The sequence below is a fragment of the Enterobacter sp. H2G27 genome, from assembly GCF_054403075.1.
On sequence record NZ_JBSVSI010000001.1, the window covers coordinates 1,493,889 to 1,549,045 of the forward strand.

At 56.2% G+C, this 55,157-nt stretch carries 58 protein-coding genes (2 of these 58 cut by a window edge); 27 read left to right on the forward strand and 31 right to left on the reverse strand.

Annotation, left to right across the window (positions count from 1 at the left end; genetic code table 11):
- The 8 genes from ACW9E7_RS07040 to rluE form a co-directional block, all read right to left on the reverse strand.
- Positions 1-824 carry the 5' portion of a ribosomal protein uL16 3-hydroxylase gene (locus ACW9E7_RS07040; RefSeq protein ID WP_115874750.1) on the reverse strand. The gene continues 298 nt to the left of window position 1, outside the view, so 824 of the gene's 1,122 nt are visible here — the first part of the coding sequence; the start codon lies at positions 822-824; the stop codon falls past the left edge of the window.
- Between the two features lie 92 nt (positions 825-916).
- The gene (gene phoQ, locus ACW9E7_RS07045) at positions 917-2,380 is read right to left on the reverse strand and encodes a two-component system sensor histidine kinase PhoQ (RefSeq protein ID WP_274242666.1); all 1,464 of its coding nucleotides are present in this window, start codon (positions 2,378-2,380) and stop codon (positions 917-919) included.
- On the reverse strand, positions 2,381-3,052 hold the full coding sequence (gene phoP / locus ACW9E7_RS07050) for a two-component system response regulator PhoP (protein WP_028019015.1): 672 nt from the start codon (positions 3,050-3,052) through the stop codon (positions 2,381-2,383).
- Between the two features lie 123 nt (positions 3,053-3,175).
- Positions 3,176-4,546, reverse strand: a complete 1,371-nt coding sequence (purB, locus tag ACW9E7_RS07055) for an adenylosuccinate lyase (RefSeq protein ID WP_008500757.1) — start codon at positions 4,544-4,546, stop codon at positions 3,176-3,178.
- A gap of 19 nt (positions 4,547-4,565) precedes the next feature.
- A complete protein-coding gene (gene hflD / locus ACW9E7_RS07060) occupies positions 4,566-5,195 on the reverse strand; it encodes a high frequency lysogenization protein HflD (protein ID WP_458727473.1) in 630 nt (209 codons plus the stop codon).
- A gap of 27 nt (positions 5,196-5,222) precedes the next feature.
- Positions 5,223-6,335 (reverse strand): tRNA 2-thiouridine(34) synthase MnmA, encoded by a 1,113-nt coding sequence (gene mnmA, locus ACW9E7_RS07065; protein ID WP_021241033.1) that lies wholly within the window; start codon positions 6,333-6,335, stop codon positions 5,223-5,225.
- Positions 6,336-6,375: 40 nt separating this feature from the next.
- Entirely contained in the window at positions 6,376-6,849 is a 474-nt protein-coding gene (locus tag ACW9E7_RS07070; protein WP_458727474.1) for an NUDIX hydrolase, read from the reverse strand.
- A 9-nt stretch (positions 6,850-6,858) separates the two neighbouring features.
- The gene (gene rluE, locus ACW9E7_RS07075; RefSeq protein ID WP_458727475.1) at positions 6,859-7,512 is read right to left on the reverse strand and encodes a 23S rRNA pseudouridine(2457) synthase RluE; all 654 of its coding nucleotides are present in this window, start codon (positions 7,510-7,512) and stop codon (positions 6,859-6,861) included.
- Between the two features lie 117 nt (positions 7,513-7,629).
- On the opposite strand from rluE, the gene icd reads away from it, so the two are divergent.
- From icd to ACW9E7_RS07090, 3 genes are all read left to right on the forward strand, one after another.
- Entirely contained in the window at positions 7,630-8,880 is a 1,251-nt protein-coding gene (gene icd / locus ACW9E7_RS07080) for an NADP-dependent isocitrate dehydrogenase (RefSeq protein ID WP_023292761.1), read from the forward strand.
- 77 nt (positions 8,881-8,957) lie between these two features.
- Positions 8,958-9,305 (forward strand): DUF1304 domain-containing protein, encoded by a 348-nt coding sequence (locus tag ACW9E7_RS07085; protein ID WP_115874783.1) that lies wholly within the window; start codon positions 8,958-8,960, stop codon positions 9,303-9,305.
- Positions 9,306-9,379: 74 nt separating this feature from the next.
- Positions 9,380-9,625, forward strand: a complete 246-nt coding sequence (locus ACW9E7_RS07090; RefSeq protein ID WP_458727476.1) for a DUF2543 family protein — start codon at positions 9,380-9,382, stop codon at positions 9,623-9,625.
- Between the two features lie 288 nt (positions 9,626-9,913).
- Here ACW9E7_RS07090 and ACW9E7_RS07095 read toward each other — a convergent pair whose 3' ends face one another.
- Positions 9,914-11,413, reverse strand: coding sequence for an EAL domain-containing protein (locus ACW9E7_RS07095; RefSeq protein WP_133294183.1), 1,500 nt, complete (start codon positions 11,411-11,413; stop codon positions 9,914-9,916).
- Positions 11,414-11,648: 235 nt separating this feature from the next.
- Here ACW9E7_RS07095 and ACW9E7_RS07100 point away from each other — a divergent pair, with 235 nt between their 5' ends.
- The 3 genes from ACW9E7_RS07100 to ACW9E7_RS07110 all read left to right on the forward strand — a co-directional run bounded on the left by ACW9E7_RS07100 (position 11,649) and on the right by ACW9E7_RS07110 (position 15,302).
- Positions 11,649-13,169 carry an EAL domain-containing protein gene (locus ACW9E7_RS07100; RefSeq protein WP_458727477.1) on the forward strand — a complete coding sequence of 507 codons (1,521 nt, stop codon included), beginning with the start codon at positions 11,649-11,651 and terminating at the stop codon, positions 13,167-13,169.
- 113 nt (positions 13,170-13,282) lie between these two features.
- On the forward strand, positions 13,283-14,767 hold the full coding sequence (locus ACW9E7_RS07105) for a sensor domain-containing diguanylate cyclase (RefSeq protein ID WP_414146655.1): 1,485 nt from the start codon (positions 13,283-13,285) through the stop codon (positions 14,765-14,767).
- 286 nt (positions 14,768-15,053) lie between these two features.
- Entirely contained in the window at positions 15,054-15,302 is a 249-nt protein-coding gene (locus ACW9E7_RS07110; RefSeq protein ID WP_008500746.1) for a GlsB/YeaQ/YmgE family stress response membrane protein, read from the forward strand.
- Positions 15,303-15,433: 131 nt separating this feature from the next.
- On the opposite strand, the gene ACW9E7_RS07115 is transcribed toward ACW9E7_RS07110, so the two are convergent.
- Together ACW9E7_RS07115 and ACW9E7_RS07120 are read right to left on the reverse strand one after the other, a co-directional pair.
- Entirely contained in the window at positions 15,434-15,532 is a 99-nt protein-coding gene (locus ACW9E7_RS07115) for a YoaK family small membrane protein (RefSeq protein ID WP_029739841.1), read from the reverse strand.
- A 45-nt stretch (positions 15,533-15,577) separates the two neighbouring features.
- Positions 15,578-16,606 carry a sensor domain-containing diguanylate cyclase gene (locus ACW9E7_RS07120; RefSeq protein ID WP_127732765.1) on the reverse strand — a complete coding sequence of 343 codons (1,029 nt, stop codon included), beginning with the start codon at positions 16,604-16,606 and terminating at the stop codon, positions 15,578-15,580.
- Positions 16,607-16,915: 309 nt separating this feature from the next.
- Here ACW9E7_RS07120 and ACW9E7_RS07125 point away from each other — a divergent pair, with 309 nt between their 5' ends.
- Both ACW9E7_RS07125 and ACW9E7_RS07130 read left to right on the forward strand, forming a co-directional pair.
- Positions 16,916-17,170, forward strand: coding sequence for a putative hemolysin (locus ACW9E7_RS07125; RefSeq protein ID WP_133294185.1), 255 nt, complete (start codon positions 16,916-16,918; stop codon positions 17,168-17,170).
- Positions 17,171-17,250: 80 nt separating this feature from the next.
- Positions 17,251-17,556: a nuclear transport factor 2 family protein gene (locus ACW9E7_RS07130; protein WP_045401563.1), complete on the forward strand. Its 306-nt coding sequence runs from the start codon at positions 17,251-17,253 to the stop codon at positions 17,554-17,556.
- On the opposite strand, the gene ACW9E7_RS07135 is transcribed toward ACW9E7_RS07130, so the two are convergent.
- Complete coding sequence (locus tag ACW9E7_RS07135; RefSeq protein WP_115874786.1) at positions 17,557-17,901, reverse strand: DUF488 domain-containing protein; 345 nt, start codon at positions 17,899-17,901, stop codon at positions 17,557-17,559.
- Between the two features lie 101 nt (positions 17,902-18,002).
- Between ACW9E7_RS07135 and ACW9E7_RS07140 the strand changes: the two genes are divergently transcribed.
- Positions 18,003-18,710 carry a CTP synthase C-terminal region-related (seleno)protein gene (locus ACW9E7_RS07140; protein ID WP_133294187.1) on the forward strand — a complete coding sequence of 236 codons (708 nt, stop codon included), beginning with the start codon at positions 18,003-18,005 and terminating at the stop codon, positions 18,708-18,710.
- Positions 18,711-18,741: 31 nt separating this feature from the next.
- Here the strand turns inward: ACW9E7_RS07140 and ACW9E7_RS07145 are convergent, their stop codons facing one another.
- Positions 18,742-19,929, reverse strand: a complete 1,188-nt coding sequence (locus ACW9E7_RS07145; protein ID WP_458727478.1) for a CynX/NimT family MFS transporter — start codon at positions 19,927-19,929, stop codon at positions 18,742-18,744.
- Between the two features lie 99 nt (positions 19,930-20,028).
- Between ACW9E7_RS07145 and ACW9E7_RS07150 the strand changes: the two genes are divergently transcribed.
- On the forward strand, positions 20,029-20,820 hold the full coding sequence (locus tag ACW9E7_RS07150) for an AraC family transcriptional regulator (protein ID WP_458727479.1): 792 nt from the start codon (positions 20,029-20,031) through the stop codon (positions 20,818-20,820).
- Here the strand turns inward: ACW9E7_RS07150 and ACW9E7_RS07155 are convergent.
- Positions 20,804-21,250, reverse strand: a complete 447-nt coding sequence (locus tag ACW9E7_RS07155; RefSeq protein ID WP_024908579.1) for a DUF441 domain-containing protein — start codon at positions 21,248-21,250, stop codon at positions 20,804-20,806. The genes ACW9E7_RS07150 and ACW9E7_RS07155 overlap by 17 nt on opposite strands.
- Positions 21,251-21,394: 144 nt before the next feature.
- On the opposite strand from ACW9E7_RS07155, the gene yoaI reads away from it, so the two are divergent.
- A complete protein-coding gene (gene yoaI, locus ACW9E7_RS07160) occupies positions 21,395-21,499 on the forward strand; it encodes a small membrane protein YoaI (protein ID WP_111965575.1) in 105 nt (34 codons plus the stop codon).
- A 20-nt stretch (positions 21,500-21,519) separates the two neighbouring features.
- On the opposite strand, the gene ACW9E7_RS07165 is transcribed toward yoaI, so the two are convergent.
- From ACW9E7_RS07165 to yeaG, 3 genes are all read right to left on the reverse strand, one after another.
- On the reverse strand, positions 21,520-22,020 hold the full coding sequence (locus ACW9E7_RS07165) for a YbaK/prolyl-tRNA synthetase associated domain-containing protein (protein ID WP_133294189.1): 501 nt from the start codon (positions 22,018-22,020) through the stop codon (positions 21,520-21,522).
- 98 nt (positions 22,021-22,118) lie between these two features.
- Positions 22,119-23,402 (reverse strand): YeaH/YhbH family protein, encoded by a 1,284-nt coding sequence (locus tag ACW9E7_RS07170; protein ID WP_458727480.1) that lies wholly within the window; start codon positions 23,400-23,402, stop codon positions 22,119-22,121.
- Positions 23,403-23,476: 74 nt separating this feature from the next.
- Positions 23,477-25,411 carry a protein kinase YeaG gene (yeaG, locus tag ACW9E7_RS07175; protein WP_008500713.1) on the reverse strand — a complete coding sequence of 645 codons (1,935 nt, stop codon included), beginning with the start codon at positions 25,409-25,411 and terminating at the stop codon, positions 23,477-23,479.
- Positions 25,412-25,841: 430 nt separating this feature from the next.
- Here yeaG and ACW9E7_RS07180 point away from each other — a divergent pair, with 430 nt between their 5' ends.
- Complete coding sequence (locus ACW9E7_RS07180; RefSeq protein WP_115874791.1) at positions 25,842-26,588, forward strand: MipA/OmpV family protein; 747 nt, start codon at positions 25,842-25,844, stop codon at positions 26,586-26,588.
- A 78-nt stretch (positions 26,589-26,666) separates the two neighbouring features.
- Here the strand turns inward: ACW9E7_RS07180 and ACW9E7_RS07185 are convergent, their stop codons facing one another.
- Both ACW9E7_RS07185 and gapA read right to left on the reverse strand, forming a co-directional pair.
- Positions 26,667-27,551 (reverse strand): D-hexose-6-phosphate mutarotase, encoded by an 885-nt coding sequence (locus tag ACW9E7_RS07185; RefSeq protein ID WP_115874792.1) that lies wholly within the window; start codon positions 27,549-27,551, stop codon positions 26,667-26,669.
- A 73-nt stretch (positions 27,552-27,624) separates the two neighbouring features.
- Entirely contained in the window at positions 27,625-28,620 is a 996-nt protein-coding gene (gene gapA, locus ACW9E7_RS07190) for a glyceraldehyde-3-phosphate dehydrogenase (RefSeq protein ID WP_014831506.1), read from the reverse strand.
- 340 nt (positions 28,621-28,960) lie between these two features.
- Between gapA and msrB the strand changes: the two genes are divergently transcribed.
- Positions 28,961-29,374 (forward strand): peptide-methionine (R)-S-oxide reductase MsrB, encoded by a 414-nt coding sequence (gene msrB, locus ACW9E7_RS07195; protein WP_008500710.1) that lies wholly within the window; start codon positions 28,961-28,963, stop codon positions 29,372-29,374.
- Between the two features lie 56 nt (positions 29,375-29,430).
- Positions 29,431-29,694 carry a YeaC family protein gene (locus tag ACW9E7_RS07200; RefSeq protein ID WP_411800869.1) on the forward strand — a complete coding sequence of 88 codons (264 nt, stop codon included), beginning with the start codon at positions 29,431-29,433 and terminating at the stop codon, positions 29,692-29,694.
- Positions 29,695-29,739: 45 nt separating this feature from the next.
- On the opposite strand, the gene pncA is transcribed toward ACW9E7_RS07200, so the two are convergent.
- The 3 genes from pncA to sppA all read right to left on the reverse strand — a co-directional run bounded on the left by pncA (position 29,740) and on the right by sppA (position 33,326).
- Positions 29,740-30,381 (reverse strand): bifunctional nicotinamidase/pyrazinamidase, encoded by a 642-nt coding sequence (gene pncA / locus ACW9E7_RS07205; protein WP_136194698.1) that lies wholly within the window; start codon positions 30,379-30,381, stop codon positions 29,740-29,742.
- Between the two features lie 9 nt (positions 30,382-30,390).
- Complete coding sequence (ansA, locus tag ACW9E7_RS07210) at positions 30,391-31,407, reverse strand: asparaginase (protein ID WP_008500705.1); 1,017 nt, start codon at positions 31,405-31,407, stop codon at positions 30,391-30,393.
- A 62-nt stretch (positions 31,408-31,469) separates the two neighbouring features.
- Positions 31,470-33,326 (reverse strand): signal peptide peptidase SppA, encoded by a 1,857-nt coding sequence (sppA, locus tag ACW9E7_RS07215; protein ID WP_458727481.1) that lies wholly within the window; start codon positions 33,324-33,326, stop codon positions 31,470-31,472.
- A 167-nt stretch (positions 33,327-33,493) separates the two neighbouring features.
- Here sppA and ACW9E7_RS07220 point away from each other — a divergent pair, with 167 nt between their 5' ends.
- The 3 genes from ACW9E7_RS07220 (at position 33,494) to ACW9E7_RS07230 (ending at position 37,117) form a co-directional block, all read left to right on the forward strand.
- The gene (locus ACW9E7_RS07220) at positions 33,494-34,045 is read left to right on the forward strand and encodes an NAD(P)H nitroreductase (protein WP_115874796.1); all 552 of its coding nucleotides are present in this window, start codon (positions 33,494-33,496) and stop codon (positions 34,043-34,045) included.
- 116 nt (positions 34,046-34,161) lie between these two features.
- Positions 34,162-35,205, forward strand: coding sequence for a selenide, water dikinase SelD (gene selD / locus ACW9E7_RS07225; protein ID WP_458727482.1), 1,044 nt, complete (start codon positions 34,162-34,164; stop codon positions 35,203-35,205).
- Between the two features lie 4 nt (positions 35,206-35,209).
- Positions 35,210-37,117: a DNA topoisomerase III gene (locus ACW9E7_RS07230; protein ID WP_149366698.1), complete on the forward strand. Its 1,908-nt coding sequence runs from the start codon at positions 35,210-35,212 to the stop codon at positions 37,115-37,117.
- A 25-nt stretch (positions 37,118-37,142) separates the two neighbouring features.
- Here ACW9E7_RS07230 and gdhA read toward each other — a convergent pair whose 3' ends face one another.
- Positions 37,143-38,486, reverse strand: a complete 1,344-nt coding sequence (gdhA, locus tag ACW9E7_RS07235) for an NADP-specific glutamate dehydrogenase (RefSeq protein ID WP_133294195.1) — start codon at positions 38,484-38,486, stop codon at positions 37,143-37,145.
- A 229-nt stretch (positions 38,487-38,715) separates the two neighbouring features.
- Between gdhA and ACW9E7_RS07240 the strand changes: the two genes are divergently transcribed.
- The gene (locus ACW9E7_RS07240) at positions 38,716-38,994 is read left to right on the forward strand and encodes a DUF1496 domain-containing protein (protein WP_115874800.1); all 279 of its coding nucleotides are present in this window, start codon (positions 38,716-38,718) and stop codon (positions 38,992-38,994) included.
- Here the strand turns inward: ACW9E7_RS07240 and ACW9E7_RS07245 are convergent.
- Complete coding sequence (locus tag ACW9E7_RS07245; protein WP_136194702.1) at positions 38,954-39,370, reverse strand: pyrimidine (deoxy)nucleoside triphosphate diphosphatase; 417 nt, start codon at positions 39,368-39,370, stop codon at positions 38,954-38,956. The genes ACW9E7_RS07240 and ACW9E7_RS07245 overlap by 41 nt on opposite strands.
- A 75-nt stretch (positions 39,371-39,445) precedes the next feature.
- On the opposite strand from ACW9E7_RS07245, the gene ACW9E7_RS07250 reads away from it, so the two are divergent.
- Together ACW9E7_RS07250 and ACW9E7_RS07255 are read left to right on the forward strand one after the other, a co-directional pair.
- A complete protein-coding gene (locus tag ACW9E7_RS07250) occupies positions 39,446-40,015 on the forward strand; it encodes a carboxymuconolactone decarboxylase family protein (protein WP_458727483.1) in 570 nt (189 codons plus the stop codon).
- Positions 40,008-40,625, forward strand: a complete 618-nt coding sequence (locus tag ACW9E7_RS07255) for a CDP-alcohol phosphatidyltransferase family protein (protein WP_458727484.1) — start codon at positions 40,008-40,010, stop codon at positions 40,623-40,625. The genes ACW9E7_RS07250 and ACW9E7_RS07255 overlap by 8 nt, the downstream gene beginning before the upstream one ends.
- On the opposite strand, the gene ACW9E7_RS07260 is transcribed toward ACW9E7_RS07255, so the two are convergent.
- From ACW9E7_RS07260 to xthA, 6 genes are all read right to left on the reverse strand, one after another.
- Positions 40,622-41,929 carry a rhodanese-like domain-containing protein gene (locus ACW9E7_RS07260; protein WP_458727485.1) on the reverse strand — a complete coding sequence of 436 codons (1,308 nt, stop codon included), beginning with the start codon at positions 41,927-41,929 and terminating at the stop codon, positions 40,622-40,624. The genes ACW9E7_RS07255 and ACW9E7_RS07260 overlap by 4 nt on opposite strands.
- A gap of 74 nt (positions 41,930-42,003) precedes the next feature.
- Positions 42,004-42,624, reverse strand: a complete 621-nt coding sequence (locus ACW9E7_RS07265; RefSeq protein ID WP_127730452.1) for an ATP-binding cassette domain-containing protein — start codon at positions 42,622-42,624, stop codon at positions 42,004-42,006.
- A complete protein-coding gene (locus ACW9E7_RS07270) occupies positions 42,624-44,153 on the reverse strand; it encodes an ABC transporter permease family protein (RefSeq protein ID WP_458727486.1) in 1,530 nt (509 codons plus the stop codon). The genes ACW9E7_RS07265 and ACW9E7_RS07270 overlap by 1 nt, the downstream gene beginning before the upstream one ends.
- Positions 44,126-45,286: an ABC transporter substrate-binding protein gene (locus tag ACW9E7_RS07275; protein ID WP_458728375.1), complete on the reverse strand. Its 1,161-nt coding sequence runs from the start codon at positions 45,284-45,286 to the stop codon at positions 44,126-44,128. Before ACW9E7_RS07275 ends, ACW9E7_RS07270 begins: the two co-directional genes overlap by 28 nt.
- 15 nt (positions 45,287-45,301) lie before the next feature.
- Entirely contained in the window at positions 45,302-45,985 is a 684-nt protein-coding gene (locus tag ACW9E7_RS07280; RefSeq protein ID WP_458727487.1) for a TVP38/TMEM64 family protein, read from the reverse strand.
- A 6-nt stretch (positions 45,986-45,991) separates the two neighbouring features.
- A complete protein-coding gene (gene xthA / locus ACW9E7_RS07285; protein WP_111965595.1) occupies positions 45,992-46,798 on the reverse strand; it encodes an exodeoxyribonuclease III in 807 nt (268 codons plus the stop codon).
- Between the two features lie 433 nt (positions 46,799-47,231).
- Here xthA and astC point away from each other — a divergent pair, with 433 nt between their 5' ends.
- From astC to ves, 7 genes are all read left to right on the forward strand, one after another.
- The gene (astC, locus tag ACW9E7_RS07290; protein WP_320717744.1) at positions 47,232-48,452 is read left to right on the forward strand and encodes a succinylornithine/acetylornithine transaminase; all 1,221 of its coding nucleotides are present in this window, start codon (positions 47,232-47,234) and stop codon (positions 48,450-48,452) included.
- Complete coding sequence (gene astA, locus ACW9E7_RS07295; protein ID WP_111965597.1) at positions 48,449-49,483, forward strand: arginine N-succinyltransferase; 1,035 nt, start codon at positions 48,449-48,451, stop codon at positions 49,481-49,483. The genes astC and astA overlap by 4 nt, the downstream gene beginning before the upstream one ends.
- Positions 49,480-50,967: a succinylglutamate-semialdehyde dehydrogenase gene (gene astD / locus ACW9E7_RS07300; protein WP_458727488.1), complete on the forward strand. Its 1,488-nt coding sequence runs from the start codon at positions 49,480-49,482 to the stop codon at positions 50,965-50,967. Before astA ends, astD begins: the two co-directional genes overlap by 4 nt.
- Positions 50,954-52,279, forward strand: a complete 1,326-nt coding sequence (gene astB / locus ACW9E7_RS07305) for an N-succinylarginine dihydrolase (protein ID WP_458727489.1) — start codon at positions 50,954-50,956, stop codon at positions 52,277-52,279. The genes astD and astB overlap by 14 nt, the downstream gene beginning before the upstream one ends.
- Before the next feature lie 10 nt (positions 52,280-52,289).
- The gene (gene astE, locus ACW9E7_RS07310; RefSeq protein WP_458727490.1) at positions 52,290-53,255 is read left to right on the forward strand and encodes a succinylglutamate desuccinylase; all 966 of its coding nucleotides are present in this window, start codon (positions 52,290-52,292) and stop codon (positions 53,253-53,255) included.
- Between the two features lie 337 nt (positions 53,256-53,592).
- On the forward strand, positions 53,593-54,087 hold the full coding sequence (spy, locus tag ACW9E7_RS07315) for an ATP-independent periplasmic protein-refolding chaperone Spy (RefSeq protein ID WP_023311279.1): 495 nt from the start codon (positions 53,593-53,595) through the stop codon (positions 54,085-54,087).
- Positions 54,088-54,384: 297 nt separating this feature from the next.
- Positions 54,385-54,942, forward strand: coding sequence for an environmental stress-induced protein Ves (gene ves, locus ACW9E7_RS07320; protein ID WP_115874816.1), 558 nt, complete (start codon positions 54,385-54,387; stop codon positions 54,940-54,942).
- Here the strand turns inward: ves and cho are convergent.
- A protein-coding gene (cho, locus tag ACW9E7_RS07325) for an excinuclease Cho (protein ID WP_458727491.1) crosses the window boundary here: on the reverse strand, positions 54,920-55,157 show its final stretch. It continues 641 nt past the right edge of the window; 238 of the gene's 879 nt are visible here — the last part of the coding sequence; the start codon falls outside the window, past its right edge; the stop codon is at positions 54,920-54,922. The two genes, ves and cho, sit on opposite strands and share 23 nt — an antisense overlap.

Sequence of the window (55,157 nt, forward strand, 5' to 3'; positions counted from 1 at the left end):
GACTGGCTGATAAACTCGCCAAACCACTGACGGAAATGTTCCGGTTCGTTGATCAAATCCAGCATCATGCCGCGCAGCTTATCCAGCTCTGCGGGCAGGATATCGGCCGGATGCTCGCGTGCAGGCACATCGGGGTCGCTGTAACGATAGCTGCCCAGCTCGCGTTGCAGAACGTAGTCGGCAAATCCGCTGATCATCTCGCGGCCGCTTGGCGCGCGGAACCCCACGGAGTAGTTGAGGGAGTTTTCCAGGGAGTAACCCTCGTGAGGGAATCCAGGCGGAATGTAGAGAATATCGCCCGGCTCCAGCTCTTCGTCGATAATCCCTTCAAACGGATCAACCTGCAGCAGGTCCGGATGCGGGCAGTGCTGCTTCATAGGTACTTTTTCGCCCACGCGCCAGCGGCGGCGGCCCGTACCCTGAATGATGAATACGTCGTACTGGTCCAGATGTGGACCCACGCCGCCGCCAGGCACGGAGAAGGAGATCATCAGATCGTCCATGCGCCAGTCGGGCAGGGCGCGGAACGGACGCATTAAGGCGGCAGTTGGCTCGTGCCAGTGGTTGACCGCCTGCACCAGCAGAGACCAGTTGTTTTCACCGAGGTGATCGTAGCTTTCGAAAGGACCGTGGCTAACCTGCCATTTCCCGTCCTGGTGGCTGACCAGACGGCTGTCGACTTCGTTTTCCATGGCCAGACCGGCCAGCTCGTCAGGCGAGATGGGGTCGACAAAATTGCTGAACCCGCGTTTCAGAACCACCGGGCGTTTTTGCCAGTAACGTTCAATAAACTCGGGCCAGTTAAGCGTTAAGTGATAATCCATAATTTTTTTATTCCGCAGGCTCTTACTGACTCGGATTATAACGGAAGCTCAGCCCCCCGGCTGCGAGATCCTCGCATTTTTCACATAACGGGTTAACTATCGTTCGATGTGGGCTGCTGGCGACCAAAAATGACCTCCATTCTGGCGCCGCCCAGCAGGCTCTCGCTGGTTTCGATTTTCCCGTCGTACTGGTCGACAATCTCGCGCGCGACGGCTAATCCTACCCCCTGTCCTGGACGTAACGTATCGGCGCGCTGCCCGCGATCGAACACCACGTCACGCTTATTGCGCGGGATCCCCGGGCCATCATCCTCAACGATAATATGCAGCTCGGTTTCCGTCTGGCGCGCAGATACTTCCACGAACTCCAGGCAGTATTTGCAGGCGTTATCCAGCAGGTTACCCATCACTTCCATGAAGTCATTTTTTTCACCCACAAAGCTTATCTCTGGCGAGATATCGAGGCTGATATTCACCCCTTTACGCTGATACACCTTGTTGAGGGCGGACGTGAGGTTATCCAGAAGCGGGGCAACCGGGTGCAGCTCGCGGCTCAGCAGCGCGCTGCCGGAACGCATGCTGGCGCGATGCAGGTAATAGCCAATTTGCTGTGAAATACGGCTGATCTGTTCCAGCATCACCGGCTCAGCATCGTCGACGCTCAGCTTCGAACTGCGCATTGAACGGAGGGTACTTTGCATGACCGCGAGCGGGGTTTTCAGGCTGTGGGTCAGGTCGGTAAGCGTCGTACGGTATTTATCATAGCGTTCGCGTTCGCTTTTCAGCAGGCGGTTGAGGTTTCGCACCAGGCTGGTGAGCTCGCGCGTGGTTTCCGGGTTCAGCTTCTCGCGATGATGTTCCTCCAGCTCGCGAACCTCTTTCGCCAGTGATTCAATGGGGCGCAAGCTCCACCATGCCGCCACCCACAGCAGCGGGATCACCAGCAGGAGATTCGCAGCCAGAACATAGATGAACCAGCTCCAGACCATATAAGAACGCTTAAGCTCGACCGGAATGGTGTCGATCACCACAATGGTCAGCTGCGGCATGTTTAGCGTCGCCGGATAGAGGTTAATCGCGACGGAATGCGTCATCTCCGTTTCGGCATTGTCGGCGCGGATCTCGTTCAGCTTTTGCTGCAGGGAGCGATCTTCACGGATCAGCGAGCTGGTGGTGTTGAGATCGGCTTCAATTTCATGAAACCCGTTGGTTCTGAGCCAGTCCGGACGAATGCTTTTGACCAGCCATGGGATGTCACGCTGCGCCCACAGTAGCTTGCCCTTTTCGTCATAAATCAGGGCCAGCGTTGGACTCTGCTGGTTGAGGTTTTCCGGCATTTCGACGGTGATTTGATTGTTTTCCCACTTCGCCAGGGTATAAAAAAGATTGCTTTCGCCACGCAGCAGCCGAAAGGTTGTTTTATCAAAGCTGACGCTATAGCCCACCAGGGCGACCATGCCGTAGGAGAGTGACAGCACCAGCACGACGGCGGCCGTTGCCAGTAAGAAACGAACCCTCAGGGAGAGGGGCAGAATGTGGCGCAAAATCACTCTCATTTAGCGTAATTCGAACAGGTAGCCCTGACCACGGACGGTGGTGATCACATCCTGCGGGTACTGCGCCTGAATTTTCTTGCGCAAACGCCCCATCAGCACGTCAATGGTATGGCTCTCGCGCAGTTCCGCATCAGGGTAAAGCTGGAGCATTAAGGAATCTTTGCTTACCACTTTGCCGTTGTTACGGATCAGCGTTTCCATAATGGTGTATTCGAAGGCGGTAAGCTTGATCACTTCATCATTGATCGCTAACTCCCGACGGGAAAGATCGACCTGGAAAGGCGGGATGGAAATAACCTGTGAGGCCAGCCCGCTATTGCGGCGTAACAGCGCCTGCATGCGCGCCGCCACCTCTTCAATATGAAACGGCTTGGTGACGTAATCATCCGCACCCGCGCTCAGCACTTCGACCTTATCCTGCCAGCCTTCACGGGCGGTCAGAACCAGAACCGGTAGGGAGACATCGTGGCTGCGCCAGCGGCGAATCAACGACAGACCGTCTTCGTCAGGCAGCCCTAAATCGACAATGGCGATATCCGGCAGGTGTTCATTGAGATAATAATCGGCTTCTTTTGCGTCTTCAGCATCGTCCACCTGATGTCCCATCTCCTGAAGCTGAACCTTCAGGTGATGACGTAGCAATGCGTTATCCTCAACAACCAGTACGCGCATCATCTCTTCTCCCTAAATAATTGGTATGAATAGTTTAACGCTGATTATGTTGTTTTGGGGATAAACATTGAGTAAACCGGGGAAAAGCATCCCCCTTTTCGGGCGAAAAGGGGGAGAGGGGCGTTACTTCAGCTCGTCAACCATGGTGATGGCGCGGCCAATGTAGTTCGCCGGGGTCATCGCCTTCAGGCGCGTTTTCTCTTCTTCCGGCAGCGCCAGGCCGTCGATAAACTGCTTCATGCCTTCGGCGTCAACGCGTTTGCCACGGGTCAGCTCTTTCAGCTTCTCATACGGTTTTTCGATACCGTAACGACGCATCACGGTCTGAATCGGCTCCGCCAGCACTTCCCAGTTGTGATCCAGCTCGTCCAGCAGACGGTCACGGTTTACTTCCAGTTTGCTTACGCCTTTCAGGGTGGACTGATACGCGATCAGCGCGTAGCCGATGCCCACGCCCAGGTTACGCAATACGGTGGAGTCGGTCAGGTCGCGCTGCCAGCGGGATACCGGCAGTTTGCTCGCCATATGCTGCAGCACGGCATTCGCCAGGCCCAGGTTGCCTTCGGAGTTTTCGAAGTCGATTGGGTTTACTTTGTGCGGCATGGTGGAAGAGCCGATTTCACCCGCGATGGTTTTCTGTTTGAAGTGGTTCAGGGCGATGTAGCCCCACACGTCACGATCGAAGTCGATCAGGATGGTGTTGAAGCGCGCGATGCAGTCAAACAGCTCGGCGATATAGTCGTGCGGCTCAATCTGGGTGGTGTACGGGTTCCACTGAATGCCCAGAGAGGTCACGAACTCTTCGCTGAACTGGTGCCAGTCCACTTCCGGGTAAGCGGCGATGTGGGCGTTATAGTTACCGACCGCGCCGTTGATTTTGCCAAGAATTTCAACCTGTTCCAGCTGACGATACTGGCGCTCCATACGGTACGCGACGTTGGCCATCTCTTTACCCATCGTGGACGGGGTGGCTGGCTGGCCGTGAGTACGGGAGAGCAGCGGAATGTCGCGGTATTCCACGGACAGCGCTTTTACTGCGTCGATGATTTTACGCCAGTAAGGCAGCACCACCTCTTTGCGCGCGGTGGAGAGCATCAGCGCATGGGACAGGTTGTTGATGTCTTCAGAGGTACAGGCGAAGTGAATGAACTCAGACACGGCGTGCAGCGCAGGGACGCTTTCCACTTTCTCTTTCAGGAAGTACTCAACCGCCTTCACGTCGTGGTTGGTAGTGCGTTCAATGGTTTTAATGCGCGCGGCGTCTTGTTCGCTAAACTCAGCAACGATTTTATCAAGGTAATCGTTTGCCTTTTCGTCAAAAGCAGGAACTTCCTTGATTGCTGCCTGGGCGGCCAGCTTTTGCAGCCAGCGTACTTCAACCTGAACACGGAACTTCAGCAAACCATATTCGCTGAAGATCCCGCGCAGCGCGCTGACTTTATCGCCGTAGCGTCCATCGACAGGGGATACGGCGGTCAGTGAGGATAATTCCATAATTCGCAACTCCGGGAGGTTAACAATGAGCAAGAATTTGTTTTGCCTGAGTGGTCAGGCGATTACGAGAAAACATTAACTGCAGGCGGCCACCACCGACCTGGTGCCACAGCACGGCGGCGCGGATACCTGCCAGCAGAGACGCGCGCACTTTTGCCTGTACCTGCGGGCTTTGCAGCACGGCAGGGGACCCGGTGACCTGAATACGCGGGCCCAGCGGGCTGATGACGTCAACATAAATGCCGGCCATCGCGCTGAGCAGCGTTTCGGACTGCAGGTCAAAATGATCGAGCTGACGCTGTAGCCTGGCAATGCGATCGCCCAGGGTATTAAGCGCGCCTTTTGCTGCGCTCAGCTTACGCTCCAGCACCATCAGGCTCAACGTGTAGCGGGTCAGCTCTGCATTTAACCCCTGACGGCTGCTGGCGTTAAGTACGCCAAGCAGGGTTTCAAGACCGAGACGAAGATTGGTTTCACTGCCGCCGAACACGCCCAGGGTCGAGCCGGGGTTAAGATCGATAACGCTGTTCAGTGAAACGTGCAGGGCATCAGCGTCGCAATGACCCTGATGCGCGAGCTGTTGCACCAGACGGGCTGACTGGCAAATTCCCGCCAGCGCCAGGGTGATGTCATAATAGTTCTTCGCCACACGGTCTCCTTTATGTGTGCAATCGTATTAAACAGCAGGCAGCGGCAGGCGCTGTTCAATGATCCCGCCGCCCAGGCAGATCTCACCGCTGTAGAAGACAGCAGACTGACCTGGGGTGACGGCGGCAACCGGCTCGTCGAAGCGCACGTCAATGCGATCGTCATCGAGCGCGGTAACGGTGCAAGGAATATCGGTCTGACGGTAGCGTGTTTTCACCGTGCAGCGCAGCGTGCCTTTCAGCGGCTCACGATCGACCCAGTGCAGCTGTTGCGCGATCAGGCCAACGGACATCAGACGCGGATGGTCGTGCCCCTGAGCAACAACCAGAATATTGTTTTCGACATCTTTGTCGACCACGTACCACGGATCTTCGCTACCTTCTTTCGTCCCGCCGATACCCAGGCCTTTACGCTGGCCTAAGGTGTGGTACATCAGCCCCTGGTGCTGGCCAATCTCTTCCCCGTCGACGGTGACGATCTTACCCGGCTGTGCGGGCAGGTAGCGCCCCAGGAAATCGCGGAATTTACGCTCGCCGATGAAGCAGATGCCGGTAGAGTCTTTTTTCTTCGCGGTGATCAGGTCCAGCTCTTCGGCGATTTTACGCACCTGCGGCTTTTCCAGCTCGCCGACCGGGAACAGGCTCTGGGCGATCTGCTCGTGGCTCAGCGTATAGAGGAAATAGCTTTGATCTTTGTTGCCGTCCAGACCGCGCAGCAGCTGGCTTTTACCATTCACGTCTGCACGACGCACGTAGTGGCCGGTCGCGATGTAGTCAGCGCCCAAATCTTCCGCGGCGAATTCCAGGAAGGCCTTAAATTTGATCTCTTTGTTGCACAGAATATCCGGGTTCGGCGTGCGGCCCGCTTTGTACTCTTCCAGGAACAGTTCAAAAACGTTGTCCCAGTATTCTGCGGCAAAGTTAACGGTGTGCAGTTCAATGCCGAGCTTATCGCATACGGCCTGTGCGTCGGCAAGATCCGCTGCGGCAGTGCAGTATTCCTCGCCGTCATCTTCCTCCCAGTTCTTCATGAACAGTCCCTCCACCTTATAGCCCTGTTGCTGTAACAGGTAGGCGGAAACGGAGGAATCGACACCGCCGGACATGCCGACGATCACTTTTTTCTGGCTGTTATCTGACATGGAATACTCACGACATTGAACTTCAAGGCGGCGTATTCTATCACGCCCCCCCACCATTGGCACCCTCTGTAAACGGCCAGTTAAATGCGCCGATGACATCCAGCGGCAGGCGTGCGCCTGACTGCCAGCAGCGAATGCTTTCCGCAACCAGCGGGGAGCGCAGGTTTGGCGCGTTCAGGATCTCGTCGGCGGTGACCCACAGACAGCGGTCGATATCGTCATCCTGCGGCTCAGTGGCGCACGTTTCGCTAAGCTCAACGGCGAATAAAAAGCGCAGGAATGGGGTGCTGTCGGGCGCAATCCACTGGTGCATACGGATGAAGTGCTGGGGTTCAGCGTGAATACCGGTCTCTTCCCACAGCTCGCGTTTCGCTGCCTGCAGCAGGGTCTCATTGGCTTCAAGGTGCCCGGCAGGCTGGTTCCACAGCGCTTTGCCGTTAATGATCTCTTCGACAACCAGGAATTTACCCCGGGCGTGGACCACGCAGGCAACCGTAACATGAGGTTTAAACATAGTTACTCCTTAAGGGGTGACGTCGCGCCATTCGCCGTTTGCCAGCGTTTCCAGCGTGTAGCTGCCCATGGCGTAGCGAATCAGACGCAGGGTAGGGAAGCCGACGTGTGCGGTCATGCGGCGAACCTGACGGTTGCGGCCTTCATAAAGGGTGATTTTGAGCCAGCTTGTCGGGATGGATTTGCGTTCACGGATCGGCGGATTGCGCGGCCACAGCCACTCCGGTTCATTCACGCGTTCAATACCTGCGGGCAGGGTTGGGCCGTCGTTCAGCGTGACGCCTTTACGCAATTTTTCCAGCGTTTGTTCGTCCGGCTCGCCTTCGACCTGGACGAAGTAAATTTTGCCGGTGCGTTTGCCCGGCTGCGTGAGCCTCGCCTGCAGCGCGCCGTCGTTGGTTAAGACCAGCAGGCCTTCGCTGTCGCGGTCCAGACGCCCGGCTGCGTAGACGCCCTGAACGGGAATAAAATCCTTCAGCGTGCTGCGCCCGGCTTCATCGGTAAACTGCGGCAAAACATCGTAGGGTTTATTGAACAAAATAACCCGCTTTGGCTGGGTTTCTTGCGGTCTTCTGGCGGCTTGTCGTGAGCTGAATCGCTCAACCCGGTGTTTTGTAAAAGAAGTTTTCTTCATGGTATTTTCAGGCGTTATCAATTGCCGCATTATAGCCTAAGAACGAAGACCTTTCATGGCGCAGGACAATCAGGTACTATCGAAGGGCTCATTACAATTTATTAACATAAGATCAGTAACAACCAGAAGCGCTCGAAGGAGAGGTTAATGGAAAGCAAAGTAGTTGTTCCGGCGGAAGGTAAAAAGATCACCCTGCAAAACGGCAAGATTAACGTTCCTCACAATCCGATTATCCCGTTCATTGAAGGTGACGGAATCGGTGTAGACGTTACCCCGGCGATGCTGAAAGTGGTTGATGCCGCTGTTGAGAAAGCCTACAAAGGCGAGCGTAAAATTTCCTGGATGGAAATTTACACCGGTGAGAAATCTACTCAAGTTTATGGCCAGGACGTCTGGCTGCCAGCAGAAACGCTGGACCTGATCCGCGACTACCGCGTTGCTATTAAAGGCCCACTGACGACGCCAGTTGGCGGCGGTATCCGTTCCCTGAACGTGGCACTGCGTCAGGAGCTGGACCTGTACGTGTGTCTGCGTCCGGTTCGTTACTATCAGGGCACCCCAAGCCCGGTTAAGCACCCTGAACTGACCGATATGGTTATCTTCCGCGAAAACTCAGAAGACATCTACGCGGGTATCGAATGGAAAGCGGACTCTGCTGACGCAGAAAAAGTGATTAAATTCCTGCGCGAAGAGATGGGCGTGAAGAAAATTCGCTTCCCTGAGCATTGTGGTATCGGCATCAAGCCATGTTCCGAAGAAGGGACCAAGCGTCTTGTGCGTGCGGCGATTGAATACGCTATCACCAACGACCGCGACTCTGTGACCCTGGTTCACAAAGGCAACATCATGAAGTTCACCGAAGGCGCGTTCAAAGACTGGGGCTACCAGTTGGCGAAAGAAGAGTTCGGCGGTGAGCTGATCGACGGCGGCCCATGGCAGAAGATCAAAAACCCGAACACCGGCAAAGAGATCGTCATTAAAGATGTGATCGCCGATGCGTTCCTGCAGCAGATCCTGCTGCGTCCTGCAGAATACGACGTGATTGCCTGTATGAACCTGAACGGTGACTACATTTCTGACGCCCTGGCAGCGCAGGTTGGCGGTATCGGTATCGCCCCTGGCGCGAACATCGGTGATGAATGCGCCCTGTTCGAAGCGACACACGGTACTGCACCAAAATACGCGGGTCAGGACAAAGTGAACCCAGGCTCTATCATCCTGTCTGCAGAGATGATGCTGCGTCATATGGAATGGTTCGAAGCCGCAGACCTGATCGTTAAAGGTATGGAAGGTGCGATTAACGCGAAAACCGTAACTTACGATTTCGAACGTCTGATGGAAGGCGCTAAGCTGCTGAAATGTTCAGAGTTTGGCGACGCGATTATCGCGAACATGTAATCCAGTTTCTGGGTTAAACAAGAGCGGGGGCCTGAGGGTTCCCGTTTTTTTTGCCTCTGCCTGCGGGAGACAACACGATGCTAGCTACTATTCTTATCGCTGTCGTTGCACTCATCCATCTCTACATTCTTGTGCTGGAAATGTTCCTGTGGAATACCAAAACAGGGCACAAGGCCTTTAATCTGCGTCCTGATTTTGCGCGCGATACCCGCGTACTGGCCGCGAATCAGGGGCTGTATAACGGTTTTCTGGCGGCAGGTCTGCTCTGGAGCCTCTGGCTCGGCGAAAAGGGTATTCAGGTGGCCATCTTCTTCCTGGCCTGCGTGCTGATCGCCGGGCTCTTTGGCGCAGCCACCGCCAGCCGGAAAATTTTGTATGTACAGGCCGTACCCGCTCTCGCGGCGCTGCTTGCGTTGCTCATCTGAAGCAATGCTTTGGTTGAGATAAGGCGTCCGATATACTGATGGCTTCACCCTTACAGGTTAGCGACGAGACAGTTATGAACAACGATATCCCACTGAAATATTATGACATTGCCGATGAGTACGCGACGGAAGCCGCAGAGTCCGTCGCTGAGTCAGAGCTCGACGCGCTGGCACATTATTTCCAGCTGCTGCTTACCCGTTTATCGAATAACGAGGAGATTAGCGAGGAAGCCCAGCAGGTGATGGCCGCTGAGGCCGGGATCCGTGCGGGGCGCATTGATGATATTGCGAACTTCCTCAATCAGTGGGGAAATGAATAGCCTGCTTCAAAAACCGTTATGCTGATGCTTTGCGATACAGCTAAGCATCACGCTATCGGACCACATGCACTTTTTCCGCAGAATATGCGAAGCGGGGGCGTCGATAAACAGCGCGAAAATAACGGTCAGGCAAAAGAGTACCACTGGGAATAGTAAGGATAATTTCACGTTTTTAACCAAAATATGAGTGTGCTTCAGGGTAATCTACCGTCTGATTGTGACGACTATATGTTTTTGCGTAAAAAATTGAAATGCCCGACTGGAAAAAACGGGCACGCCAGTTTTGGATTACGGTGTGACGCCGGTGAGTTGCTTCGCCAGTTCGCTGCGGGTGAGTGCTTTTGAAAAATACCATCCCTGGATCAGGGCATCGGGATATCTGTCCGCAATAAAGCGATATTGAATTTCATTTTCCACGCCCTCGAATACAAGCGTTTTATTCAATCTTGCAAGAGCATCGCTGAAGATAGCGAAGATGTTTTGCTTATAATGCTCGCTGATGCCGTCCACCAGCGACTTATCAATTTTGATTTCATCATATTCAAGCAGCGACAGGCGGGCGAGGTTCGAGTTTTGCACGCCAAAATCATCTATTGATATTTTAACGCCGAGCGATTTGAGCTCCCGACAGAATCCCTCGAGGATATCTGCCGTTGAAACGGCTTTCTCAGAGAGTTCGACCTTCATCAGGGAAAGGGGTAGGTGATTGGCAAAACACGCACGACGCAAAATGGTAATGAACTGTCCATCTTCAATTTCCTTCCGCCCAACGTTGATTGAGACTATCAGCTGGTGTTTTATCGCCAGTGGGGCAATTTCGGAAAGGGATTTTTCGATAATATTACTATAATATTTTTTATACAGACCAATCTTCTTAATTAATGGAATAAACAGCTCCGGAGAGACGTCCCCGTGCTTTTGATCGCGCCATCTCGACAGAACTTCAACACCCACGATTTTTTTATCGTGAATGCGGATAATGGGCTGATAGTTAACGCAGATGGTATTCGTGATGACGGCTTTGATCAGCGTGCGTTCCAGAGAAAAACGATCTTCATAGATTCGGAAGATAAACAACGTAATCGCGATCCAGATCAAACAGAGAATGACCGCAAGAAGCGCAAAGATAAACGGAGGTAACGAGGCCAGCCCAGCGTCATGATGCTTCACGATGACGCACAGGTCCCAGAAGGCGCTGCACTGCGTCAGGGTCAGGGTAAACAACGTCGAATGCAGCCAGCTCTGCTGATTTAGCTCCGGAGCGGCCGAAAAAAAGACTCTGCCGAAGTCTTTCGTGGTAGCACTTAGCGAATAACTTGCGGTAACCGGGCTGAATTTATCGTAAGCATAGCGGGAGGTGAAGATAATAATATTGTTATAAATTGCCGCGTTGCCCGTGAAAAAGTCTTTTCGCGAAAACTGGGCCAGGAGAAAGCCTCTCGGCGTTTTATGCAGTTCTGCAGGAAGTGCAACGGGCGTTGCGAGTTTCCCCCAAAAAGCGGTACAGACTATTTTTCCCTTTTCGATAAAACCAATATCGCCAAAATAAAGATTATTAAGCTTGATTTGTCTATAGCTATCAAGGCTGGCTTTATCACATCCCTGCGTCGTTATGCTTTTTAGGCCCAGCGCAACGTTTTGGGACAGGTCTTCTGAATAATGTAAAAGGGTTCGGGATATTTCGAGCTGTTTGCTCTTCTGCTGTCCTGTGATGACAGCATTGACGGCATAAAGAGACAGGAAGACCAGAAGCGTTGAAACGATAGCAACGGCAATGCGCTTTTTCATTTTCCAGATATCCAGTCCGCTCCCTGATTTCACAAAGCTTAACACAGCCTGGGCAAGGAACAAGCCTGATAGTCACGTCATGTGAGCAAATTCAGGCAGGTGAACTCATACGAAAGCATCAGTTTTTTAAGACAATTCTTAGCTAAGCTATTTTCATTGTCATAAGCAACGCCGGATTAGCACAGGCTTTTCTTCTAGTACATCCATGCTTGTTTTTTCTATTAAGGAAAACATCATGCGCAACGTGATGATCCCTATTATGAGTGCCCTGTTTCTTTTTCTGAGCGGCATTCTGATTATTAACTGGCAGCTATGGCAGATGGCGAAGCTGAGTAATAGTCATGCCGCGACGGCAAGCACCCAAAAAATAGAAAGTATTCTGGCTGAAGCAGTCAGTGCGGCCAGCACGGCGAAGCGCGTTGCGGAGCAGGGGTGTACCAGTAGCGGACAGCTGGCGTTGGGGACGGAAGCCGCGCTAAAACCGCATCTGCGCGCCATCATGATCCAGCAGCAGGGCAGAATCATCTGTACTTCCCTTCCCGGGAATGGCGTATTGATTATTCACCCTGAGACCTTACCTGCCGAAAAGTTGATGCTGCTACCCGGCAATCGGCTGGTGAACGGCATGCCGGTGCTTGTCTTTCAGATGCCCGTTGCGGGAGGGCGCGTCATGGTCAGCATCAGCGACGCGCATTTGCAGGATGCCATTACGAGCGCATCAAATAGCGTTGGCCTGGGACTGGTTGTCGGCGAAAGAATGTTTACCCGCAGCGGTGATGTGACCGGCTGGAAAGCGGCCTCGTGGGCGGGGTCACTTACGACATCTTCGCAGTTCCCCTTTAGCCTGGCCTGGCAGCCTCCTGCCTTTTTTAGCCTGACGCGGCTACTGCAGCAGGGATGGAGCCTGACACTGCTTATTCTTGCATTATCCGTGGCGGTGGGCATTTTGATCCGCCGTTACAAGGGGAAAAGCACCTCATTCGAAGACGATTTGCGCAAAGCCATTTTGCAGGGGGAGATCGAGCCTTATTATCAGCCGATCGTGAACGGGGATACCGGCGGGTTGTACGGCGTTGAGGTCCTGGCGAGATGGAAACATCCAAAGTCAGGCTTTATCCCGCCGGATGTCTTTATTCCGATTGCCGAACGTAGCGGTTTAATTATCCCGTTAACCAAAGGGTTGATGGCGAAAGTGGTCGCACAGCTTAAACCACTGTTGCCTAAGCTACCGGACGGGTTTCATATCGGGGTGAACATCAGCGCCAGACACATCAATGCACCTTCCTTTATCGGGGACTGTCGCGTCTTCGGGAAGGGGTTTCAGGGTAAAGAAGTCAAACTGGTTCTCGAGGTGACCGAGCGTGAACCGCTGATCGATAATCCTCACCTGGTGGAAAACCTCAACATGCTGCATAACGCCGGTTTTGTTATTGCCCTTGATGATTTTGGTACGGGTTATTCCGGGCTGTCATGCCTTAATGCGCTTGCCATTGATTATATTAAAATTGATAAAAGCTTTGTGAACCGGGTTTCAGAGGAAAAGGACTCAACGATCCTGCTGGACTGCGTCATTGATCTGGCGAAAAAACTCTCATTGCGCATTGTAGCTGAAGGAGTAGAAACAAAAGAGCAGCTGGAGTATCTCAACCGTAATGAGATAACCCTGTTACAGGGATATTATTTTGGTAAGCCCGTCTCCTATATCGATTTTATTAAAGTCATTTTATCTAAACCCAGGGAGATCGTAAGTTTGTAAATCAAAATAAAGGCAAGCTTCCGTTGTCTGCTTAAGTGCAATTCATTTTCCTCTTATCCCGAGCTTTGTTACAGTGACAAGAGTTGTCAGCCAGGGATGTCAGGCGTGATAAGGTGGAAAAGCTCGTGCATGTGAAAAATACTTTTTACACAACAACCATTACCGTCATCATTGTTTCATTGATCCTCTCGCTGTCGCTCGCCGTCCAAATAGCCACGTCCAGACAGCAGTCAATCCAGCAAATTAATACCAGCGTTGCTAACCTGAGCCATACCCTTGATGTCTACACCGAGGGGATCATGCGCCAGAGTGAAATGTTAATTACTACCGTTTCCGACATAATCGAAATTTATGGTATGACCCCGCAGCAGGCGACCAATATTCAGCACATGATCAATAATCAGGATAACCTTCTTACCCAGATTAATAATGTGGTTGTTTACAACGCTCAGGGCGATATCTTCACCGCACTGCATGAAAGTTTTACCGGGTCACGCAAAGGCTCGGACAGAGAGTTTTTTATCTATCACAAAGAAAATAAAACTCAGCAGATTTTTATTGGGGAGCCGGTGGTAAGCAGAACCAATGGCAAATGGGTTATCACCATCAGTCGACGCCTTGAAACCGAGAGCGGGGCATTTAACGGAGTGGTGGTGGTGACGCTGGGTATCGAAAATTTTCTGGCACTCTACGGGCAGATTAATATCGGTCACTCGGGCGTCATCGGCTTAACGACGCAATCAGGCGTGCTGCTGGTCCGTTATCCCTTTAAAAATACTTATATCGGCACGATTGTTTCTGATTCACCGCTATTCAGGAAATATCTCAAGGTACAAAATTCGGGGATAGCCAGCTCCATCTCACGGTTTGATAAAATCGAGCGCATTTATGCCTACGAGAAAAACAGACGCTACGGACTGGTCACCACCGTGGCCGTTAGCATTGATGAAGCCCTTGCACCCTGGCGCAAACAGGCCATTCAGCTGGCGGTGCTCATTTTCGTGTTCACGGCGATCCTCATTGTGGCGTCATACTTCCTGTATTCCGACCTGTCCCGAAAAACAAGGGATAACAAAGCGCTGAAGATTATTGCCTCAGAAGATGCGTTGACCGGGCTGTACAACCGCCGCTTCTTTGATGAAAAAATCCTCTCGGAAATCACTATGTGTGCTGAGCATGACGCACCGATTTCGATACTGATCGTAGACGTGGATTACTTCAAAAAATACAACGATAACTACGGTCATCCGGAAGGGGACCGGTGTCTGGCAATGCTCGGAAACAGCCTCAGGGAGAGCCTTACGCGTGATAATCAGATTGTGGCGCGATACGGCGGAGAAGAGTTTGCGCTGATATTGCCGGATACGGATATCCAGGATGCGCTCCGACTGGCGCAGACGATTATTCGCAATGTGTTTTCCCTGCAAATTGCGCATGCTTTTAGCCCCTTCGGACGGGTAACGGTCAGCGTCGGGATTTCTACCGCACGTGCCGTCGACATCGCTGGCAGCCAGCAAAATATCATTATTGCCGCTGACCAGGCCCTCTATCAGGCAAAGCGCGCAGGACGTAACCGTTACGCGTTTGTTGGGGTATGAGCAGAAAAAAAAAGCCCACTCAGGAGTGGGCAAGAAATACTGGAAGCAATGTGAGCAATGTCGTACTGAATACCTGAGTATTTCGCTCAACTATTCAGTGTTGAGAAAGATAATCTTTCTCAACAAAAGATGCAACCCCACAGTTTATGTGGCACGCTCTTTTTGTTGATGAATAATCACTCACTCTCTCATTGTGACGCCTATCACAAATTTCCTTTCTGAAATCCTGTGCTATTCTTTTTTGTGTCGTTGATTTAATGACAAAAACCATACAGAGAGGAAAGTTATGGGAATTTTATCCTGGATTATCTTTGGGCTTATTGCGGGTATTCTGGCGAAGTGGATCATGCCGGGCAAAGATGGCGGTGGGTTTATCGTCACCGTAATACTGGGTATTGTCGGCGCAGTAGTCGGCGGCTGGATCAGTACGCTGTTCGGTTTTGGCAAAGTCGATGGCTTTAACTTCGGCAGTTTCGCCGTCGCGGTGATTGGTGCGCTGGTTGTTCTGTTTATCTACAGAAAAATCAAAAGCTAAGGCTTAAAAGCGTTGAAAAAAGGCTGCCAGATGGCGGCCTTTTTACGTATTGGCGTTTACCACCAGCCAAGCTGGGTGCCGGCAAACGCCGCGATGGCAACGATCAGCATAATGAGGGTCGTTTTTCTCATTTATGCCCCAGGCGCCGCGTAACCACCGACAAAAAACCACGCTAAAAAAATCACCGCCGTTATAAAAATAACGACCGGGAAGAGGATCCCTATTCTCATATCATCACCTGTTTCGGTTTTTGTAACGCCGTAGAGTGTACGGGGTTAATCCATAGTGAGAAAGCGTGTTTTGCTTTTTCCTTTCTTATCCTGATACATCGCGACATCCGCGTCGCGTAATGCGCTGTCAGGATCGGTTGCGGCAGGGTCCACTTCGATAACGCCGAGGCTGGCGCCCGGATAAATAATATGAACGCTGCCCAGCCAGTATTCGCCTGCGATACAGGCGCTGAGGCGCGTTTTGAGCAGCGTAACCTGCGCGTTATCTCCGTCCTCGTGGAGCTGGCTCAGCGATGCGACCAGAAATTCATCACCGCCCAGTCGGCCGATAATATCGTCCTCCTGTTTCTCTTCCGTCAAACGCTTGCCCACTTCTATCAGGAACTGGTCGCCAGCCTCATGGCCGTAACGATCGTTAATCAGTTTGAAATCATTCAGATCGATGAACGCGATGATGGCGTTACGCTTAAGGTGCCGGGCCAGAGAAAACAGCGTGGTCAGATCTTCAAAAATGGCGCGACGGTTGGGTAAACCGGTAAGGGCATCCGTGTAGGAGTGCGCGATGAGGGCCGCATTGGCTTCGCGAAGCTGGGTTACCAGCGACTCTTTCTGAATGGACTGGGCGATCAGCCCGGCGAAGAGCTTCAGAACCTGTTCCCCGCGCTCGCTAAGCGGCTTTCTGGCCGTGCTGGTGGCGCAGAGCGTACCGTAGAGTGAACCATCCGCAAGATGGACAGGAATACTCATGTAGGTCGTAATGCCAAGCGCTTTTGCGGCTTCACACTCGGGCCAACGTTCGGGTACGTCATTGCTGAATAACGTGTCACTGTCCAGCGCACGCTTGCACAGCGTCTCGTCCCATGGGACGCTCAGACCCTCCGGGATCGTCATCTGCTTGCTGTTGCGTGCGTAGAGGATGTGCTGCAGCCGCGCCTCGATATCGACCTTCGTCAGGTAGGTCGACTCCATGTCGGTGACAATCTCCAGCATCTCCAGCAGCTGGCGAACGAGGCTTTCAAGGGACTGCTCGGTGGCAAGGGTTTCTGAAACGCGAGCGAGGATAAGATCCGACATGACGTAGAATGACTCCCAGGCAGAAGACGTCTGCATCTGCATGTTATGCTGAGTTTTTAAGCTTCAGGCATAGTAAAACATGAATACAGAAAATTTAATATATGCAGGAAGCGGGGAGCAGGCGAGAAAAAAAGCCCCGTTGTTGAGACCGGGGCAAAGACATCTTGATTACGGAATGATGTTCTCTGGTCAAATCGAGAACATGCCACACTATAGTGCTGAAAAGTGCAGTTAAAATGGAGAAATCATGGAGAACGCGGCGATGACCCGTTACCCTTAGGGTGTAATGACGTCAAAAGGATCAATGAGATGAGATTTCTGCTTCTGGCGCTGGCGCTTCCCCTGACCGCCTGTACCGCAAAACCCACGCCACCCGATGCGCCAAAACCGCCGCACGCTATTGGTATGGCGAACCCGGCCTCCGTCTACTGCCTGGAGAAAGGCGGGGAACAGATCCCGATTCAAAGCCCGCAGGGCGTTCGCACCGAGTGCAAATTACCGGGCGGGGAAGTGATCGATGAATGGACGCTCTATCGTCGCGATCGTCCGCAACCCACCAGGTGACAGACGGATACCGCCTGCGATACACTTCTCTTTAGGATTAATCTTAGCCAGTTTCTGGCATTCGTTTCCGCGAGAGAAGTATGTTTCAGCTAAAACCGGGCAGCATGGCGATGATCGTGGGTGCCCGCACGGCGTCAGGCCGTCGCAATATTGGTAAATCTGTTGAGCTATTTGGCCTCTGCCAGCCTGGTCTGCGTTTTGTTAACCCGGTCAACGGCGTGATGACGCAATTACCGGCCACCGCAGATCGCGCGCTTTGGCTGGTGACGGGTGATGTCTACGCCTTTGACAACCAGCACGGCTTTGCGTTTGTACGCGCCGAACATTTGATGCCGCTCACCCCGGATGAAGCGCCGCAAATTCTGGATGAACTGACGATCGGCTGATCACAGATGACGCAGCCAGTCGGCTAAGATCAGGGCGTGATTTTGCTCCGTGTTTTTGGCAGCAAAGAGCAGGGTGACGGTCTGCCTGCGCGCCAGCGTCGCCAGACGCACTCCCTCGTTAGCATGCTGCGCAAGCTCTTCCCGATAGGCCTTACTGAAGGCGGTGAAATCAATGGTTTCGCTATGAAAGGCCTTGCGTAGTTCATTCGAGGGCGTGAGCGCTTTACACCATTCGTCATAAACGAGGTCCGTTTTTTTAACCCCGCGAGGCCAGAGCTTGTCCACCAGCACCCGATAGCCGTCGTCCGGAACTGCCTGTTCGTAAACGCGTTTGCACTGAATCATGATTTCACCCTCCCAATTTAAGGTATTGTGATAATTGCAAAAGATCGGTAGTCTGAGGTTCCTTATGTTATCTGATAATACTCTGGCATAAGGAACCTTTCATGGAACACCTCCCGGTTAAAACGACGCTGCGCATTGCGCTTGTTGGCGACTACAATCCCAATGTTATTGCGCATCAGGCGATCCCGTTGGCCATTGATGACGCCGCCGCAGTCCTTGACCTCACCGCCGATTACGACTGGCTGGCCACCACGGAGCTGACTAGCCCTGAAGATCTGGTGGGCTACGATGCCATCTGGCTGGTTCCTGCCAGCCCCTACAAAAACACCGAGGCCGCTTTTATCGCCGCGCGCTACGCCCGTGAAAACAGCATCCCGTTCCTGGGCACCTGCGGCGGGTTCCAGCACGCGCTGATTGAGTATGCCCGAAACGTGCTGGGCTGGGCCGATGCGGCACACGCTGAGACGGATACCGAAGGCACCATGGTGATTGCGCCGCTGACCTGCTCGCTGGTGGAAAAAACCGATGCGATTGAACTGCGCAAAAATACGCTGATCGCCAAAGCATACGGCAAGCCGGAAATTGAAGAGGGGTATCACTGTAACTATGGTGTGTCGCCGGCGTTTGCACAGGCGCTGGAAAGCGGTGATATGCATGTTACGGGCTGGGACGATCAGGGGGAAATTCGCGCCGCAGAGCTGGTTACGCATCCGTTCTTCGTGATTACCTTATTCCAGCACGAGCGTGCCGCGCTGGAAGGCCGTCCGGTCGTGCTGGTGCAGGCGATGCTGCGCGCCGCTCGCGGGTAAAAAAGGCAGACCCGAGGGTCTGCCACACTGTTTAACGGGGCGCGATCTCCCGGTCTCGCCCGGCTAAGATGCCGCAGAGGGCCATTATCACGGCGGCCAGGGCGCAGCCCAGAAGCGGGTTTTGCCAGTTTCCCGCGCTATCGTGAATTTTCCCCATCAGCGGGGGACCGCAGGCGGCGAGCAGATAGCCAATCGACTGCGCCATGCCGGACAACGCCGCCGCCTGGTGTGCAGAACTGGCGCGCAGACCGATGAACGTCAGGCCGAGGATCATCGTTGCCCCTGTGCCAAAGCCAAACACCAGCGTCCACATCACCGCCATGCCCGGCATAAACCATAATCCCGCCGCGCTTATCGCGCACATCAGCGCCACCGCGCCTGCGATCGCCCGCTGGTCTTTCAGACGGTGGAGGATCAGCGGAACGGCGAGTCCCGGCACGGCCGTAGCCAGCTGCAACAGACCGTGCACCGAGCCAGCCTGCGCTTCGCTGTAGCCGTGGCTCAGCAGTATCGCCGGCAGCCAGCCGATGATGACGTAGTAAATCAGCGAGTTTATCCCCAAAAAGAGCGTGACCTGCCAGGCGAGGGCCGAGCGCCAGATCGCGCGGTTATGTAGCGCGCCTGCGGCCGTTACCGTTGCGACGTGTTTCTGACGCCACTGGGGCAGCCAGAGCAGCAGCGCGACCAGCGGAAACGCCATCAGCATCAGCAGCGCGCCATGCCAGCCGGCGCTACCCTGTGCCAGGGGAACGATCATTGCCGAACCGAACGCCGCCGAGACGCCCATCGTCAGGGAATAGGCGCCGGTGAGCTTCGCCACCTGGCCGGGAAAATCACGCTTAATTAATCCGGGTAACAGCACGTTCCCGAGCGCAATACCGCAGCCGACGATCGCCGTTCCGGTGAAAAGCAAAGCGGCGGAAGGCAGGGAGCGAACGGCAATCCCGACGCAAATCAGCAGCAGGGCGATAAACAGGCTGCGCTCCATGCCGATACGCCGGGCAACGCCCGCGGCGAGCGGCGAGACAATGGCGAAAGCCAGCAGGGGCAGGGTGGTCAGCAGACCGGTTTGCGCCGTACTTAAGCCATAATCAAGACGAATTGTATCGAGCAGCGGCGCTGCGCCGGTAAAGGTGACGCGAAGCGTAGTGGCAATCATCAGGATGCCTGCAACCAACAGCTCGACGTGTTTTCCTGAGGTGCGAATAGCAGTAGTCATTATGTTCTCATACGTTCAAGCGAGCGCACACAATACCGATTTTATCAGCGGTTGAAATCAGGCTAAAATGACAGTTTATCGCTAATATCGGACAAACTGATGATTGGTCTGGGACTGGAAGGCTACGATCCTGATAGCCAGTACGATGCGGCCGTCGCATTTCGCATTCAGGTAGTGGCGGAGGAACAGTATATTCCCCGGCATCATCACCGTAAGGGGCAGCTGATTCTTGCCCTCGGCGGCGCAATCACCTGTGAAGTGGAAAATGCCATGCTGATGGTTCCACCTCAGTATGCCGTCTGGATCCCCGGCCAGATACCGCACAGCAACAGGGCCACGCCGGGCGCGCAGCTCTGCTTTTTGTTTATTGAGCCGGGGGCCGTCAGCCTGCCCGAGCGCTGCTGTACCCTGAAAATCTCCACCCTGGTGCGGGAGCTGATTTTATCGCTCGCGGAAAAATCTCGTGAACAGCTGCAGCTCGCGGCCACCTCGCGTCTGGTGGACGTCCTGTTTGACGAGCTGCCGCTCCAGCGTCAGGAGCATCTGCAGCTGCCCGTCTCGCCCCATCCTAAAATTCGGCTGATGAGCGAGAAGATGGCGGAAGAGCCTGCCGCCTGGCAGACGCTGGCACAGTGGGCGAGCCACTTCGCCATGAGCGAACGCAGCCTGGCGCGGCTGGTGGTGAAAGAGACCGGTTTAAGCTTTCGCCGCTGGCGTCACCAGCTGCAGCTGATTGTGGCATTACAGCACCTGATCGGCGGGAAATCGGTACAGCAGGTGGCCCAGTCACTGGGCTATGACTCTACCACCGCGTTTATCACCATGTTCAGAAAGGGACTGGGCCAGACGCCGGCGCGTTATATGGCCAGCCTGACTACGACTTCCCGATAAACAGAGAGACAAGGCCTGCCGCAATCAGCGGGCCGACCGGTACGCCACGAAAGAGCGCCACGCCCAGCACGGTGCCCACCAGCAGACCCGCCACCAGCGAGGGCTGGCTGCTCATCAGCGTGACGCCGCGTCCCCCCAGCCACGAAACAAAAATCCCCACCGCGATCGCCACCAGCGATTTCCAGTTTACGAACGAGTGCAGCAGGGTTGATGCGGGAAGGGTGCCGCTGGCGATCGGCGCCATTACCCCAATGGTCAAGATAATGATCCCGATGGTGAGGCCTTGTTTTTCTATCCACGGGAAAAAGGTATTTAACGGGGTCACGCGCACAATAATCAGCACCAGAATCGAGATGGCGACGGTGGTGTTATGGCTGACAAAGCCGAGCGCGGCCAGTGCCAGAAGAATGAGCAGAGTAGGGTCAAACATAGGGAATCCTTGCCAGAAAAATTGTTCTGTTTACTGTACGCGCAAACGCGGCAGAGAACAGTTTTAAAAAGATTTTATCGTTGTCATTACCTTGTCATTTACGCGGATTAAAACGAAAGCAGATATCGCAAAAGGGTCGCCATCATGAACGATCACATGTTTGTTGAAACGCTGATTATCTCCTCATCGTTTTTCGCTATTGCCGCTATTCTCGTTGCCTCCGTGCTGTTTCTGGAACGAAAAGGCTGACAGGGCGTCAGCCATCGCAGTTACGCTTTATGGAAGGTGACAAGCTCAGGACGGGCGATGCGCAGGTAATCCTGGGTATCCATAATCACGGATTTCTCCAGCAGGCCGGCGTTAAACGCGATTTCGTCAAAACGCTCGAACAGCAGCGGGTCGGCAACCAGCGCCAGGTCAGGATGGAAGCTAAAGGGCGGGATAGCGCCGAAAACGCAGGCGGTCAGGGCATCGACTTCCGCCGGGCTGGCGAGGGAGGCTTTTAGCCCGCCAAAATGGCTGGCAAGCTGGCTTAGGTCAGCCTGCAGATCGGCGGCGAGGATCGCCAGAACGTGTTTTTTTACGCCGTTTCCCTTCACCTTGCAGACCAGGGCTTTTGCGCCTTGCCGCAGGTCGGTCCCGCGAATTTCACTTACCGCTTCACATTTCCCGACAGCCTCGTGCTCCATGACGCGAAACCGCGCGCCCTGCTCGGTGAGTAAGGTAATCAGTTGCTGGTGGGTTCCTGCCTCAATAACGTCGTCAGTCATAACGATTTCCCGGTGATAATCCAGTATGCAGCATTCTACATTAGCACGGGATGAGCGGGGTCGAAAGAAAACAGCCAGCGGGCTCGCTGGCTGTTGGGTTATGCGTTGCTGGTAGCAGACTGTTTGTGGAACAGCTCTCTGAACACCGGATAAATATCATCCTGGTCACGGATATGCTGCATGGCAAAATTGTCGAACATCGCCTGCAGATGCTCATATTCTCGCCACAGGGTCTGGTGCGCGCGGCGGGTGATTTCGATATAGCTGTAGTAACGCACCACAGGCAGAATTTTCTTCGCCAGAATCTCGTGACACAGCGGTGAGTCGTCGGCCCAGTTATCGCCGTCCGACGCCTGCGCGGCATAAATATTCCACTGCGCCGGGTCGTAGCGCTCTTTGACCACTTCATCCATCAGCTTCAGCGCGCTCGAGACGATGGTCCCCCCGGTTTCCTGAGAGTAGAAGAACTCATGTTCATCCACCTCCTTCGCCTGGGTGTGGTGGCGGATATAGACCACCTCCACGTTCTTATAGGTTCTGCTCAGGAACAGGTAGAGCAGGATATAAAAACGCTTCGCCATATCCTTGGTTGCCTGATCCATCGAGCCGGACACGTCCATCAGACAGAACATCACCGCCTGGCTAGAGGGCTCAGGGCGTTTTTCGTAGTTCTTGTAGCGCAGGTCAAAGGTGTCGATAAACGGTACCCGTTCGATCTTCGCCCTCAGCTCTGCAATCTCTTTACGCAGGCGCTCCTCTTCCAGCAGTTGCGCCGGTTCCGTGTTTTCCACCACCTTCAGGCTGCTCTCCAGCTCGCGCAGCTCGCGACGTTTTCCTGCCGTCATGGCCGTACGCCGCGCCAGCGAATTCTGCAGCGAACGTACGACGCTGATGTTGGCGGGTACGCCGTTGGCGGTGTAGCCCGCGCGGTGGGTTTTATATTCATTAAGCTGACGATGATGATTCTTTTTCAGATTCGGCAGCGCCAGGTCTTCGAACAGCAGGTCGAGATATTCATCTTTTGAAATCTGGAAGACAAATTCGTCCTGACCTTCACCGTCCTGGCTGGCCTGTCCCTGACCGCTTCCTGAACCACCTCCGCCGCCTTGAGGGCGCTCAATTCTGTCGTTCTGAACGAAGTGGTCATTACCTGGGTGTACGCGATGGCGCAGGCCGCCTCGCCCCTGATGAAACATCGGTTCGCTGATGTCATCGGTGGGGATGGAGACAGACTCGCCGCTGTCGACGTCGGTCACCGAGCGTTTGTTGATGGCCTCGGAGATAGACTGTTTAATTTGCGCTTTATAACGACGCAAGAAGCGCTGGCGGTTCACCGTGCTCTTGTTTTTGCCGTTAAGACGCCGGTCAATAAACCAGGTCATATACCCCCCGTACTGCATTTGCCAACTTGCATTTTGTAGGCCCGGCAGGCTCTAAGCGCCGCCGGGCACTTGTTTTAAGACGATTTACGCACGCGCAGGTACCATTCGCAGAGCAGGCGCACCTGTTTGCGGGTGTAGCCTTTTTCCATCATACGGTCGACAAAATCGTCGTGTTTTTTCTGTTCATCGGTTGAGGTTTTGGCGTTAAACGAGATCACCGGCAGCAGCTCTTCGGTATTGGAGAACATTTTCTTCTCAATGACCGTGCGCAGCTTCTCGTAGCTGGTCCAGTTCGGATTGCGCCCGTTGTTATGCGCTCTGGCGCGCAGGACGAAGTTCACAATCTCATTACGGAAGTCTTTCGGGTTGCTGATCCCGGCAGGCTTCTCGATTTTTTCCAGCTCCGCGTTCAGGGATTCACGGTCAAACAGCTGGCCGGTATCCGGGTCGCGGTACTCCTGATCCTGGATCCAGAAGTCAGCGTAGGTGACGTAACGGTCAAAAATGTTCTGCCCGTACTCTGAATAGGATTCCAGGTAGGCCGTCTGGATCTCTTTGCCAATGAACTCGGCGTATTTCGGGATCAGGTAACCTTTCAGGAACTCAAGATAGCGTTCAGCCTGCTCCTGCGGGAACTGTTCGCGTTCGATTTGCTGTTCCAGCACGTAGAACAGATGAACCGGGTTGGCCGCCACTTCCGCATGGTCGAAGTTAAAGACGCGGGAGAGGATCTTAAACGCGAAACGCGTGGACAGACCGTTCATCCCCTCATCAACCCCGGCATAGTCGCGATATTCCTGATACGACTTCGCTTTCGGGTCGGTATCTTTCAGGCTCTCACCGTCATAGACGCGCATTTTTGAGTAAATGCTGGAGTTTTCCGGCTCTTTCAGGCGCGAAAGAATGGAGAAGCGTGACAGCGTTTCCAGCGTGCCCGGCGCGCAGGGAGCGTGCACAAGCTCACTGTGGTTAAGCAGTTTCTCGTAAATTTTGATCTCTTCAGAGATCCGCAGGCAGTAAGGCACCTTGACGATGTACACGCGGTCAAGGAAGGCCTCATTGTTTTTGTTGTTACGGAAGGTCACCCATTCAGATTCGTTCGAGTGGGCGAGAATGATCCCGTTAAACGGCAGGGCGGAGATACCTTCCGTCCCGTTGTAGTTGCCTTCCTGGGTAGCCGTCAGCAGCGGATGCAGCACTTTAATCGGTGCTTTAAACATCTCAACGAACTCCATGATCCCCTGGTTAGCCCGGCACAGCGCGCCTGAGTAACCGTAGGCATCCGGATCGTTTTGCGCGAAGTTTTCCAGCTTGCGGATGTCAACTTTACCCACCAGCGCCGAGATGTCCTGGTTGTTCTCATCGCCGGGTTCAGTTTTGGCGATGGCGATCTGTTCAAGGATAGATGGCCAGACCTTCACCACGCGGAATTTGGTGATATCGCCACCAAACTCGTGCAGGCGTTTTGCCGCCCACGGCGACATGATGGTGCCGAGGTAGCGACGCGGTATACCGTATTCTTTATCCAGAATCTGCGCATCTTCCTGCGGATTGAACAGGCACAGCGGATGGTCATTCACCGGGCTGCGCTCGCCGTTGGCGCTCAGCACATAGATAGGCACGCGCTGCATCAGCGACTTCAGGCGTTCCGCCAGCGAGGATTTACCGCCGCCCACGGGGCCGAGTAAATAGAGGATCTGTTTCTTCTCTTCCAGACCCTGAGCGGCATGCTTCAGATAGGAGACAATCTGTTCGATGGCATCTTCCATACCATAGAACTCTTCAAACGCCGGATATCGGGCGACCACCCGATTCGAAAAGAGACGGGAAAGCCGGGGTTCCAGGGCAGTGTCAACCATGTTTGGCTCACCAATAGCCATCAATAGCCGTTCTGCCGCATTGGCATAGGCACTGCGATCTTGCCGACAGATGGTAAGAAACTCCTGCAGTGTGAACTCTTCGTCCTTGGCAGCTTCATAGCGCTGGCGATAGTGATCGAATATATTCATGGCATGCCGTCCTTTCGTTTTTTAGCACAGGATAAGAGCCGTTCGTATGAGTAGTGGAGGCTCCCGGAAGAGAATCTCTCGCACCTCACTGCCAGAGCAGCAACCTGTGTGCCAGGTCAGACGCTAAGAACCGCAGGTGTTCAGGAAAACTCTTCTTAAATTAAAGCGTAGATGGCATTTGCAAAACTTGCATGCCCACAAAATCTACTTTCAATGACATATCAATAACTCATCCAAAAATTTCCACTGTCGTTATAAGACAAATGCACGTTTTTCATTCAGCGGTCATGTAAATGAAAGCGTGTTGTCATCTGAAAAGTTAAAAATAACGGGTTAATCAGACTGATTAGCAGGCAAAAAATTTTGGGATGTACGGGAATGGCGGTTACACTTCACCCGCTGATTATTTGACTACAGGAAAGAATGGATTGTGACCAAACTCAAACTTCTGGCATTAGGCATCCTTGCCGCGACCGCAGTAAGTACCGCACAGGCGGAAAGTCAGTGGACGCTTGGCGCGGGTGTTGGCGTCATTAACAGCCCGTACAAACAGTATGACCGTGATGTGTATCCTGTTCCGGTTATCACCTATGAAGGGGATAACGTCTGGTTCCGCGGGCTCGGCGGCGGCTACTATCTCTGGAACGACAAGGCCGATAAGCTCTCCATCATGGCCTACTACGATCCAACGCACTTCAAGCCGGGTGACAGCGACAGCCACGCGCTTCGCCAGCTCGACAAGCGTAAAAGCTCGATGATGGCCGGCCTCTCATACGTGCATAACACCCAGTATGGCTTCCTGCGTACGGCTCTGGCGGGTGACACGCTGGATAACAGCAACGGCTTTATCTGGGACCTGGCGTGGCTGTACCGCTATACCAACGGTGGGCTGACCCTGACGCCGGGTATCGGTGTGCAGTACAACAGCGAGAACTACAACGACTATTACTACGGCGTCTCTAAAAACGAGTCCCGCCGCAGTGGTCTGAAAAGTTATAGTGCAGATGACGGCTGGGATCCTTACCTGGAGCTGACAGCGAGCTACAACTTCCTTGGCGACTGGAGCGTGTACGGTACCGGCCGCTACGAGCGTCTGAGCGACGAAGTGAAGGATAGCCCGATGGTCGATAAGTCCTGGGCAGGTATCTTCTCTGTGGGTGTGAGCTACAAGTTCTGATTGTGCATTAATTTAGTGCAATCTATGCATCAAAACGGGGCGCTTGCGCCCCGTTTGCTTTTGCATGGTGCAGCAAAATTATCGCTTCACAATGCGAATCGTCTGCCCTAAACGAGACGGTTTTTCTTCACTCGCTTTCTGCGGGTTGGTCACGCGAGCCGTTTCCACGCAGACAAACGTTTTATAACCCTCATCCGTCATGTCGGCCATGCTGACGGACAGCGCAGGACCCGGGTTCCAGCCCACCACATCGCTGTGATGATGATGGACCACTTCAATGCCGCGGTTCAGGGCGCCGTCGTGGATCACGCTACACGCTTCCGGGTGCAGGTAGACGCGGTCGGTACGGTCAGGGAATGCCTGAACGCCGTCGCTCAGTTTGCCTTCTTTCGCGTTATCGACTTTATCGATATAGGTATCGCCCAGGCCGCTCACCTTCACTGCGCTGATATCACCCACGTTGAAATAGGTGTGCAGGGCAGAGGTGGTTTCGAACTCGCCGTGAGCTTCCAGTTCGATTTCGCAAGTTTTACCCAGCTTGAAGCGGGCATACAGGGTGAAATCGTGCGGCCACAGGGCGCGGGTTTCATCATTAGCCTGCAGCTCAAAGGTCAGCACGGCGCCGTTATCGTCTTCGTTGTGCGCTTTCAGGGTCCACTGCTGGTTACGGGCAAAACCGTGAGAAGGCAAACCCTGCTGGGCGGACGGGCCGAACCACGGCCAGCAGATAGGCACGCCACCGCGGATCGCTGCCCCTTTTTTGAAGGAGGTCGCATCGCTCAGCCACAAACCTTCGGCTTCGCCTTCCGGTTTCCAGGAGAGCAGGTGAGCGCCGTTCAGCGCCACGGACGCTTTAACACGCGGATGGTCAACGACGATGATATCAGCACCGTCAATCTGACGGCGGGAGAGCACAGGGGTAAGCTGTTCGACTACCGGAAGTGCAAAAATTTTATTAATCATTAAGCAATCCTCTGTCTTATAAATAAAAAAAGGCGACCGAAGTCGCCTTTTTGGATCAAGCACTCATCTCAACTTATTTGGAGATGTGAGCGATCAGGTCCAGTACTTTGTTAGAGTAGCCAGTTTCGTTGTCGTACCAGGAAACCAGTTTAACGAAGTTGTCGTTCAGTGCGATACCTGCTTTAGCATCGAACACGGAAGTGCACACTTCGCCGTTGAAGTCGGTAGAAACAACGTCGTCTTCGGTGTAGCCCAGAACGCCTTTCATTGCGCCTTCGGAAGCAGCTTTGATTGCTTTCTTAATTTCTTCATAAGAAGCAGCTTTTTCCAGACGAACGGTCAGGTCAACAACGGATACGTTTGGAGTTGGAACGCGGAACGCCATACCAGTCAGTTTGCCATTCAGTTCTGGCAGTACTTTACCTACAGCTTTAGCAGCACCGGTAGAGGATGGGATGATGTTCTGAGCCGCGCCACGGCCGCCGCGCCAGTCTTTGTGAGACGGGCCATCAACGGTTTTCTGAGTAGCGGTGGTCGCGTGAACAGTAGTCATCAGACCTTCGATGATGCCGAAGTTGTCGTTGATAACTTTAGCCAGTGGTGCCAGGCAGTTGGTGGTGCAGGATGCGTTAGAGACGATATCCTGGCCAGCGTAAGTTTCGAAGTTTGCACCACGAACGAACATTGGGGTGTTGTCTTTGGAAGGACCAGTCAGAACAACTTTCTTCGCACCAGCGGTGATGTGTTTACGCGCAGTTTCGTCGGTCAGGAAGATACCGGTTGCTTCAGCAACAACGTCAACACCGATTTCGTTCCATTTCAGGTTAGCTGGGTCTTTTTCAGCAGTAACGCGGATGGTTTTGCCATTAACAACCAGGTGGCCGTCTTTCACTTCAACGGTGCCGTCGAAACGACCGTGAGTTGAGTCGTACTTCAGCATGTACGCCATGTATTCAGCGTCCAGGAGATCGTTGATACCAACGATTTCGATGTCAGAACGTTTCTGAGCAGCACGGAAAACAATACGGCCGATACGGCCAAAACCGTTGATACCTACTTTGATAGTCATATATTCCACCAGCTATTTGTTAGTGAATAAAAGGTTGCCTGTAAAATTACAAAAACCTTACGCAGCGTCAAGCGGAATCGTGTCAATCATTGCGACAAATCAATCCTGTGACTAACGTTTGTGCGACTGACTCGCCTCACTTTCCCTTTGAGCTTGCACCCATATGGGGGCTGCGCCGGGATTTTAAAGTCCTTGCAGGATAAAAATGTGAACGTGATCACAATTGCCTGACCGCTTATTCGCGACACATAAGTTTAGATCAAAAGTGCACGCAAGGGTGTTAATGTTTTGTTAGAATCCGGGTTGAAAGATGTCTGTTTCTACAGCGAGATGTAAGCATATGTCGAACCAACGTAACCCTGACGATTTGAAAAAAAACCTCACAGAAATGCAGTTTTACGTGACGCAGAATCACGGAACGGAACCGCCGTTCACCGGGCGTTTGCTGCACAACAAGCGGGACGGCGTCTACCACTGCCTGGTCTGTGATGCCCCGCTGTTTAATTCACAAACGAAATTTGATTCTGGCTGCGGCTGGCCGAGTTTCTATGAGCCGGTGAGCGATGAGGCAATCCGCTATCTGACCGACTCGTCGCACGGCATGGTGCGTACGGAAATTCGCTGCGGCAACTGCGACGCGCACCTTGGGCACGTTTTCCCGGATGGACCTCAGCCTACCGGCGAGCGTTTCTGCGTAAATTCGGCCTCAATGAGCTTCACCGATGATGAAAACGGTGACCAGATTAAGGGTTGAAAAAACGATTCAGCAAATTATTCCTTTGAAAGGGCGCGAGTGTGAATATTGATGACATGATTAGCGGCATGACGCCGGAGATTTATCAGCGTCTGGTGACCGCCGTGGAGCTGGGAAAATGGCCCGACGGCGTTGCGCTGACGCCGGAGCAAAAAGAGAACAGCTTGCAGCTGGTAATGCTGTGGCAGGCGCGCAACAACACCGACGCACAGCACATGACGATCGACACCAAAGGCCAGATGGTGATGAAGAGCAAGCGCGAGCTGAAAGAGGACTTCGGTATCACGCCGAAGCCGATTGCGACGATTAAAATGCAATAACGGTGCGGGTTGATGCCCTCTCCCACAGGGAGAGGGCGTAAAAGACTATGCCTGCGTTTCCAGCCAGTCTTCGAGCGTATACAGGGTTGCGCCTTCCGCAGCCATATCCATAAACGCCTGAGCGCTGTCCTGTGGTTGAATGTTCACCCCGCGGCAGCCGTCGGTGATGACGCTGACGGTGTAGCCAAGCTGAAGCGCATCCAGCACGGTGAACTTCACGCAGTAGTCCGTCGCCAGGCCCAGTACGATCAGCTCCGTGATTTCGTGGTGACGCAACCAGGCGTCCAGCGCCGTTTTCTGGCGATGCCCGTTATCAAAAAACGCGCTGTAGCTGTCGATAGCCGGGTTTTCACCTTTATGGAACACCGCATCGATGGCCTTTTGATTCAGAAGCGGATGCAGCGCCGCGCCTTCCGTCTGCTGTACGCAGTGATCCGGCCAGAAAGTTTGCGCCAGCCCGTCGAGTTCACCCTGGGTGAAGGGCTCTACGTTGTGCTGGCTGGCAAAGCTGCCGTGATTTGCCGGGTGCCAGTCCTGGCTTGCGACAACTGCTTCACCGCGAGCTTTGCACCAGTCAATGAGCTTGTTGGCCACGTCAACGGTGCTGTCACCTTCGGCGACCGCCAGCGCACCGCCCGCGCAGAAATCATTTTGCAAATCGACCAGTAGCAGGGCGCGTTGCTTCATGAGACCTCCTTATTCGTCCGGGGTCAGTTCGCCGCGCAGGTTTTGCATCATCGCGCTGCGAATGGACTGAATGTCCAGATCCTGACTCAGTAAATAGTGAAGTTTAGTCAGCGTTGCCTCAACGGTCATATCGAAGCCGCTGATCACACCCGCATGCGCCAGCGCGTTGCCGGTGGCATAGCCCCCCATATTCACTTTACCGGACATACACTGGGTCAGGTTAACGACCACAATTCCGCGCTCGCTGGCTTCCTGAAGCTCTTTCAGAAACTCGCCGTTTTGCGGCGCATTGCCCACGCCATAGGAGCGCAGGATAAGCGCCTTCACCGGCTGGCGCAGGAAGTTACGCACCACGTCCGCAGAGATACCCGGATAAATGGTGACCACGCCAATCGGTTGCGGGGTAATCGGATGCACAATCAGCTCGCCCGCTGTGTTCGGCGCAGGAGGGGTTCCCAGACGACGGATATGAATACCGGCCTCCAGCAGCGGCTGCAGGTTTGGGGACGCGAAGGCGTCAAAGCCGTCGGCATGGGCTTTGGTGGTGCGGTTACCGCGATACAGACGGTTGTTAAAGAACAGCGACACTTCGTTAATCGGGTAATTCGCCGCCACGTACAGGGAGTTCAGCAGGTTAATCTGCCCGTCCGAGCGCAGCTCCGCCAGCGGAATTTGCGATCCGGTAACGATAACCGGCTTGCTCAGGTTCTCCAGCATGAAGGAGAGCGCCGAGGCGGTAAACGCCATGGTGTCGGTGCCGTGCAGGATCACGAAGCCGTCGTACTGGTCGTAATGGGCTTTAATATCATCCGCGATATGCTGCCAGTCTTCCGGCGTCATGTCGGAGGAGTCCATCAGCGGCTCGTATTCGTGGATGGTAAAGTCAGGCATTTCCGGACGGTGGAATTCGGGCATCAGCGCAAGCTGACGCTGCAGGTGGCCGGAGACGGGGATATAGCCGTTTTCGGAGCGCTGCATACCGATGGTACCGCCAGTGTAGGCTACATAAATCGATTTCTTCTGCATGGTAGTGAGTTCTTGTTCTTCAAAAGAAAAAAATCCCCTCTTCGCGGGAAGAGGGGACGGTTTTAACGGACGTTCGCACAGGTCAGGCAAAACGCGTAACGACTCTGTGGATCGTTAAAGGCCGCAAGCTTATCGCTTTCTGCCTTCATCGCTTTTGCCGCCGTGGCGACCGGCGCAGGCAGGTAAGCCTGCAGCGCCTCCGGCAGCATGGCACGTACCGAGCCGGACATGCTGTCCATGACCATATCGAAGAACGACGGTTCGTCCTGATAATACTCGATATGCCACTGCTTCAGCTTCGCCAGTTCGGCGGCTTTCTTCACCGCGTCATCGAAGTCACCCAGACTGTCGACCAGACCGTTGCTCTTCGCATCCTGGCCGGTCCAGACGTGGCCCTGTGCAATCTGGTCGATCTGCTCAGGCGTCTTTTTACGCGAGTCCGCGACCAGGGTGATAAAGCGCTTATAGCCATTCTCAATGCTGAGCTGCATCATCTCAGAAACTTCCGGCGGCAGGGATTTGGTCACCGACACATCCGCCAGCGGAGAGGTTGCTACACCATCGGTATGCACGCCCAGAGAATCCAGGCTGTTTTCCACGGTGTTGATCACCCCGAAGATGCCAATCGAGCCGGTCAGCGTGCTTGGGTTAGCCACGATGTAGTTGGCTGGCGTGGAGATCCAGTAACCTCCGGAGGCGGCCATTCCGCCCATTGAGACGACGACCGGCTTGCCTGCGGCGCGGGCCGCGGCCAGTTCAGCACGGATCACCTCTGAGGCGCTGACGCTGCCGCCAGGGCTGTTGACCCGCAGGACAATTGCCTTCACTTTCGGATCGAGGCGAGCATCGCGGATTTGCGACGCGGTAGTATCGCCGCCCACGTTCCCCGGGGTCTCCTGACCGTCCATGATGGCACCGTTGGCAAAGACCACCGCGACGCTGTCACCGTTCTCATCCGGTTTTTTCGTCGAGTAATCATACATGCTGATGGCGCTGTAATTTTTGTCCTCTTTGCTCCAGCCAAACTGTTTGCTCAGGGATTTTTCAATCTCGGCGCTGGTGCCCAGGGCATCAACCAGTTTGTTATCGAGCGCATATTTTGCAGTATCACCGTCAACCTTACGCAGGCCTTCGAGCACGCCCTGCGCGCCAGGGAACACCTGCTCAGGCGTAATCTGACGGTTAGCGGCAACGGTGCCGAGATAGTTCTGCCACAGCTCGCCAATCCAGCGGCTATCTGCTTCGCGGGCGGCAGGGGACATATCGTCGCGGATAAACGGCTCCACGGCGGATTTATACGTGCCGACGCGGAAGACGTGGGTGGTGACCTTCAGCTTGTCGAGCAGCGATTTATAGTACAGGCCATTGGTGGCAAAGCCGTGCAGATCGACCGTGCCCTGCGGGGAGAGCCAGATCTTATTGGCAAAGCTCGCCAGATAATATTGCCCCTGGCTGTAGCTGTCGCCCACGGCAATCACCGGCTTGCCGCTGTCGCGGAACTCGCGCAGCGCTTTACCGATGTACTGCATGGAAGGCTGATCGCCACCGGCAAAATCTTTCAGATCCAGCACGATGCCGGTGATGTTACGGTCATCTTTGGCCTGACGGATGGTATCGACGATATCGAACAGGGAATTTTCCTGCAGGCGGTCTGACGTGGCGCCAAACAGCTGACGGCTGATTACGCCCAGACGGTTGCTGGCTGACGGTTTATCAACGATTACGCCGGTGATATCAAGTAACAAGGCCCCGCGAGTCGAATGCTGCGCCTGATTTGCGTTACTGATGTGCATCCAGATACCCGCGCAAACCAGAACCAGCAGGATGAAGAAGATGTTCATCACCAGGTTGCGGACGAAGTTGAGCAGTCGCCACGTCCATTTAAAGAAACCGGCAATAATTCGCCAAAGGGTTCGCATGTATTCTCCCTAACCAGAAAATGACTGTTTCCGTCGCCACTGGACGGTAATGTTGGGTTATCGTAATGACCCAACCGCCACTTGTCAGCAGGAATCGCCTGCCAGGCTGTAACAAAATCTGCCGTCGTGTTAATTTTGTGAGTAAATTTCAAGAAAGGAGTTAACCAATGGACGCACTCGAACTGCTTGTTAACCGCCGTAGCGCTTCCCGTCTGGCCGAACCTGCCCCGGCAGGCGAGCAGCTGGAGAACATTCTGCGTGCCGGCATGCGTGCCCCCGATCATGGCACACTGCAGCCGTGGCACTTCTTTGTGATTGAAGGCGAAGGCCGCGATCGCTTCAGCCAGCTGCTGGAGCAGGGTGCGGTGGCCGCCGGGCAGGATGAGAAGGGCATCGACAAGGCGCGCAATGCCCCGTTCCGTGCACCGATGATTATTGCTGTCTTGGCGAAATGCCAGGCCGACCATAAGGTGCCGGTCTGGGAGCAGGAAATGTCCGCGGGCTGTGCGGTAATGGCGATGCAAATGGCCGCCGTCGCGCAGGGCTTCAACGGCATCTGGCGCACCGGGCCGCTGACGGAGAGCGCAGCCGTACGGGAAGGATTCTCCTGTGGCGAACATGACAAAATTGTCGGCTTCCTCTATCTCGGTACTCCGCAGCTTAAAGCCTCCAGCACCATCAGCGTGCCGGACACCACGCCTTTCGTCAGCCGTTTCTGATAACGCGCGCTAAACTGTCTGGATTCTGAGCATCTGCCGCAGAATTCAGACAGTCATACTTACCTCTTTATGGAATGAGCGCTACCATAGCGCGATTGAGATGACAGGAGACGTCCATGAGCGAGCAAACCATTCGTTTAACGCAGTACAGCCACGGAGCCGGTTGCGGTTGTAAAATTTCCCCGAAAGTGCTGGAGACCATCCTGCACAGCGAACAGGCGAAGTTTGTCGACCCGAACCTGCTTGTCGGCAACGAAACGCGTGACGATGCTGCGGTTTATGACTTAGGTAACGGCACCAGCATTATCAGCACCACCGACTTCTTTATGCCGATTGTCGACAACCCGTTCGACTTCGGACGCATTGCGGCCACCAACGCCATCAGCGATATCTTCGCAATGGGCGGTAAGCCGATTATGGCGATCGCCATTCTGGGCTGGCCGATCAACACCATCCCGCCAGAAGTGGCCCGTGAAGTGATTGATGGCGGCCGTTTTGCCTGCCAGCAGGCGGGAATTGCGCTGGCCGGCGGTCACTCTATTGATGCGCCGGAGCCTATCTTCGGCCTGGCCGTTACCGGCGTGGTGCCGACCGAACGCGCGAAGCGCAACAGCACCGCGCAGGCGGGCTGCAAGCTGTTTCTCACCAAGCCGCTGGGCATTGGCGTGCTGACCACCGCCGAGAAAAAATCCCTGCTGAAACCGGAGCACAAAGGGCTGGCAACCGAAGTCATGTGTCAGATGAACCTTGCCGGTGCGGCGTTTGCCAATATCGACGGCGTGAAGGCGATGACCGACGTGACCGGTTTTGGTCTGCTGGGACACCTCTCCGAGGTGTGTCAGGGCGCGGGCGTGCAGGCGCAGGTCTGGTATAAGGACGTGCCGAAGCTGCCGGGCGTGGAAGAGTATATTGCTCAGGGCGCGGTTCCGGGCGGTACCCAGCGTAACTTCGCCAGCTACGGTCACCTGATGGGCGAAATGCCTGAGGAGTGGCGCAACCTGCTGTGCGATCCGCAAACCTCCGGCGGCCTGCTGCTGGCGGTGACGCCGGAATCCGAAGCCGAGGTTCAGGCTACGGCCGCCGAGTTTGGCATTACCCTGACGGCAATCGGCGAGCTGGTGACCGCGCGCGGCGGTCGTCCGATGATTGAGATCCGTTAATTCGATGCGGTTGTTTATTGCCGAAAAGCCGAGCCTGGCCCGTGCCATCGCCGACGTGCTGCCTAAGCCGCATCGCAAAGGCGACGGCTTTATCGAGTGCGGTAACGGGCAGGTGGTCACATGGTGTATTGGTCACCTGCTTGAGCAGGCGCAGCCGGATGTCTATGACAGCCGCTACGCCCGCTGGAATTTGAACGATCTGCCCATCGTGCCTGAAAAATGGCGCCTGCAGCCCCGACCTTCGGTGACCAAACAGCTCAACGTGATCAAGCGCTTCCTGCATGAAGCCGATGAAATCGTGCACGCGGGTGACCCGGACAGGGAAGGACAGCTGCTGGTGGATGAGGTGCTGGACTATCTGGAGCTGGCGCCGGAAAAGCGCCAGCAGGTGCAGCGCTGTCTGATCAACGACCTCAACCCGCAGGCGGTGGAGCGAGCCATTTCGCGCCTGCGCGCCAACAGCGAATTTATCCCGCTGTGCGTCTCGGCATTAGCCCGCGCCCGCGCCGACTGGCTGTACGGCATCAATATGACCCGCGCCTACACCATTCTTGGGCGCAACGCGGGCTATCAGGGCGTGCTCTCCGTGGGGCGCGTGCAGACGCCGGTGCTGGGGCTGGTCGTGCGTCGCGATGAAGAGATTGAAAACTTCGTCGCCAAAGATTTCTTTGAGGTGAAAGCGCATATCGTCACGCCTGAAGACGAGCGTTTTACCGCCGTCTGGCAGCCGAGCGATGCCTGCGAATCGTATCAGGATGAAGAGGGGCGTCTGCTGCACCGTCCGCTGGCGGATCATGTGGTTAACCGCATTACCGGACAGCCCGCTATCGTCACCAGCTATAACGATAAACGGGAATCAGAACCCGCGCCTCTGCCGTTCTCGCTGTCGGCCCTGCAGATTGAGGCCGCGAAGCGCTTTGGCCTCAGCGCGCAGAACGTGCTGGATATCTGCCAGAAGCTCTATGAAACCCACAAGCTGATCACCTATCCGCGTTCGGACAGCCGCTATCTGCCGGAAGAGCACTTTGCCGGTCGTCATTCGGTGATGAACGCCATCAGCGTGCACGCGCCGGACCTGCTCCCGCAGCCGGCGGTAAATCCGGATACCCATAACCGCTGCTGGGACGATAAAAAAGTCGATGCCCACCACGCGATTATCCCGACGGCGCGCGCCAGCAGCGTCAACCTGACGGATAACGAAGCGAAGGTCTACAACCTGATCGCCCGTCAGTACCTGATGCAGTTCTGCCCGGACGCGGTGTTCCGCAAATGCGTGATCGAGCTGGAAATCGCGAAAGGAAAGTTTATCGCCAAAGCCCGTTTCCTCGCGGAAGCAGGCTGGCGTACCCTGCTGGGGAACAAAGAGCGTGACGAGGAGAACGACGGCACGCCGCTGCCCGTCGTCGCTAAAGACGACGAGCTGCTGTGTGAAAAAGGGGAAGTGGTGGAACGCCAGACCCAGCCGCCGCGCCATTTTACCGATGCGACGCTGCTGTCGGCGATGACCGGGATCGCCCGGTTCGTGCAGGATAAAGATCTGAAGAAGATCCTGCGCGCCACCGACGGTCTGGGTACGGAAGCGACGCGAGCGGGGATCATCGAGCTGCTCTTTAAGCGCGGTTTTCTTGAGAAGAAGGGGCGCTATATCCATTCGACCGAGCCGGGACGCGCGCTGATTCATTCCCTGCCGGAGCTGGCCGCCAGGCCGGACATGACCGCGCACTGGGAATCGGTGCTGACGCAGATCAGCGAGAAACAGTGTCGCTATCAGGACTTTATGCAGCCGCTGGTCGGGACGCTTTACCAGCTGATCGATCAGGCGCGAAGCACGCCGGTGAAAACGTTCAGAGGGATGGTTGCACCCGGTGGTGGCGCGAAGAAACCGTTTAAAAAGAAAAAGAGCGCGGCCTGATACGCCCGGCCGCACGCTATAAACCTTAAATCACACCCTGCCCAATCATCGCATCCGCTACCTTCACGAATCCGGCGATATTCGCCCCGCGCACGTAGTTGGTTTGCGATGCCTCGCCGCCGTACTCCACGCAGGCATGGTGAATATCCAGCATGATGTGATGCAGGCGGGCATCCACTTTTTCCGCCTTCCAGCCGAGACGCGCGGCGTTTTGCGCCATCTCCAGGCCGGACGTCGCCACGCCGCCCGCGTTAGCGGCCTTGCCCGGTGCAAACAGCACGCCCGCTTCCAGGAACAGATCCGTCGCTTCGATTGTGGTCGGCATGTTCGCCCCTTCGGCTACCGCCTTCACGCCATTGCTAATCAGCGTGCGCGCGGCGTCTGCATCCAGCTCGTTCTGCGTGGCGCACGGCAGGGCGATATCCACCGGCACGCCCCACGGCTGTTTCCCTTCAAGATACGTCAGGCCAAACTCCCGGGCATAATCTGCAAGACGGCCATCGCGGCTGGCTTTAATTTCGCACAGGCGTGCCAGCTTCTCTGCCGTGAAGCCCGCTTCATCCACCACCGTTCCGCTGGAGTCAGAGGCGGTTACCACGCGAGCGCCAAACTGCATCGCTTTCTCAATCGCGTACTGCGCCACGTTACCGGAGCCGGACACCGCGACGCGCATGCCTTCAAAGCCTAAACCGTGGCGCTTGAGCATGGCCTCGGTGAAGTAAACCAGGCCGTACCCGGTCGCTTCCGGGCGGATCAGGCTCCCGCCAAACGACAGCCCCTTACCGGTAAAGACGCAGGCGCTGTTGTTGGAGAGCTTTTTCATCATCCCGGCCATAAAGCCTACTTCACGCCCGCCCACGCCGATATCACCGGCAGGCACGTCGGTGTCAGGACCAAGATGGCGATAGAGTTCGGTCATCAGCGCCTGGCAGAAACGCATGATTTCACCTTCGCTTTTGCCTTTCGGGTCGAAATCGCTGCCGCCTTTCCCGCCGCCCATGGGCAGCGTGGTGAGGGCGTTTTTAAAGGTCTGCTCGAAGCCGAGGAATTTCAGAATCGACAGGTTCACGGACGGATGGAAACGCATGCCGCCCTTAAACGGGCCGATGGCCGAGTTGAACTGTACGCGCCACGCGCGGTTAACCTGCACCTGATTGCGATCGTCAACCCACGTCACGCGGAACTGGATCACGCGCTCTGGCTCGACCAGGCGTTCGAGCAAAGACATCTGGCGATAGCGCGGGTTTTGTTCAAGGAAGGGCCACAGGGTGGTCATCACTTCACGCACGGCCTGCGCGAACTCGCTTTGGTGCGGGTCGCGCTGCTGAACGTGGGCAAGGAAACTTTCCAGAGAGCGTGTCTGATCCATAGATATAAGAACCTCTTATAATAATGTTTGTATATGACTTATGCGATTTGTGTTGTTTTTTTGACTATAACACCCGTACTGCTTTGTCTGGCAAGCAGAAATTTAGGACGAAAGGGAAATTAATGAGAGCGCGGGCGTCATAACCAAAAGCGATGACGAGATAAATTAAAGGTTCCGCGCGGGTTTACCGTTATAGTCATTATCAAGGGAACAACAGGAAGATGTGTCTATGAAACGTTATCTATTAACCGCGTTATGTCTGATCTTCACCGCTGGCGCGCAGGCTGACCGCATTCGTCCGGACGTGGAAGTGAATGTGCCGCCGGAAGTGTTTAGCTCCAGCGGCCAGAATCAAACGGTGCAGCCCTGTAATCAGTGCTGCATCTATCAGAATCAGAACTACTCGGAAGGCGCCGTGGTGAAAGCGGACGGCATTCTGCTGCAGTGCCAGCGCGACGAGCGCGCCATCAGCACGAACCCGCTGGTCTGGCGTCGCGTAAAACAATAAACGCTTCCAGCAGGGGAATATCCGCGGGGGCTAAGGTGTAGCCGAACGCCTCTTCCGGCGTACACCACGCCAGCGCGCTGTGGTAGTGCGCCGTGAGCGCACCGCTAAACGCAGGAACGTGCCAGGCGTGCAGGTTGATTAACCGCTGCGAGACCTCGCGCTGGTGGCTTGCCACGTATTGCGCGGGCAGCGCTTCAATACCCAACTCTTCACGCAGCTCGCGGATAAGCGCCTCGGGCTGGGTTTCACCCGCCTCGACTTTGCCGCCTGCAAATTCCCACATGCCCGGCTGGTCGGCGTGGGCAGGGCGCTGTGCCAGTAAAATTTTGTCGTCTTTTTCGATGATGGCGGCAACGACATCGAGTGTTTTCAGCATGGTCGTCAATAATTGATGGCGAAAAAAGACATATTATCGTGCCCTTTCTCAGAGTCCAGCTATCAGGAGAATCAGTTGAAAGAGACTACCGCCTGGGTTGCCCCTATCGAATCCCTTCCCGCCAGCCTTAAACCCATTGCCGTGATGCAAAAAAAGCATTTTGGCGCCGTGCTGAATCCCACGCGCTGGTGGGGGCGCATGCCGCGTCTGTTCTGGCTGATGGCGCTGTTCGTCGGTTTTCTGGAGCGTCGTCGTGCGCGCCTGACGCCCGTTCTTCGTTCGCTGCTAATGACGCGGGTATCCCAGCTCTGCCACTGCGCTTTCTGTATTGATGCCAACAGCCTGCGGCTGGCCGAGCGCTGCGGGGCGCTGGATAAGGTGCAGGCCGTGAGCGACTGGCAGGGTTCCGCCTTGTTCACGGGGCAGGAGCGCGCGGCGCTGGCCTACGCCGAGGCGGTGACCGCCACGCCGCCCCGGGCGGATGAGGCCATCAGAGCGGCGCTGAAGCGCCACTTTACGGATGACGCCATCACCGAGATGACGGCGCTCATTGCCTTTCAGAATCTCTCCGCCCGCTTTAATGCCGCGCTGGATATTCCGGCGCAGGGCCTGTGCGCCACGTTTAATGAGACGCCTCATGCTTGACCGTCACCTGCACCCGCGGGTAAAGCCCGTTCTGAATCGTCTGGTTTCCGTGCTGGACAGGCAGGGCATTACGCCCGACGGATTAACCCTTACCGGGTTTGCGATTGGCGTGCTGGCGCTGCCGTTTCTGGCCCTCGGCTGGTATCCGGCGGCGCTGGTCGCCATCGTGCTTAACCGCCTGCTGGACGGGCTGGACGGGGCGCTGGCGCGCCGCAGAGGGCTGAGCGATGCGGGGGGATTTCTCGATATCTCGCTCGATTTTCTTTTCTACGCCCTGGTGCCGTTTGGCTTTGCGCTGGCTGCTCCGGCAGAGAATGCGCTGGCGGCTGCCTGGCTGCTGTTTGCGTTTATCGGGACCGGCAGCAGTTTTCTGGCGTTTGCGGCGCTGGCCGCAAAGCACGACATCGACAACCCCGGCTATGCGCACAAGTCGTTTTATTACATCGGTGGGTTAACGGAAGGGACGGAGACCATCGCGCTGTTCGTGCTGTGCTGCCTCTTCCCGGCACACTTTACGCTGTTCGCGTGGGTATTCGGCGCGCTGTGCTGGCTGACCACCACAACGCGCGTCTGGAGCGGCTATGTGACGCTGAAGTCACTCAACCCTTAGAGAGCGCTCTCTGGCCCGCGCTCTCCGCTGGTGACCGGGTTCTGCGGATGACTGCTCCATTCGTACCAGCCGCCGTCATAGACGGCGACATTCTTCCAGCCCATCGCCCGGGCGTACATAAAGGTTTCGGACGCCCGCCAGCCGGTGCCGCAGTAAAACGCGACGTGCTGTTCCGGCAGAATATTCCAGCGCTTCCACTGGGCGGCGATATCGTCCGCGCTGCGCATGGTGCCATCCGGGTTATGGAAATCCTCCATGTGGGTCGCATCGCTGCCCGCGTGGCCCCAGCGGGCACCGGCAATTTCACCTTTTGGTTTGATGTAGCTGTAGCCGCTGGTTTCGCCGATGAACTCCGGCCACGAGCGAATGCTGACCAGGGAGGCATCCTGACGGTGCAGCATGCCGCGCGCCTGTTCCATATCCACCATCAGCTGCGGCTGGCCGGGGATCGGCGCGCCAAAATCGGGGGCGGGTTTGACGGGGCCGGGCACTCCGCCCTGTACCAGCAGTCCCGAATCAGACCATGCCTTCCAGCCGCCGTCCAGAAGACGTACATCTTTCACGCCGGCGTAGAGCATTATCTGGGCCACACGGGCGGCGGCGTAAACGTCGCGACCATACAGAATAACGGTAGTGTCATGGCGGATCCCGTGTTTCTCCAGCATCGCTTTCAGCTTGTCGTCAGAAACTTTATTCCACAGCGGTTCGCTTTCAACCTCGTTAGTATCGATGTAGCCCGCCCCGGGAATATGGCCGAGCAGATAAAATTTAGGCGCCCCCCAGCCGGCTTCTATAATCTTCCAGTCGGCTGATGGTGCGGCGGTGATACGTTCCCCTTGTTGCAGGCGATGGATCCACTCCGGGTAAACCAGCTGTTCAAAGTGCGGCAGACGCTGAAGACGGCCGGGGGTCTGCAGCGCATCGCTGAGCAGCGAAACGTGGCGATATCCTGCTTTCTCCAGACGGGCTTTCACCGCCTGGTTATCCCTATCGTCACCGTACAGAGCGATGGCCGTCGCAGGGGGCAATTGATGCTGTTTTGCCCAAAGCGCAAGCTGCTCGTCGCTCATGCTGTCAAGCCAGGCGGCAGCCAGGTTGATTGCGGCGGGTTCATGCCCGGAAGGCGCGCGAAAAGTCTGTGGCCAGCCGTTATAGAAGGCGCTGGGCCGGGTATCGACAGGTGTGCCGTGCTGCGCCTGAAGCTGAGACAGCGTCATCGCGTTGGGCATATCAGCCGCCAGAGAGGAAAAGGACGCGAGGCCGCAGAGCAGAGCCAGCGCGGTCAGTTGAGAAACACGTTTCATCGAATAACCTGACGTCAATAAAAGAGGGGGGGCATTGTCGTCTCTCCCGAAACGGAAAACATTGCGTTAGCACATTATTGCCAGCGAGAAATCTCAATCAGCTTGCCCCCGGGCGGAATATCGTCCTCATCGTGCGTGACCAGCACCACCGGGATATTGCGCGAGCGGACGGCGTCAAAAACCCATGCCCGAAACGAGGCTCGCAACGCTTTATCGAGGCGGCTGAACGGTTCATCCAGCAGCAGCGCCTGCGGCTCCGCGAGCAGGGCGCGCAGCAGGCTAACCCGGGCGCGCTCCCCGCCTGAAAGGGTGGCCGGGTCGCTGGCGTAATGACCGCTCAGCCCCGCGGAATTCAGAGCCTGCTCGACCGCTTCCCGACGGGCGCGTCCGGTGATGCGCTCGGGCAGCGCCAGCAGCAAATTCTGCCCGACGCTGAACTGTTCGAACAGCAGCGCGTCCTGAAAGAGAATACCCAGCCCGCGGGATTCCACGGGGAGACCGTCGCAGCGACGCGCGTCCAGCCACAGTTCGCCCCGCGCCTGGAAATCGTCTGACAGCGCGCCGACCATCCAGGCAAAAAGGGTCGATTTCCCGCTGCCGGACGGCCCCATCAGGGTGACGATCTCCCCGCGGGGCACGCAAAAACTGACCTCGCGGAAAAGCGGTTCGATGGTGAGATTGTTAACCTTCAGCATTAACGTAATCCTTGTCGGTAGCGGCCCACGAGCCGGGACAACAGGGCAGCAAGACCAAACACCGTGCCCGTGACCAGCAGTAGTCCCAGCGCCCGGTTAGCGAGGATCGGGATGCTGCCCCCGCTGCTGAGCGCGACGGTTTCGGTGGTCAGGGTGGCGAAGCGCCCCGCGCCCAGCCACAGCGTCGGCATGTATTGCGCCATGCTGACGGAAAAACCGGTGGCAAAGGCCAGCAGCGCAGGGCGCACCAGCAGGGGGCATTTCAGCAGCAAGAAGATTTTTGCCCGTCGCCAGCCGAGCGTCCTGGCGGTAAGGATAAGTCGGGGATCTATCCGCCGCCAGGTGGGCTGCAGCACCAGCAGCATCCACGGTAACACCCAGAGCAGATGGCTCCAGAGCACGGCGGCGTAGTGCCCGTCGACGCCCAGGTGAAGCGCAATCGCGTACTGGCCGGTGACGAGCGGGAGGGCCGGAAGGGCGAGCGGTAGCCACACCCACAGTACGCCGCGCTGCGGACCCCATTCCAGCCAGAGCAAGCCGACGACCAGGGCGATCAGGCCTGAAAGCAGACCGAAGGAAAGGCTGCTTCCCACCGGGCCAACGTCATTCCTTTGCGCCAGCATCAACAGCACCACGGCGCACAGCACGCCGCACGCGGGGAGGAACCCGCTCAGTGCTCGCTCAGGCAGGAGGCGCTGAGACCGGGGACGCGTCCCCGCGACTTCCGGAATGGTGCGACGCCATGCTTTCCAGAGGCCGTACCCGAGGGCGGCAAGCGCGGACAGCAGCAGAAGGAGAAGCAGGCACAGCAGCGTCCCTTTTGCCTGCTGCTGCGCGTCGCCCTGGCTCAGCCACTGCCAGGCCAGCACGGCCAGGGTAGGCGGGTTGCCGGGCCCGAGAACGATCGCTACGTCCACGACCGAGAGCGACCATGCCAGCACCGCCAGCATCACTGCGCCGAGGACTGGCGCGATGGCCGGGAGAATCAGCCAGCTGAGCGTCTGAAAACGCCCGTAGCCAAAGGTTTGCAGGACGATCTTCTGCTGCGCGAGCCGCTTCTCCGGCAGCACGGCGTAAATCGCCCACAGCACAAACGCGCTCTCTTTGACCGCGAGCGTCAGGCCCAGCCCGGCGCCGTATCGGTCAAACGGCGGCGAACAGACGGTGCAGATCTGATAAAACAGACCGCCCTCGGCAAAAAGCAGTAATGCGCCGGTGGCGAACGCCACATGGGGGATCGCCAGTAGCCACGGCAGGCGGGTAGTGAGACGGCGCCAGCGCTTACCGGGCCATAAAAGGCTGACGAGGAAAAGGGCAATCAGCAACGCACCGAGCGTGGCGATGAGCGTTGAGACCAGCGTAGCGACGGCCGCCTGCGGCAGCTGCGGATCGTTCATCAGCCGCTGCCAGTTTGTCAACGAAAACGCCGGTGCCAACAGCATGGCGCCTGCGGGCAGGACCGGCAGATAAATCACCGCCATCGCCAGCCAGACTAGCCCGCTCAGCGGGTGCCGTAACGACGCAGCCATTCCTGCTCCAGCACGTTCACCCAGGCGGACTGCGGCTCTGCAAGCACCTTCGGCAACTCCTGAGGCGTGTGGGCCAGCAGCTGTTTGGCTTCACCTTCGGGCAGCGTTTTGGCATCCAGCACGCTCGGATCGCCCCAGATGGCCGGGTCGGCCTTGCGGATCTGCGCCTGCGGTGACAGCAGGAAATTAGCGACCACTTTTGCACCCGCGCTGGCGCCGGCATTGGCCGGAATCGCCACAAAATGGACGTTACCTAGCATCCCACTCTGGAAACCAAAGCTGTAGCTGTCGCCAGGCAGTTCGCCGCTCGCTATTTTTTGCTGACCATGGGCCGGGTTAAAGGTCAGGGACAGGTTCAGGCTGCCGCTGGCAAGCAGGGCATCCATCCGTGCAGGGGAAGGGGGGAAATCTTTCCCTTCGCGCCACAGCTGCGGGTGGAGTTTGTCCAGATAATCCCAGAGCGGTGCCGTCACCTCGGCAAAGGTGCTATCGGGAGCCTTTTGCAGCGCGCCCGGGTGAGCGGTCAGCGTCAGCAGCAGCTGCTCAAGAAATGCCGTGCCGGTAAAATCGGGCGGGCGCGGATAGCTGATCTTGCCGGGGTGCTGCTGCGCGTAAGCCAGCAGCGCCTGAGGATCCACAGGCGGCGTCGGCATGCTGGCCTTGCGGGCGATAAAGGTCAGCTGCGCGCCGCCCCATGGCGATTCCGCCCCGTCGGTTGGGACGGCAAAATCTTCGGTGACCGGTTTGCGGGTATCAACATAGCGCCAGTTTGGCAGCGTCTGCGCCCATCCGGTTTGCAGCAGGTTCGCCTCTTTCAGCGTGCGGAAGTTTTCGCCGTTAATCCACAGCAGGTCAACCGAGCCGTTGGTCTTACGCCCCGAGGCGGCTTCGGTCTGAATACGTTTTACGGCGTCGGCAGCATCCGCCAGCGGGACGATTTTAAGGGTAATGGCATAGTGCGTTTGCATCTCGCCGCTGACCCATTCCAGATAGCGGTTGACCGCCGGATCGCCGCCCCAGGCGTTAAACCAGACGGTCTGGCCTTTAGCCTGTTGCTGAATGGCCTGCCAGCCGTCGGCGGCAAATAGGGGGGCTGCCAGCAGCAGACCGGTCAGAAACGTGCAAAAACGCACACGGCGCATAATGCCTCACTTTTTAGCAGACGGGAGAAAACGGGAAAACAGCCAGCGGGTGACCAGCGGTAATAACCCCAGTAGTGTAAAGGCGAATACCATGCCAGGCGACAAAATATCGCGCAGCGATGCCACTTTTCCCAGCTCGCGCCCGGCGTTCAGAAAGATAATCGTGGCGGGCAGCATGGCTGCCTGGCTGACCCACCAGTAGCGGCAGACGCCAATGCGTGTCAGCCCCATCAGCAAATTCACCAGGAAAAACGGGAACAGCGGCATCAGGCGCAGGGCAAAAAGATAGCCCGCTCCGTCGCGCGCCATGCCAGCGTTTACCGTTTTCATCTGCTGAGCAAACCGCTGCTGAACCCAGTCGCGCAGCAGATAACGGCTTGCGAGCATCGCAAGCGTCGCCCCGAGGGTGGAGGCAAACGAGACCAGCACGGTGCCTTTCCACAGGCTAAACAACGCCCCGCCCAGCAGGGTAAGGATCGCCGCGCCGGGAATCGAGAGGGCGGAGACCGCCACATAGATCGCAAAAAAGGTCAGCGCGCTGCGCAGCGGCGCGTGGTCAACATGGGAGAGGAGTGCCTGCTGGTGGGTTTTAATTCCTTCCAGGGAGAGGGTTCCCGGGGGAAGCATGACAAACGTCAGAATAAATGCGCCCAGAAGGGCGCACAGGAAGAGTGTTTTTCGAATGTTCACGCGTCATTACAGCTTGAATTTAGCCCACACCGGCGCGTGGTCAGACGGTTTTTCCATGCTGCGGATGTCGTAGTCGATCCCGGTTTCGATGCAGCGCTCTGCCAGCGGCGAACTGGCCAGCAGCAGGTCGATACGCAGGCCGCGGTTGTCGTCAAAGCCTTTTGAGCGGTAGTCAAACCAGGAGAAGCGATCCTGCGTTTCCGGGTTGGCGTTGCGGAACGTGTCCACCAGGCCCCAGCCCAGCAGGCGCTCCATCCACTCACGCTCTTCCGGCAGGAAGGAGCATTTGCCGGTGCGCAGCCAGCGTTTGCGGTTCTCTTCGCCGATACCGATATCCAGATCCGTCGGGCTAATATTCATATCGCCCATGATCAGCACCGGATTCTCTTTTTTGAGTTCGGTGGTCAGGTAGTCCTGCAGATCCTGATAAAACTTGGCTTTAGCCGGGAATTTTGTTTCATGGTCACGGCTCTCACCCTGCGGGAAATAGCCGTTAATGACCGTGATATTTCCGAGCGCGGAAGGGACTTCCGCCATGATGATGCGGCGCTGCGCTTCTTCACCGTCGCCGGGGAAGCCGCGACGCACGGAAACCGGCGGCGCTTTGGTCAGCAGCGCGACGCCATAGTGACCTTTCTGGCCGTGATAAAAGACGTTGTAGCCGAGTTTCGCCACCTCTTCGAGGGGGAACATGTCGTCGTGAACCTTTGTCTCCTGCAGGCCGATCACATCTGGCTGATGTTGCTCAACGATAGCTTCAAGCTGATGAGGGCGGGCACGCAGGCCGTTGATATTAAAAGAGACAAATTTCATAGTCGCTGCCAGTGCAAGGTGAATAGTGCAAGGATGGTAGCAGAATTTGCGTCAACTGTTACCGGCTTCGGCCAATAACTGCAACAGATAATGCCGGTGGTGCAATATTTGCACCATTCTGACGCGCCTCGCCCTCAAACAGGGCGTAAATGACCGATAAATTTCGCGAGCGATCACAATTCCAGAATTATATTTGGCCTGTGCATACTCTTTCTGATTTTCATGCGGCAAAGCGCCGCTTGTCGTAAAAATATTCACTTTTTATGCACTAAGAGTGAATAACTCCATGTCGTAACTTGTTGATATTCTGTTACCTCAACCCGTTTATGCAATTTTATCGCTGGCTGGCACGAAGGCTGCAATCTACATTCACAGTGCAAACACTCAATTATTTAACATTCAAATAACTTTTTATTTACCGGATGAGGTCGCTATGTCTCTGTCAATTACGCGTGAAAATTTCGATGAATGGATGATGCCGGTTTACGCTCCGGCGGCTTTTATTCCGGTTCGTGGGGAAGGCTCGCGCCTGTGGGATCAGCAGGGTAAAGAGTATATCGACTTTGCCGGTGGGATTGCGGTCAACGCGCTGGGTCATGCGCATCCTGCGCTGCGTCAGGCGCTCAATGACCAGGCGGCGAAGTTCTGGCATACCGGCAACGGCTTTACCAACGAGCCCGCGCTGCGCCTGGCCAAAAAACTGATCGACGCGACGTTTGCGGAGAAGGTCTTTTTCTGTAACTCGGGGGCGGAAGCCAACGAAGCGGCGCTGAAGCTGGCGCGCAAATATGCGCACGATAAATTTGGTACCCACAAGAGCGGCATCGTGGCGTTTAAAAATGCCTTCCACGGGCGCACGCTCTTTACCGTCAGCGCGGGCGGCCAGCCTTCATACTCGCAGGATTTCGCCCCGCTGCCGCCGGATATCCGTCACGGTATTTATAACGATCTGCAGTCCGCCAGCGAGCTGATTAACGACACCACCTGCGCGGTGATCGTCGAGCCGATGCAGGGCGAGGGCGGCGTGCTTCCGGCGAAAAAGGAATTCCTGCAGGGGCTGCGCGAGCTGTGCGATCGTCATAACGCGGTGCTGATTTTCGACGAAGTGCAGACCGGCGTTGGCCGCACCGGCGAGCTGTATGCCTATATGCACTACGGCGTCACGCCGGACGTGCTTTCGACCGCCAAAGCGCTGGGCGGCGGCTTCCCGATTGGCGCGACGCTGACCATCGATAAATTCGCCAGCGTGATGACCGTCGGCACCCACGGCACCACCTACGGCGGCAACCCGCTGGCCACCGCCGTCGCCGGACAGGTGCTCGACATCATTAACACCCCTGAGGTGCTGAAGGGCGTTAAGCAGCGCCACGACTGGTTTGTTGAGCGCCTGAACGCCATCAACGGCAAAACGGGGCTGTTTAAAGAGATCCGCGGCCTGGGGCTGTTAATCGGCTGCGAGCTCACAGCTGAGTTTGCCGGGAAAGCTAAACTTATTTCACAGGAAGCGGCAAAAGTGGGCGTGATGGTGCTGATTGCCGGTGCCAACGTAGTGCGTTTTGCTCCCGCGCTGATCGTCAGCGAGGAAGAGGTGCAAACCGGTCTGGACCGCTTTGCGCTGGCGTGTGAAAAAGTGAAATCCGGGGTGTCATCATGATGGTCATCCGTCCCGTTGAGCGCGGCGACCTCGCCGGGCTCATGCAGCTTGCCGGTAAGACGGGAGGCGGGCTGACCTCGCTTCCTGCCGATGAAAATACGCTGTCGGCGCGCATTGAGCGCGCCCTGCAAACCTGGCAGGGGACGTTGCCTAAAAGCGAACAGGGGTATGTGTTCGTACTGGAAGACACCGACACGGGAACCGTGGCAGGGATCTGCGCCATTGAAGTGGCCGTCGGGCTTAACGATCCGTGGTACAACTACCGCGTCGGCACCATGGTTCACGCCTCGAAAGAGCTGAACGTCTATAACGCGCTGCCCACGCTGTTTCTCTGCAATGACCACACGGGCGCCAGCGAGCTGTGCACGCTGTTCCTCGACCCGGCGTGGCGAAAAGAGGGCAACGGTTATCTGCTCTCCAAGTCGCGCTTTATGTTTATGGCCGCCTTCCGCGATCGCTTTAACGAAAAAGTGGTTGCGGAGATGCGCGGCGTAATCGACGACACCGGCTACTCGCCGTTCTGGGAGAGCCTGGGCGAGCGCTTCTTCTCAATGGAGTTCAGCCGGGCGGACTATCTCTGCGGTACCGGCCAGAAAGCCTTTATCGCCGAGCTGATGCCGAAGCATCCTATCTATACCCATTTCCTCAGCCCGGAAGCGCAGGCGGTGATTGGCGAAGTCCATCCGCAAACCGCGCCCGCCCGCGCGGTGCTGGAGAAAGAAGGCTTCCGCTACCGCAACTATGTCGACATCTTTGACGGCGGGCCTACGCTTGAGTGCGACATCGACCGCGTGCGCGCGATCCGTAAAAGCCGTCTGGTTGAGGTCTCTGAAGGCCAGCCCGCGCCGGGCGACTGGCCGGCATGCCTGGTGGCGAACGAAAATTACGCCAACTTCCGCGCCATGCTGGTGCGGACCAACCCGAAATGTGAACGTCTGGTGCTGACGGCTGCAGAACTGGATGCCCTGAAATGTAACGCCGGCGATAAGGTTCGCCTGGTGCGTCTCTGCCCTGAGGAGAAAACAGCATGACATTATGGATTAACGGTGACTGGGTCACGGGCGAAGGCGAACAGCGCGTAAAGACCAATCCGGTAGGAAAAGAGGTGCTCTGGAAGGGGAACGACGCCAGCGCCGCGCAGGTGGAACAAGCCTGCCATGCCGCCCGCCGCGCGTTTCCGGCGTGGGCAAAACAGCCTTTCGCCGTGCGCCAGGAAATTGTTGAAAAGTTTGCCGGGCTGCTGGAGGCAAACAAGGCCGAGCTGACGCGCATCATCGCGTCTGAAACCAGCAAACCGCGCTGGGAAGCGGCAACCGAAGTGACGGCGATGATCAACAAAATCGCCATTTCGGTGAAGGCGTACCACACCCGTACCGGCGAACAGCACACCGAGATGCAGGACGGCGCGGCCACGCTGCGCCACCGTCCGCACGGCGTGCTGGCGGTGTTTGGTCCGTACAACTTCCCGGGGCATCTGCCGAATGGGCACATTGTTCCCGCGCTGCTGGCGGGCAATACCGTCATCTTCAAACCGAGCGAGCTCACGCCATTAACCGGCGAAGCGGTGGTTAAGCTGTGGGAACAGGCAGGCCTGCCGCCGGGCGTGCTGAACCTGGTGCAGGGCGGACGGGAAACCGGTCAGGCGCTGAGCGCGCTGAGCGATATCGACGGCCTGCTGTTTACCGGCAGCGCCGGGACGGGCTATCAGCTGCACCGCCAGCTGGCTGGGCAGCCGGAAAAAATTCTGGCGCTGGAGATGGGGGGCAATAACCCGCTGATAGTGGAAGACCCGGATGATATTGACGCCGCGGTGCACCTGACGATTCAGTCCGCCTTTATAACCGCCGGACAGCGCTGCACCTGTGCCCGCCGTCTGCTGGTGAAAAGAGGTGCGCAGGGTGATGCTTTCCTGAAACGTCTTGTAGAGGTAAGCGCGCGTCTGGTGCCTGCCGCGTGGGATGCCGATCCGCAGCCGTTTATCGGCGGACTGATTTCCGAACAGGCCGCGCTGAACGTGCTTAAGGCCTGGCAGGACCACGTCGCGCGCGGCGCGAAAACCCTGCTGGAGCCGAAGCTGGTTCAGCCAGGAACCTCGCTGCTGACGCCGGGCATCGTAGAGATGAGTGGCGCGAGCAACGTGCCGGATGAAGAGGTCTTTGGTCCGCTGCTGTGCGTCTGGCGTTACGACGATTTTGATGCGGCCATTTCGATGGCGAATAACACCCGCTACGGCCTGTCGAGCGGGCTGATTTCGCCGCATCGCGAGAAGTTTGAACAACTGCTGCTGGAAGCGCGCGCCGGGATCGTGAACTGGAATAAACCGCTGACCGGGGCCGCGAGCACCGCGCCGTTCGGCGGCGTGGGCGCGTCGGGCAACCATCGCGCCAGCGCGTGGTATGCCGCCGATTATTGTGCATGGCCGATGGCGAGCCTGGAAACCCCGGCGCTGACGCTGCCGGAGACGCTTAATCCGGGGCTGGACTTTACCGGAGGGGATCGCCATGAAAGCGCGTGAAGTCAACTTTGACGGGCTGGTGGGGCTGACGCACCACTACGCCGGTCTCTCTTTTGGTAATGAAGCCTCCACGAAGCACCGCTTTCAGGTCTCGAACCCGAAGCTGGCGGCGAAGCAGGGGCTGCTAAAAATGAAGGCGCTGGCGGATGCCGGTTTCCCGCAGGCGGTGATCCCGCCGCAGGAGCGTCCGAACGTGGCGGTGCTGCGTCAGCTCGGCTTTAGCGGCACCGATGAGCAGGTGGTTGAAAAAGCGGGTACGCAGACGCCGCACCTGCTCTCGGCGGCAAGCTCGGCCTCTTCGATGTGGGTCGCCAACGCGGCAACCGTCGCGCCGTCAGCCGATACGCTGGATGGCAAAGTCCACCTGACGGTGGCGAACCTGAATAACAAGTTTCACCGCGCCACCGAAGCGGAAACCACCGAGCGCGTGCTGCGCGCCATTTTCAACCAGGACGCCCATTTTGCGGTGCATCAGGCCCTGCCGCAGGTGGCGATGTTTGGCGACGAAGGCGCGGCCAACCATAACCGCCTGGGAGGCGACTATGGCGACCCGGGCCTGCAGCTGTTTATCTACGGGCGAGAAGAGGGGGGCCACGCCGCGCCAACCCGTTATCCTGCTCGTCAGACGCTGGAAGCCAGCCAGGCGGTTGCTCGCCTGAACCAGGTCAATCCTTCCCAGGTGGTTTTTGCCCAGCAAAACCCGCATGTGATTGACCAGGGCGTGTTCCATAACGACGTGATTGCCGTTTCTAACCGCCAGGTGCTGTTCTGCCACGAGCAGGCGTTTGCCCATCAGGAGAAGCTGCTCGCCACGCTGCATGAGCGCGTGCGCGGCTTCACGCCAGTCCAGGTGCCAACGGAGGCGGTGAGCGTGCAGGACGCGGTAGAAACCTATCTGTTCAACAGCCAGCTGCTGAGCCGTGACGATGGCAGCATGATGCTGGTCCTGCCGCAGGAATCACGGGATCACAAAGGCGTGTGGCGCTACCTGACGGAGCTGGTGAAGGCCGATAACCCGATTGACGAACTGCGCGTGTTTGACCTGCGCGAAAGCATGGCCAACGGCGGCGGGCCAGCCTGTTTACGTCTGCGCGTGGTCTTGACTCAGGACGAAATGCAGGCGGTGAACCCCGCGGTCATGATGAACGATACGCTCTTTACGCGGCTGAATGACTGGGTCGATCGCTACTATCGCGATCGTCTGACGCAGGCGGATCTGGTTGACCCGCAGCTTCTGCGTGAAGGACGCGAGGCGCTGGACGCGTTATCGACAATCCTGCAGCTGGGATCGGTTTACCCGTTCCAGCGCTAAAGGAGTGGATATGGAAAATTTACTGGCGCTGACCCTGGCCGATGAGACGCCGGAACAGAAAGAGGGGGACGGCCCCTCATTTCGCTGGCGGTGGCTGGGGCGCGGGGTGCTTCAGCTGACGCCGACCGTAAAAAGCGATCTCTCGCTGCTGCTTTCAACGGGTATCCACGGGAATGAAACCGCGCCCGTTGAGATTGTTGATCTGCTGCTGCGTGCGCTGTATCGCAATGAGATCGAACTAAAGTGCCGCGTGCTGGTGGTGCTCGGCAATCCCCCTGCGCTGGCGCAAAACAAACGGTATCTGGTGAGCGACATTAACCGCATGTTCGGCGGCCGCTGGTCGCAGTTTCCGCAGAGCGATGAAACGGCGCGGGCAGAGTGGCTGGAGAACGTCGTGACCGCGTTTTTTGCCGTCGCGGGGCCGGGGCGCTGGCATCTGGATCTGCATACGGCAATCCGCGCATCTTACCACGTTCGCTTCGGCGTTCTGCCGCAGCGCAGTCAGCCGTGGGATGAAGCGTTCCTGAGCTGGCTAGGTGACGCCGGGCTGGAGGCGCTGGTATTTCATCAGTCGCCGGGCGGAACCTTTACCCATTTCACCTGTGAACGTTTCGCTGCGCTGGCCTGCACGCTGGAGCTGGGAAAAGCGCTACCGTTCGGCCAGAACGATCTGACCCGCTTTGCGCCTACGCATCTCGCCCTTCGGGCGCTGCTGGGAGGAACGGCTCCCGAGCACGCGCATCAGCCCGTTGAGCGGTATCGGGTCGTGCAGCAGATCACGCGCCGCAGCGATGCTTTCCAGCTCCACATGGCCGCGCACACCCTGAACTTCACCCCGTTCCGCAAAGGGGCGCTGCTGGCTGAGGATGGCGAGGAACGTTACGAGGTGCAGAACACCACCGAGTATGTCTTGTTCCCTAACCCCACCGTCGCGTTTGGCCTGCGGGCCGGGCTGATGCTGGAAAAAATATCCTGAACCTTTCCCCTCTCATCATCCGGGAGGGGGGGTAAAAAACTTTTCTTAACGATTAAAGCGCTTGCGATTATTTTGCAGAATATTCCTGGTGAATTGCTTTATTATTGATCTGCACTTCGCTATACTTTTGCTAAATCTCTTTAAAATCATCGAATTGAATATTTTTTGTTGCAACTCTCCACGCTTTATCCTTATTTCCTCCACATTTGGCGAAAATTTGTTTTTTACACTTTCATTGTTTTACCGTTGCTCTGACTAATTGACGATAAACCCCGTAAAGTTAATCTCGTCAACACGGCATAGCGCCGAAGAATAACTGAAAGAAAGGAAATAAATTATGCGTAAGTTTACTGCACTGTTTGTTGCTTCTACCCTGGCTCTGGGCGCTACCAGCATGGCGTTCGCCGCAGATACTGCGACCACTACGACTGCCGCGCCTGCTGAAGGCAAAATGATGATGCATCATAAAGGTCCGGGTATGCACAACGAGATGATGATGTTCAAGGATCTCAACCTGACGGATGCGCAGAAGCAGCAGATCCGCGATATCAGAAAAGGCGAACGCGACCAGATGAAACGTCCACCGCTTGAAGAGCGTCGTGCGATGCATGACATCATCGCCAGCGACAGCTTCGATAAGGCGAAAGCCGAAGCGCAGATCGACAAAATGGCCGAGCAGCACAAAGCCCGCATGCTGGCTCACATGGAAACCCAGAACAAGATCTACAACATTCTGACCCCGGAACAGAAAAAACAATTTAATGCGAATTTTGAGAAGCGTCTGACAGAACGTCCGGCGATGGAAGGTAAAATGCCAGCACCAACCGAATAATCGGTTCACTCTCTTAAGACCGCCGGGATCCTGTCCACAAAAGCGCAATCGCTGTGGACAGGACCGGCGGTTTTTCTTTCCTGCCCTCTTGTCTGCCGCCGCCAGCGCGGTATGCTCCTGTAGTCGCATCAGAGAATGTTTGTAGAGTCATGGCGTTAGAATTTTTATTAACGTTCCGCTAAGGCCTGCCCGCTCTGCTGCCGATACTGTTTCTGTGAATTCCCAACGATAACAAACAAGACAGCAACGATAGCGATATCCTTGCCCTGGCACGGGTTGTGCCATTCAGGAGTGGTGATGGAGTTCTTTGATATCCGTAAGATGCCGGTCAGCCTCTGGCGCAATGGTGCGGGTGAAACGCGTGAGATTTGTTGTTTCCCTCCCGCGACGCGGGATTTTCAATGGCGTGCCAGTATCGCGACTATTGCAAGCAACGGCGAATTTTCCTCGTTTCCAGGCGTCGACCGGGTGATCACGTTACTGGAAGGAGGGGAGGTGACGCTGGATGCCGGTCAAGCATTCTTCCATACCCTCAAGCACCATCAGCCCTACAGCTTTGCCGGCGATCTGCCGGTGAAAGCGCTGCTGTCCGATGGGCGGATGGCGATGGACTTCAACATCATGACCCGGCGCGACTGCTGCCGGGCGAAGGTGCGCGTGGCTGACCGTACCTTTACCACCTTTGGCTCACGCGGGGGGGTGGTGTTTGTGTTAAGCGGGGCGTGGCAGCTGGGTGATAAATTGCTGACGGCCGATCAGGGCGCCAGCTGGGAGGAGGGTACCCATACGCTGCGTCTGCTGGAGGCTCAGGGCACCTTATTGTTCAGCGAAATCACGTGGCTGCCGGGCCATTGAGTTCAATGATCTCAAACTTACCGGCCAGGACAGGTTTACAGAGAATTTTGTAGCCATCGTGGTCAAATCCGGCGGGCGTGCGCAGCAGGGTTGCCGCGTCGTTGATGTCGTCGACAGCGCCCAGCCAGAGCCAGTTATTGACGATGTGATACTGGGTCATCGCGTCACCCACTTCTTTTAGCGCAACGGCGCTTTCCCAGGGCCAGCACTTCACG

Excerpts from the sequence above, each read along its gene's own strand:
- selD (WP_458727482.1), top strand. The coding sequence starts at position 34,162 with ATGAGCGAGCAAACCATTCGTTTAACGCAGTACAGCCACGGAGCCGGT.
- ACW9E7_RS07265 (WP_127730452.1), bottom strand. The coding sequence starts at position 42,624 with ATGCTGAAGGTTAACAATCTCACCATCGAACCGCTTTTCCGCGAGGTC.
- ACW9E7_RS07110 (WP_008500746.1), top strand. The coding sequence starts at position 15,054 with ATGGGAATTTTATCCTGGATTATCTTTGGGCTTATTGCGGGTATTCTG.
- ACW9E7_RS07240 (WP_115874800.1), top strand. The coding sequence starts at position 38,716 with ATGAAACGTTATCTATTAACCGCGTTATGTCTGATCTTCACCGCTGGC.
- gdhA (WP_133294195.1), bottom strand. The coding sequence starts at position 38,486 with ATGGATCAGACACGCTCTCTGGAAAGTTTCCTTGCCCACGTTCAGCAG.
- ves (WP_115874816.1), top strand. The coding sequence starts at position 54,385 with ATGGAGTTCTTTGATATCCGTAAGATGCCGGTCAGCCTCTGGCGCAAT.
- astD (WP_458727488.1), top strand. The coding sequence starts at position 49,480 with ATGACATTATGGATTAACGGTGACTGGGTCACGGGCGAAGGCGAACAG.
- phoP (WP_028019015.1), bottom strand. The coding sequence starts at position 3,052 with ATGCGCGTACTGGTTGTTGAGGATAACGCATTGCTACGTCATCACCTG.
- ACW9E7_RS07135 (WP_115874786.1), bottom strand. The coding sequence starts at position 17,901 with ATGATTCAGTGCAAACGCGTTTACGAACAGGCAGTTCCGGACGACGGC.
- sppA (WP_458727481.1), bottom strand. The coding sequence starts at position 33,326 with ATGCGAACCCTTTGGCGAATTATTGCCGGTTTCTTTAAATGGACGTGG.
- ACW9E7_RS07115 (WP_029739841.1), bottom strand. The coding sequence starts at position 15,532 with ATGAGAATAGGGATCCTCTTCCCGGTCGTTATTTTTATAACGGCGGTG.
- ACW9E7_RS07220 (WP_115874796.1), top strand. The coding sequence starts at position 33,494 with ATGGACGCACTCGAACTGCTTGTTAACCGCCGTAGCGCTTCCCGTCTG.
- ACW9E7_RS07230 (WP_149366698.1), top strand. The coding sequence starts at position 35,210 with ATGCGGTTGTTTATTGCCGAAAAGCCGAGCCTGGCCCGTGCCATCGCC.
- ACW9E7_RS07100 (WP_458727477.1), top strand. The coding sequence starts at position 11,649 with ATGCGCAACGTGATGATCCCTATTATGAGTGCCCTGTTTCTTTTTCTG.
- icd (WP_023292761.1), top strand. The coding sequence starts at position 7,630 with ATGGAAAGCAAAGTAGTTGTTCCGGCGGAAGGTAAAAAGATCACCCTG.
- ACW9E7_RS07245 (WP_136194702.1), bottom strand. The coding sequence starts at position 39,370 with ATGCTGAAAACACTCGATGTCGTTGCCGCCATCATCGAAAAAGACGAC.
- ACW9E7_RS07130 (WP_045401563.1), top strand. The coding sequence starts at position 17,251 with ATGTTTCAGCTAAAACCGGGCAGCATGGCGATGATCGTGGGTGCCCGC.
- ACW9E7_RS07070 (WP_458727474.1), bottom strand. The coding sequence starts at position 6,849 with ATGTTTAAACCTCATGTTACGGTTGCCTGCGTGGTCCACGCCCGGGGT.
- ACW9E7_RS07170 (WP_458727480.1), bottom strand. The coding sequence starts at position 23,402 with ATGACCTGGTTTATTGACCGGCGTCTTAACGGCAAAAACAAGAGCACG.
- ACW9E7_RS07120 (WP_127732765.1), bottom strand. The coding sequence starts at position 16,606 with ATGTCGGATCTTATCCTCGCTCGCGTTTCAGAAACCCTTGCCACCGAG.
- spy (WP_023311279.1), top strand. The coding sequence starts at position 53,593 with ATGCGTAAGTTTACTGCACTGTTTGTTGCTTCTACCCTGGCTCTGGGC.
- pncA (WP_136194698.1), bottom strand. The coding sequence starts at position 30,381 with ATGAAGCAACGCGCCCTGCTACTGGTCGATTTGCAAAATGATTTCTGC.
- astE (WP_458727490.1), top strand. The coding sequence starts at position 52,290 with ATGGAAAATTTACTGGCGCTGACCCTGGCCGATGAGACGCCGGAACAG.
- ACW9E7_RS07090 (WP_458727476.1), top strand. The coding sequence starts at position 9,380 with ATGAACAACGATATCCCACTGAAATATTATGACATTGCCGATGAGTAC.
- ACW9E7_RS07200 (WP_411800869.1), top strand. The coding sequence starts at position 29,431 with ATGATTAGCGGCATGACGCCGGAGATTTATCAGCGTCTGGTGACCGCC.
- ACW9E7_RS07085 (WP_115874783.1), top strand. The coding sequence starts at position 8,958 with ATGCTAGCTACTATTCTTATCGCTGTCGTTGCACTCATCCATCTCTAC.
- ACW9E7_RS07270 (WP_458727486.1), bottom strand. The coding sequence starts at position 44,153 with ATGGCTGCGTCGTTACGGCACCCGCTGAGCGGGCTAGTCTGGCTGGCG.
- ACW9E7_RS07155 (WP_024908579.1), bottom strand. The coding sequence starts at position 21,250 with ATGTTTGACCCTACTCTGCTCATTCTTCTGGCACTGGCCGCGCTCGGC.
- ACW9E7_RS07260 (WP_458727485.1), bottom strand. The coding sequence starts at position 41,929 with ATGAAACGTGTTTCTCAACTGACCGCGCTGGCTCTGCTCTGCGGCCTC.
- astC (WP_320717744.1), top strand. The coding sequence starts at position 47,232 with ATGTCTCTGTCAATTACGCGTGAAAATTTCGATGAATGGATGATGCCG.
- xthA (WP_111965595.1), bottom strand. The coding sequence starts at position 46,798 with ATGAAATTTGTCTCTTTTAATATCAACGGCCTGCGTGCCCGCCCTCAT.
- ACW9E7_RS07165 (WP_133294189.1), bottom strand. The coding sequence starts at position 22,020 with ATGACTGACGACGTTATTGAGGCAGGAACCCACCAGCAACTGATTACC.
- ACW9E7_RS07140 (WP_133294187.1), top strand. The coding sequence starts at position 18,003 with ATGGAACACCTCCCGGTTAAAACGACGCTGCGCATTGCGCTTGTTGGC.
- yeaG (WP_008500713.1), bottom strand. The coding sequence starts at position 25,411 with ATGAATATATTCGATCACTATCGCCAGCGCTATGAAGCTGCCAAGGAC.
- phoQ (WP_274242666.1), bottom strand. The coding sequence starts at position 2,380 with ATGAGAGTGATTTTGCGCCACATTCTGCCCCTCTCCCTGAGGGTTCGT.
- ACW9E7_RS07145 (WP_458727478.1), bottom strand. The coding sequence starts at position 19,929 with ATGACTACTGCTATTCGCACCTCAGGAAAACACGTCGAGCTGTTGGTT.
- ansA (WP_008500705.1), bottom strand. The coding sequence starts at position 31,407 with ATGCAGAAGAAATCGATTTATGTAGCCTACACTGGCGGTACCATCGGT.
- yoaI (WP_111965575.1), top strand. The coding sequence starts at position 21,395 with ATGAACGATCACATGTTTGTTGAAACGCTGATTATCTCCTCATCGTTT.
- rluE (WP_458727475.1), bottom strand. The coding sequence starts at position 7,512 with ATGCGGCAATTGATAACGCCTGAAAATACCATGAAGAAAACTTCTTTT.
- astB (WP_458727489.1), top strand. The coding sequence starts at position 50,954 with ATGAAAGCGCGTGAAGTCAACTTTGACGGGCTGGTGGGGCTGACGCAC.
- ACW9E7_RS07150 (WP_458727479.1), top strand. The coding sequence starts at position 20,029 with ATGATTGGTCTGGGACTGGAAGGCTACGATCCTGATAGCCAGTACGAT.
- ACW9E7_RS07255 (WP_458727484.1), top strand. The coding sequence starts at position 40,008 with ATGCTTGACCGTCACCTGCACCCGCGGGTAAAGCCCGTTCTGAATCGT.
- astA (WP_111965597.1), top strand. The coding sequence starts at position 48,449 with ATGATGGTCATCCGTCCCGTTGAGCGCGGCGACCTCGCCGGGCTCATG.
- ACW9E7_RS07125 (WP_133294185.1), top strand. The coding sequence starts at position 16,916 with ATGAGATTTCTGCTTCTGGCGCTGGCGCTTCCCCTGACCGCCTGTACC.
- gapA (WP_014831506.1), bottom strand. The coding sequence starts at position 28,620 with ATGACTATCAAAGTAGGTATCAACGGTTTTGGCCGTATCGGCCGTATT.
- ACW9E7_RS07095 (WP_133294183.1), bottom strand. The coding sequence starts at position 11,413 with ATGAAAAAGCGCATTGCCGTTGCTATCGTTTCAACGCTTCTGGTCTTC.
- purB (WP_008500757.1), bottom strand. The coding sequence starts at position 4,546 with ATGGAATTATCCTCACTGACCGCCGTATCCCCTGTCGATGGACGCTAC.
- mnmA (WP_021241033.1), bottom strand. The coding sequence starts at position 6,335 with ATGTCAGATAACAGCCAGAAAAAAGTGATCGTCGGCATGTCCGGCGGT.
- ACW9E7_RS07185 (WP_115874792.1), bottom strand. The coding sequence starts at position 27,551 with ATGATTAATAAAATTTTTGCACTTCCGGTAGTCGAACAGCTTACCCCT.
- msrB (WP_008500710.1), top strand. The coding sequence starts at position 28,961 with ATGTCGAACCAACGTAACCCTGACGATTTGAAAAAAAACCTCACAGAA.